This window comes from Streptomyces sp. NPDC089919 (assembly GCF_040684615.1).
GTDB lineage: Bacteria > Actinomycetota > Actinomycetes > Streptomycetales > Streptomycetaceae > Streptomyces.
Genome location: NZ_JBFBGK010000005.1, coordinates 1 through 56,889, shown reverse-complemented (window position 1 = coordinate 56,889; position 56,889 = coordinate 1). Strand labels below are relative to the sequence as shown.

Annotated in this window: 47 protein-coding genes and 1 pseudogene (1 of these 48 only partly in view); 21 read left to right on the top strand and 27 right to left on the bottom strand. The window is 72.5% G+C overall.

Annotated elements, in window-relative coordinates; all coding sequences use genetic code 11:
* Positions 1-1,162 carry the 3' portion of a phosphomethylpyrimidine synthase ThiC gene (gene thiC, locus AB0O40_RS03825; protein WP_365035291.1) on the top strand. 611 nt of this gene lie to the left of the window's left edge, so 1,162 of the gene's 1,773 nt are visible here — the last part of the coding sequence; the start codon falls outside the window, past its left edge; its stop codon occupies positions 1,160-1,162.
* Between the two features lie 68 nt (positions 1,163-1,230).
* Here thiC and AB0O40_RS03820 read toward each other — a convergent pair whose 3' ends face one another.
* Both AB0O40_RS03820 and AB0O40_RS03815 read right to left on the bottom strand, forming a co-directional pair.
* Entirely contained in the window at positions 1,231-3,333 is a 2,103-nt protein-coding gene (locus AB0O40_RS03820) for a PA14 domain-containing protein (protein WP_365035290.1), read from the bottom strand.
* A gap of 154 nt (positions 3,334-3,487) precedes the next feature.
* A complete protein-coding gene (locus AB0O40_RS03815) occupies positions 3,488-4,639 on the bottom strand; it encodes a glycosyltransferase (protein WP_365035288.1) in 1,152 nt (383 codons plus the stop codon).
* 1,489 nt (positions 4,640-6,128) lie between these two features.
* On the opposite strand from AB0O40_RS03815, the gene AB0O40_RS03810 reads away from it, so the two are divergent.
* Positions 6,129-6,578: a hypothetical protein gene (locus AB0O40_RS03810; protein ID WP_365035286.1), complete on the top strand. Its 450-nt coding sequence runs from the start codon at positions 6,129-6,131 to the stop codon at positions 6,576-6,578.
* A 48-nt stretch (positions 6,579-6,626) separates the two neighbouring features.
* Here the strand turns inward: AB0O40_RS03810 and AB0O40_RS03805 are convergent, their stop codons facing one another.
* The 3 genes from AB0O40_RS03805 to AB0O40_RS03795 form a co-directional block, all read right to left on the bottom strand.
* A complete protein-coding gene (locus AB0O40_RS03805; protein WP_365035284.1) occupies positions 6,627-7,418 on the bottom strand; it encodes a hypothetical protein in 792 nt (263 codons plus the stop codon).
* Between the two features lie 155 nt (positions 7,419-7,573).
* On the bottom strand, positions 7,574-8,761 hold the full coding sequence (locus tag AB0O40_RS03800; protein WP_365035282.1) for a metallophosphoesterase: 1,188 nt from the start codon (positions 8,759-8,761) through the stop codon (positions 7,574-7,576).
* A gap of 191 nt (positions 8,762-8,952) precedes the next feature.
* Entirely contained in the window at positions 8,953-10,065 is a 1,113-nt protein-coding gene (locus AB0O40_RS03795; RefSeq protein ID WP_365035280.1) for a LacI family DNA-binding transcriptional regulator, read from the bottom strand.
* 350 nt (positions 10,066-10,415) lie between these two features.
* On the opposite strand from AB0O40_RS03795, the gene hisC reads away from it, so the two are divergent.
* Complete coding sequence (hisC, locus tag AB0O40_RS03790; RefSeq protein WP_365035279.1) at positions 10,416-11,495, top strand: histidinol-phosphate transaminase; 1,080 nt, start codon at positions 10,416-10,418, stop codon at positions 11,493-11,495.
* Positions 11,496-11,511: 16 nt separating this feature from the next.
* Here hisC and AB0O40_RS03785 read toward each other — a convergent pair whose 3' ends face one another.
* On the bottom strand, positions 11,512-11,880 hold the full coding sequence (locus AB0O40_RS03785) for a cyclophilin-like fold protein (protein ID WP_365035277.1): 369 nt from the start codon (positions 11,878-11,880) through the stop codon (positions 11,512-11,514).
* A gap of 191 nt (positions 11,881-12,071) precedes the next feature.
* Between AB0O40_RS03785 and AB0O40_RS03780 the strand changes: the two genes are divergently transcribed.
* The 4 genes from AB0O40_RS03780 to AB0O40_RS03765 are packed head-to-tail and all read left to right on the top strand — an operon-like array spanning position 12,072 to position 19,898.
* Positions 12,072-13,577, top strand: a complete 1,506-nt coding sequence (locus AB0O40_RS03780) for a cytochrome ubiquinol oxidase subunit I (RefSeq protein ID WP_365035275.1) — start codon at positions 12,072-12,074, stop codon at positions 13,575-13,577.
* Between the two features lie 18 nt (positions 13,578-13,595).
* A complete protein-coding gene (gene cydB / locus AB0O40_RS03775) occupies positions 13,596-14,600 on the top strand; it encodes a cytochrome d ubiquinol oxidase subunit II (RefSeq protein WP_365035273.1) in 1,005 nt (334 codons plus the stop codon).
* A gap of 37 nt (positions 14,601-14,637) precedes the next feature.
* Positions 14,638-18,168 (top strand): thiol reductant ABC exporter subunit CydD, encoded by a 3,531-nt coding sequence (gene cydD / locus AB0O40_RS03770; protein WP_365035271.1) that lies wholly within the window; start codon positions 14,638-14,640, stop codon positions 18,166-18,168.
* Positions 18,169-18,182: 14 nt separating this feature from the next.
* Positions 18,183-19,898: a GAF domain-containing protein gene (locus AB0O40_RS03765; protein WP_365035269.1), complete on the top strand. Its 1,716-nt coding sequence runs from the start codon at positions 18,183-18,185 to the stop codon at positions 19,896-19,898.
* A 39-nt stretch (positions 19,899-19,937) separates the two neighbouring features.
* Here AB0O40_RS03765 and AB0O40_RS03760 read toward each other — a convergent pair whose 3' ends face one another.
* The gene (locus AB0O40_RS03760; protein ID WP_365035267.1) at positions 19,938-20,795 is read right to left on the bottom strand and encodes a Cof-type HAD-IIB family hydrolase; all 858 of its coding nucleotides are present in this window, start codon (positions 20,793-20,795) and stop codon (positions 19,938-19,940) included.
* A gap of 86 nt (positions 20,796-20,881) precedes the next feature.
* Positions 20,882-21,784: an LLM class flavin-dependent oxidoreductase gene (locus tag AB0O40_RS03755; RefSeq protein ID WP_365035265.1), complete on the bottom strand. Its 903-nt coding sequence runs from the start codon at positions 21,782-21,784 to the stop codon at positions 20,882-20,884.
* Between the two features lie 247 nt (positions 21,785-22,031).
* On the opposite strand from AB0O40_RS03755, the gene AB0O40_RS03750 reads away from it, so the two are divergent.
* Positions 22,032-22,961: a class I SAM-dependent methyltransferase gene (locus AB0O40_RS03750; protein ID WP_365035263.1), complete on the top strand. Its 930-nt coding sequence runs from the start codon at positions 22,032-22,034 to the stop codon at positions 22,959-22,961.
* Between the two features lie 32 nt (positions 22,962-22,993).
* Here AB0O40_RS03750 and AB0O40_RS03745 read toward each other — a convergent pair whose 3' ends face one another.
* Complete coding sequence (locus AB0O40_RS03745; protein ID WP_365035262.1) at positions 22,994-23,533, bottom strand: RNA 2'-phosphotransferase; 540 nt, start codon at positions 23,531-23,533, stop codon at positions 22,994-22,996.
* Positions 23,534-23,767: 234 nt separating this feature from the next.
* Here AB0O40_RS03745 and AB0O40_RS03740 point away from each other — a divergent pair, with 234 nt between their 5' ends.
* Complete coding sequence (locus AB0O40_RS03740; RefSeq protein WP_365035260.1) at positions 23,768-24,505, top strand: aquaporin; 738 nt, start codon at positions 23,768-23,770, stop codon at positions 24,503-24,505.
* Between the two features lie 92 nt (positions 24,506-24,597).
* Here AB0O40_RS03740 and AB0O40_RS03735 read toward each other — a convergent pair whose 3' ends face one another.
* The 4 genes from AB0O40_RS03735 to AB0O40_RS03720 are packed head-to-tail and all read right to left on the bottom strand — an operon-like array spanning position 24,598 to position 29,029.
* Positions 24,598-25,527, bottom strand: coding sequence for a MerR family transcriptional regulator (locus AB0O40_RS03735; protein WP_365035258.1), 930 nt, complete (start codon positions 25,525-25,527; stop codon positions 24,598-24,600).
* A gap of 9 nt (positions 25,528-25,536) precedes the next feature.
* Positions 25,537-26,436 carry a metal-dependent hydrolase gene (locus tag AB0O40_RS03730; RefSeq protein WP_365035256.1) on the bottom strand — a complete coding sequence of 300 codons (900 nt, stop codon included), beginning with the start codon at positions 26,434-26,436 and terminating at the stop codon, positions 25,537-25,539.
* Entirely contained in the window at positions 26,433-28,196 is a 1,764-nt protein-coding gene (locus tag AB0O40_RS03725; RefSeq protein WP_365035441.1) for an SDR family oxidoreductase, read from the bottom strand. Before AB0O40_RS03725 ends, AB0O40_RS03730 begins: the two co-directional genes overlap by 4 nt.
* A gap of 2 nt (positions 28,197-28,198) precedes the next feature.
* Positions 28,199-29,029, bottom strand: a complete 831-nt coding sequence (locus AB0O40_RS03720) for a M24 family metallopeptidase (protein ID WP_365035254.1) — start codon at positions 29,027-29,029, stop codon at positions 28,199-28,201.
* A gap of 242 nt (positions 29,030-29,271) precedes the next feature.
* On the opposite strand from AB0O40_RS03720, the gene AB0O40_RS03715 reads away from it, so the two are divergent.
* The 5 genes from AB0O40_RS03715 (at position 29,272) to AB0O40_RS03695 (ending at position 33,657) form a co-directional block, all read left to right on the top strand.
* Positions 29,272-30,339 (top strand): ABC transporter ATP-binding protein, encoded by a 1,068-nt coding sequence (locus AB0O40_RS03715; RefSeq protein ID WP_365035252.1) that lies wholly within the window; start codon positions 29,272-29,274, stop codon positions 30,337-30,339.
* A complete protein-coding gene (locus tag AB0O40_RS03710) occupies positions 30,329-31,216 on the top strand; it encodes an ABC transporter permease (RefSeq protein ID WP_365035250.1) in 888 nt (295 codons plus the stop codon). The genes AB0O40_RS03715 and AB0O40_RS03710 overlap by 11 nt, the downstream gene beginning before the upstream one ends.
* Before the next feature lie 49 nt (positions 31,217-31,265).
* Positions 31,266-32,177 (top strand): ABC transporter ATP-binding protein, encoded by a 912-nt coding sequence (locus AB0O40_RS03705; RefSeq protein WP_365035248.1) that lies wholly within the window; start codon positions 31,266-31,268, stop codon positions 32,175-32,177.
* 14 nt (positions 32,178-32,191) lie between these two features.
* On the top strand, positions 32,192-32,911 hold the full coding sequence (locus tag AB0O40_RS03700; RefSeq protein WP_365035246.1) for an ABC transporter permease subunit: 720 nt from the start codon (positions 32,192-32,194) through the stop codon (positions 32,909-32,911).
* 101 nt (positions 32,912-33,012) lie between these two features.
* Entirely contained in the window at positions 33,013-33,657 is a 645-nt protein-coding gene (locus AB0O40_RS03695) for a rhomboid-like protein (protein ID WP_365035244.1), read from the top strand.
* A 197-nt stretch (positions 33,658-33,854) separates the two neighbouring features.
* Here AB0O40_RS03695 and AB0O40_RS03690 read toward each other — a convergent pair whose 3' ends face one another.
* The 9 genes from AB0O40_RS03690 to AB0O40_RS03650 form a co-directional block, all read right to left on the bottom strand.
* Entirely contained in the window at positions 33,855-34,661 is an 807-nt protein-coding gene (locus AB0O40_RS03690) for an HAD family hydrolase (RefSeq protein ID WP_365035242.1), read from the bottom strand.
* Positions 34,658-35,935, bottom strand: a complete 1,278-nt coding sequence (serS, locus tag AB0O40_RS03685; RefSeq protein ID WP_365035240.1) for a serine--tRNA ligase — start codon at positions 35,933-35,935, stop codon at positions 34,658-34,660. The genes AB0O40_RS03690 and serS overlap by 4 nt, the downstream gene beginning before the upstream one ends.
* A gap of 621 nt (positions 35,936-36,556) precedes the next feature.
* Positions 36,557-37,501: a prephenate dehydratase gene (pheA, locus tag AB0O40_RS03680; protein WP_365035238.1), complete on the bottom strand. Its 945-nt coding sequence runs from the start codon at positions 37,499-37,501 to the stop codon at positions 36,557-36,559.
* Positions 37,502-37,543: 42 nt separating this feature from the next.
* The gene (efeB, locus tag AB0O40_RS03675; RefSeq protein WP_365035236.1) at positions 37,544-38,806 is read right to left on the bottom strand and encodes an iron uptake transporter deferrochelatase/peroxidase subunit; all 1,263 of its coding nucleotides are present in this window, start codon (positions 38,804-38,806) and stop codon (positions 37,544-37,546) included.
* A gap of 5 nt (positions 38,807-38,811) precedes the next feature.
* A complete protein-coding gene (locus tag AB0O40_RS03670) occupies positions 38,812-40,740 on the bottom strand; it encodes a copper resistance protein CopC (protein WP_365035235.1) in 1,929 nt (642 codons plus the stop codon).
* A gap of 22 nt (positions 40,741-40,762) precedes the next feature.
* A complete protein-coding gene (locus tag AB0O40_RS03665; RefSeq protein WP_365035233.1) occupies positions 40,763-41,242 on the bottom strand; it encodes a copper chaperone PCu(A)C in 480 nt (159 codons plus the stop codon).
* Positions 41,239-41,889, bottom strand: a complete 651-nt coding sequence (locus AB0O40_RS03660) for an SCO family protein (RefSeq protein ID WP_365035231.1) — start codon at positions 41,887-41,889, stop codon at positions 41,239-41,241. Before AB0O40_RS03660 ends, AB0O40_RS03665 begins: the two co-directional genes overlap by 4 nt.
* 101 nt (positions 41,890-41,990) lie before the next feature.
* Entirely contained in the window at positions 41,991-42,722 is a 732-nt protein-coding gene (locus AB0O40_RS03655; RefSeq protein WP_365035229.1) for a YcnI family protein, read from the bottom strand.
* A 103-nt stretch (positions 42,723-42,825) separates the two neighbouring features.
* Positions 42,826-43,620: a hypothetical protein gene (locus AB0O40_RS03650; RefSeq protein ID WP_365035227.1), complete on the bottom strand. Its 795-nt coding sequence runs from the start codon at positions 43,618-43,620 to the stop codon at positions 42,826-42,828.
* Positions 43,621-43,840: 220 nt separating this feature from the next.
* Here AB0O40_RS03650 and AB0O40_RS03645 point away from each other — a divergent pair, with 220 nt between their 5' ends.
* Positions 43,841-44,299 carry an ATP-binding protein gene (locus AB0O40_RS03645; RefSeq protein WP_365035225.1) on the top strand — a complete coding sequence of 153 codons (459 nt, stop codon included), beginning with the start codon at positions 43,841-43,843 and terminating at the stop codon, positions 44,297-44,299.
* Positions 44,300-44,389: 90 nt separating this feature from the next.
* Here AB0O40_RS03645 and AB0O40_RS03640 read toward each other — a convergent pair whose 3' ends face one another.
* The gene (locus tag AB0O40_RS03640) at positions 44,390-45,850 is read right to left on the bottom strand and encodes an aminopeptidase P family protein (protein ID WP_365035223.1); all 1,461 of its coding nucleotides are present in this window, start codon (positions 45,848-45,850) and stop codon (positions 44,390-44,392) included.
* Between the two features lie 88 nt (positions 45,851-45,938).
* The gene (locus tag AB0O40_RS03635; RefSeq protein WP_365035221.1) at positions 45,939-47,354 is read right to left on the bottom strand and encodes a PP2C family protein-serine/threonine phosphatase; all 1,416 of its coding nucleotides are present in this window, start codon (positions 47,352-47,354) and stop codon (positions 45,939-45,941) included.
* Between the two features lie 514 nt (positions 47,355-47,868).
* Between AB0O40_RS03635 and AB0O40_RS03630 the strand changes: the two genes are divergently transcribed.
* Positions 47,869-48,567 (top strand): bifunctional DNA primase/polymerase, encoded by a 699-nt coding sequence (locus AB0O40_RS03630; RefSeq protein ID WP_365035219.1) that lies wholly within the window; start codon positions 47,869-47,871, stop codon positions 48,565-48,567.
* Between the two features lie 131 nt (positions 48,568-48,698).
* Entirely contained in the window at positions 48,699-49,301 is a 603-nt protein-coding gene (locus AB0O40_RS03625; RefSeq protein WP_365035218.1) for a hypothetical protein, read from the top strand.
* Positions 49,302-49,504: 203 nt separating this feature from the next.
* Here AB0O40_RS03625 and AB0O40_RS03620 read toward each other — a convergent pair whose 3' ends face one another.
* From AB0O40_RS03620 to AB0O40_RS03610, 3 genes and pseudogenes are all read right to left on the bottom strand, one after another.
* Entirely contained in the window at positions 49,505-50,494 is a 990-nt protein-coding gene (locus AB0O40_RS03620; protein WP_365035216.1) for a DUF5926 family protein, read from the bottom strand.
* Between the two features lie 129 nt (positions 50,495-50,623).
* Positions 50,624-51,255 (bottom strand): annotated as a pseudogene (locus tag AB0O40_RS03615) (ATP-binding protein).
* Positions 51,256-51,329: 74 nt separating this feature from the next.
* Complete coding sequence (locus tag AB0O40_RS03610) at positions 51,330-52,160, bottom strand: glycerophosphodiester phosphodiesterase (RefSeq protein WP_365035214.1); 831 nt, start codon at positions 52,158-52,160, stop codon at positions 51,330-51,332.
* 200 nt (positions 52,161-52,360) lie between these two features.
* Here AB0O40_RS03610 and AB0O40_RS03605 point away from each other — a divergent pair, with 200 nt between their 5' ends.
* From AB0O40_RS03605 to AB0O40_RS03590, 4 genes are all read left to right on the top strand, one after another.
* Positions 52,361-53,887, top strand: coding sequence for a trypsin-like peptidase domain-containing protein (locus AB0O40_RS03605; RefSeq protein WP_365035212.1), 1,527 nt, complete (start codon positions 52,361-52,363; stop codon positions 53,885-53,887).
* A gap of 118 nt (positions 53,888-54,005) precedes the next feature.
* The gene (locus AB0O40_RS03600) at positions 54,006-54,911 is read left to right on the top strand and encodes a LysR family transcriptional regulator (protein ID WP_365035210.1); all 906 of its coding nucleotides are present in this window, start codon (positions 54,006-54,008) and stop codon (positions 54,909-54,911) included.
* Positions 54,912-55,086: 175 nt separating this feature from the next.
* On the top strand, positions 55,087-55,659 hold the full coding sequence (locus AB0O40_RS03595; RefSeq protein WP_365035208.1) for a cysteine dioxygenase family protein: 573 nt from the start codon (positions 55,087-55,089) through the stop codon (positions 55,657-55,659).
* Positions 55,659-56,726, top strand: a complete 1,068-nt coding sequence (locus tag AB0O40_RS03590) for a putative sulfate exporter family transporter (protein ID WP_365035206.1) — start codon at positions 55,659-55,661, stop codon at positions 56,724-56,726. Before AB0O40_RS03595 ends, AB0O40_RS03590 begins: the two co-directional genes overlap by 1 nt.
* Positions 56,727-56,889: the final 163 nt, after the last annotated feature.

Here is a 56,889-nt window from a genome sequence, read left to right as displayed (position 1 = left end):
CATCGAGGAGGAGGTCGACAAGATGACCTGGGCGACCAAGTGGGGCGCCGACACGGTCATGGACCTCTCCACCGGCCGCAACATCCACACCACCCGCGAGTGGGTGCTGCGCAACTCCCCGGTCCCGATCGGCACCGTGCCCCTGTACCAGGCCCTGGAGAAGGTCGACGGCCGCGCCGAGGACCTGACCTGGGAGATCTACAAGGACACGGTCATCGAGCAGGCCGAGCAGGGCGTGGACTACATGACGGTGCACGCCGGCGTGCTGCTGCCGTACGTCCCGCTGACCGCCCGCCGCAAGACCGGCATCGTCTCCCGCGGCGGCTCGATCATGGCCGCGTGGTGCCTGGCGCACCACAAGGAGAACTTCCTCTACACGAACTTCGAGGAGCTCTGCGAGATCCTCGCGACGTACGACGTCACGTACTCGCTGGGCGACGGCCTGCGCCCCGGCTCCATCGCGGACGCCAACGACGAGGCGCAGTTCGCCGAGCTGCGCACGCTGGGCGAGCTGAACACCATCGCCAAGCGGCACAACGTCCAGACGATGATCGAGGGCCCGGGCCACGTCCCGATGCACAAGATCAAGGAGAACATCGACCTCCAGCAGGAGATCTGCGAGGAGGCGCCGTTCTACACGCTCGGCCCGCTGACCACCGACGTCGCTCCGGCGTACGACCACATCACCTCGGGCATCGGCGCCGCGATGATCGCCTGGTGGGGCACGGCCATGCTCTGCTACGTGACGCCCAAGGAGCACCTGGGCCTGCCCAACCGGGACGACGTCAAGACCGGTGTGATCACCTACAAGATCGCCGCGCACGCCGCCGACCTGGCCAAGGGCCACCCCGGTGCCCAGGAGTGGGACGACGCCCTGTCGGACGCCCGCTTCGAGTTCCGCTGGGAGGACCAGTTCAACCTGGCCCTGGACCCCGACACGGCGCGTGAGTTCCACGACGAGACGCTGCCCGCCGAGCCGGCCAAGACCGCGCACTTCTGCTCGATGTGCGGTCCGAAGTTCTGCTCGATGAAGATCTCCCAGGACATCCGCCGCGAGCACGGCGGAGACCTGAAGGCCGAGGAGATCCAGGCCGGCATGGCGGAGAAGTCCGCCGAGTTCGCCGCCTCGGGCAACCGGGTCTACCTGCCGCTGGCGGACTGACCCGCACGCACTGCCACGGGACGGACCCGCGACCCTGTGGGGGGAGTCGCGGGTCCGTCCCGGTTCCGTCAGTAGGTGGCGACGGAGACCTCGCCGGCCCCCGACTCCGTCCCGTCGTCGAAGGTCACGGTCACGCGGTAGAAGACCGTGGTGCTCGCCGGGAGCACCGCGTCGTAGTACGAGGTCTCGGTCCGCGCCAGCGGCTTCGCGGTCAGCCGGTCGAAGACCCGGGTGGCCGGGTTCCAGCGGTAGACGTGCAGGCCGGTGGCCTTGTGGCCGCCCGCGTCGGCCTCGGGCGTCAGGCCCAGCCAGCCGATCCGGCTGCCGGAGTTGCCCATGGCGGCGTTGAGGTACCCGACCGGTGCGCCGGTGGGGGCCGGGGTCGCGGCGGCGTCCGGCCGCAGGTCCAGCTCGGTCACGCCGGTGACCGTGGCGCCCGTGGCGGGCGTCAGCTGGTTGCCGTACTGGTCGACGGCGACCACGGCGTAGCGGACCTGCTCGCCGTCGGCCGGAGTGCGGTCGAGGTACTGCGTGCCGGTGATCTCCCGGGGCCGGCTGGTCCAGTCGTCGATGAGCGGCCGGTAGGTCCACTGGCCCTCGGTCTGCGTGCCGCGCAGGACGACGTAGTGGTGGAAGCCCGGTTCGGTCAGGGCGTGCCAGGACAGCGCGACGCCGTTGCCCTTCGGGGCCGCCTGCACACCGGTCACCGCGGCGGGCGCGGTGGTATTGCCCTGCACCTGCACCCGCATCTCCACCGACGGGGTGCCCGGGACGCCGGAGCGGTCCACGGCCGTCACCCAGTAGTAGTACGTACGGCCCGGCCCGGGCGCCACGTCCGTGAAGGACGTGCCCCGGACGTGGTCGCCGACGAGGCGGACGCTCTGGTGCTCGGAGCGCGGCGCGTTCGACTGCCAGACCTGGTAGCCGTCGAAGTCGGCGCTGCTCGCGGCCGAGGGGTCCCAGCTCAGGGTGACGCCCCGCTCGTCCTCCACGGCCCTGGCGTTCAGCGCGGTCTCGGCCGGGGGCGTCCGGTCCTGCGTCATGAACTCCTGCGTCGGCAGCGAGGGGGCCGACTCGTTGCCCGCCCTGTCGACGGCGGTGACGACGTAGTAGTACCAGTCGCCGGTCTGCGGCACCGCCTCCTGGTACGAGGCCCAGCCGATCGGGGTGGGGCCGCTGACCAGGTTCGTCGGGACGGCGGGCACCGTCCGCGAGGTGGCGCGGTAGACGCGGAAGCCGACGACGTCGGGCTCGGTTGAGGAGGCCCAGAACAGCTGGACCTTCTCGACGTTCCCCATCGCCCAGTTCTTGTCCACGCCCAGGGGGGCCGCGGGCGCGGTCCGGTCGGCCGTGGTGACGGACTTGTCGGCGGTGCCGGCCGATTCGTTGCCCGCCTTGTCGACCGCGCGCACCTCGTAGAAGTAGGTCGCACCGGTCCGGGGGAGGCTGGTGTCGGTGTACGCGGCGGTGGTGGTGGTCGCCAGCGGCTTGGCGGGGAAGGCGGCGCCGTCGGCCCGGCGGTAGACGCGGTAGCCGGCGAGGTCCATCTCCTTGTTGGCGCTCCAGCGGAGGGCGGCGTGGTACGAGGAGTAGGTCAGGGCCGGGGCGGCGGGCACCAGCGGCTTGACCTTGTCGACGGTGGCCGAGGTCAGCGGGGCGTAGGAGAACTTCACGTTGGCCAGGCCGGTGAAGTTGGCGTAGTCGATCCGCAGGGTGTGGGTGCCCGCCGGGATCGTGACGTCGACCGTCTTCTTCTGCGTGGTGGAGACGTTCTTCCACAGGTCGGCCTTGCGGACGCCGTCCAGGTAGACCCGGATGCCGTCCCGGGTCTCGGCGGCGAAGCGGAAGGGGCCCCCGGAGCCGAAGTCGCGGGTGAGGGTCCAGCGGACGCCGAAGTTGTCGGCGGGCAGCCCGGTGGCCGGGGCCTTCGAGCCCCAGTTCTGGTCGATCGCGGAGTCGCAGTCCGTCTTCTTCGGGGTGCCGGTCAGCGTGGTGTTGGCGAAGAAGGTCCGGGTGAAGACCGGGGAGGCGCAGGTCACGGCGGCCTCGGCGGCCCCGGCGGCCCCGGCGAGCAGACCGCCGGTGGACGCCAGGACGACGGAGGCGGCCAGGGCCGCGGTGGTACGGCTGCGTCGGCCGGTGGGGGACGGGACACGCGTGGCAGGTCTCATGCCGGTGCAGACCCGCCGGGCGCCACGATGGTTGTATGCGCCCGGCGTTCGCGTTTCGTTGGTTGTGCCGAACCTTTCCGGCCAGGGCCTCTGGAGGGCTGCCACCGACGCCGGCGACAGGCCTCGAGACGGCTGCCACCGGCGCCGGCGACGGTCAGGCGGGCACGCCGGACCGGTCCGACGCGGGTGCGCGGGGGCCGTCGTCGAGGGCGGCGGCGGACAGGCCCCGGCGGGCGAAGTCGAGGTTGGCGGTGACCCGCTCGCGGTGCTCGGCCGGCAGCTTCCCCTCGGCGAGCAGCCGCTCGCAGCACTCCGCCGACTCGGCGTACGCGCCGGTCCAGTAGGCCGCCACGGCCAGTTCGTCCAGCGCGCGCCAGGAGTGCCACTCGAACTCGACGAACAGGATGTCCTCCGGGTACGGGATCCGCACCGCCTGCCGGGCGAACAGGTAGGCCAGCGGCCACCGGCCCTCGGTCCGGTGGATCCGGGCCAGGTCGCCCAGCGCCTCGGCGCGGCTGGGCCGGCTCTCGTACGCCCGCAGGTACCGGTCCGTCACCTCGGCAGCCGGCCGGCCGAGCGCGGCCGCGGCGCGCGCGGCGTAGACCCGGGCGCAGTATGTCTCCTCGGCCCAGCCGCCCAGCGCGACCCGGTGGTCGTAGGCGGCCAGGGACTTCTCCGGCTCGCCCGCGTCGCGCCAGCTCTGCGCCAGGTAGAAGGCGTACCGGGCGTTCCCCGGCTCCTTGGCCAGCCCCTCCGTGAGGATCTCCGCGTCCCGCAGGTACTTCTGCCGCTGCCCGCCCTCCCGGAGCCGCGCCCCGCCGCCGACGGTCCGGATGTGGGCGCCGTCGAGCACACCCCGGCTGGGCTCGGTGCCGCACTCGATGTACTCGTGGAGGACCCCGACGTACCGCCAGGGCAGCCGGGTGGAGACCAGGGCCGGCCGCCAGTGGATGATCGGGCCGTCGTGCAGGGCGACGGCGTACGAGTCGAGGGTCAGCGCCGGCCTGCGGAAGCCGGGCCGGACCTCCAGCTCGTCGTCGCCGTCGATGAAGAACAGGTAGTCGGCGCGGTCGCGGGCGAGGTCGATCGCCTCGGAGCGGCTGCCGTCGAAGCCCTTCCAGGGCCGCTCGTGCAGTTCGCCGGGCAGGTCGGCGAAGCACTCGCGGATGACGTCCTGGGTGCCGTCCGTCGAGCCGGTGTCGACGATGACCCAGGTGTCGATCAGGGGGCGTACCGACTCCAGGCAGCGCCGGATGGTCGGGGCCTCGTTCTTGACGATCATGTTCAGACAGACAGTGGGCTGCACGGTGCCGTCCCGGGTGTGGCCGTCCTGACAGGTCCCCCGTGACGTTAGGGAGGCGGACGGCGCGGGTGGCGGCGGCTCGCCGGGCACCCGGCCGGGCGGGGGGCCGACGCGTCCATCGGTGGGGGTTACCTAGGCCGATGTGTTGATCTGACCGCAGAACCGCTTGGGGAACCGGCGACGGCCGTCAATAGCTGCCTGGAATCGTCGAAACCGCCCGCCGGGGCGTCAGCAGCCGCCGGCCGGGGCCCCGTTCCCAAGGAGCGTCGCAGTGAGTCGTGAGCACCGGACCAGATCACCGCTCGGTCCCCTCCCGCGCAACCGGGTCTGGCTGGCCGGCGGCGCCCTGGCCTCGCTGTCCCTGGTCCTGACGGGTCTGGCCGCCCCCGTCCTGGCGGTGGCCCGGCCGGTCACGGGCGTGCACGCGGCCCCGGCGGGCGGTGGCGGAGGCGAGGGCTGCGAGAAGCGGCCCGGCCCCCGGGCCCACGCGCTGCCCGACGGTGGCGGTGGCGGCGGGCACGACAAGTGCCAGGGCCCCACCGGCCCCACGGGCCCGACCGGTCCCACCGGCCCGCCCGGGCCGAGGGGCGAGACCGGCCCGCAGGGTCCGACCGGCGCCACGGGTGCGACGGGCGGTCCGGGTGCGACGGGTGCGACGGGTGAGACCGGTCCGGCGGGTCCGCAGGGCCCGACCGGTGCCACGGGCGCCACCGGCGGTCCGGGTGCGACGGGCGCGACGGGTGAGACCGGTCCGGCGGGTCCGCAGGGCCCGACCGGTGCCACGGGCGCCACCGGCGGTCCGGGAGCCACGGGTGCGACCGGTGCCACCGGCGCGACCGGCGCCACGGGTGCGACCGGCGGTACGGGTGCCACGGGTCCGACCGGAGCCACCGGCGCCACGGGGGACCCCGGCCCCACCGGGGCAACCGGCCCCCAGGGCCCCCAGGGCCAGATGGGCCCGGCCGGCCCCGCGGGCCCGCAGGGTCCCCAGGGCCCGATCGGCGCGACGGGCGCGACGGGCGAGACCGGGGCCACCGGGGCTACGGGTGCTACGGGCGCCACGGGTGAGACCGGAGCCACCGGCGCCACTGGCGCAACGGGTGCCACTGGAGCCACCGGGGCCACTGGGGCCACTGGGGCCACGGGCGAGACCGGGGCCACAGGTGCGACGGGTGCGACTGGTGCGACCGGCGCCACGGGTGCGACCGGTGCCACCGGTGACACGGGCCCCATCGGCCCGACCGGCCCGCAGGGCCCCCAGGGCCCGATCGGAGCGACGGGTGCCACGGGCGCTACCGGCGCGACGGGTGCCACGGGCGCTACCGGTGCGACGGGTGCCACCGGTGCGACGGGCGCTACCGGCGCCACGGGCGCTACTGGTGCGACGGGAGCCACCGGCGCGACGGGAGCCACGGGAGCAACCGGCGCGACCGGCGGCTGCAACGCCATCGCCAACTACAAGCCCGCCGCCAACCGCGAGATCAAGGCGGTGATGATCAACGGCATCGCCTACGTCGGCATCCGCGGCATCCAGCCGCAGGCCACCAACTTCGACTGGCACAACCTGACCAACCCGGCCCGCAACCCGGGCTACCCGACCGGGGTGGCCTGCGGCATCGCCGTCGACGAGCACTCCAACGGCGCGAACATCGAGATCGCCACCACCACGGGCCAGGTCTGGGAGACCTTCTGCACCATCGACAACCCCACGCCCTCGCTGGGCTGCGGTACGACCGGCGCGGGCAACACCCACCCGTGGGTCCAGGTGCTCCCCGGTCCCACCAGCGCCCCGGCTCTGCGGTCGGCCCCCGCGCTCACCACGTCCCCGGGGACCCTCCACCGGCAGACGCCCGCGCCGGCCGTGCGCAACCAGGCCGTCAAGGCGGACAAGTTCCGGCGTCAGCCGGTCAAGAAGAACCAGCAGGCGGACCAGAAGATGTAGCCGCCCCAGAGAAGTGACGTACCGCGGCCCGGGCCGCCCTCCGGACGATCAGTCCGGGAGGCGGTCCGGGCCGCCGACGTCGGGGCTGGTGAAGTCCGGGCTGCTGTAGCCGGGCCGGCGGGCCGGCTCCTCGGCCGCGGGGCTGGTGAAGTCCGGCCGGGTGTAGCCCAGCTGCGGGATGCGCCCGGCCGGCCGGTACGGCGCCCCGGCGGCCGGGTCCGCCCCGGGATCGGCCAGCGCGTCGCGCAGGAAGGGCAGGATGCCCCGCTCCAGCAGGGCGTGCTGCCAGGCCTCCCGGGCGCGGGAGACCTCCTCGGGTATGTCCTGGGGGTCCTCCGGGACCACCTCGGTGGCGCTGTTGCGGACCGCGGTGACCAGCAGCCCGACGGCGGCGAAGAGGATCGCGAGCACGGTCAGCGCCCCGAAGAGCCAGCCTGCCGTCAGCATGGTGCCGGCGAAGGCGGGCGCCGGGTCCAGCAGCTTCAGCAGGTAGCCGACCAGCAGGAAGATCAGCATGGCCGTGCCGGACAGCACTGGCGCCAGGACCGCCACCACCGCACCGGCCCCGACCCTGCCGGGCGCCTCGTCGGCCGTGGCCGGCCCGCGCAGCGCCGGGTCCCGGTGGTCCTCTCTGACCTTCACGAAGTGCTCGTACTCGGGAGCCGCCGCGCCGATCAGGATGCCGCTGGCGTCCATGGCCATGGTGCGCAACTGTTCGGCGTTCAGGCGTTCACCGATCGAGGCCAGGTCCGGTCGCTCGGGCGCGTTGCGCAGAGCTTCGTCGAGGAGGCGCTGGAATTCCGGGCGGTCCTCGGTCAGCAGGTGCGGAGCGCTGGTCATGTTGCATCCCCCGATGCTCCGTGGGCGCCGGTATGCCCGCGTAGACCGGACAAACGGCGGAAACGGAGGAGAGCCTGCTACGGACAGTGCGATGGTAGAGCGCCCGTGCCGTGCCATGACAGGGGCTTTCGTGAAATACCCCGGACGGTGAACACTCAGTCGCGCAGCGGCAGTTGCCGGACCAGGAGTTTTCCGGCCATGGTCACCCCGCCGTCCATGGCGATGGCGAGTCCGTCGGCGTACACGTGCGGCCCCTCGACGGTGGGTCCGCTGCTGTCGTCGCCGTCCTCCGAACCGACCTCGCCGAGCAGGTACGGAATGGGGCTGTGGCCGTGCACCACGCGCTCGCCGCCGTAGACGTCCAGCAGCTCCCGGACCGCGACCGGGCCGGACTCGTCGTCCCGGAAGGCGAAGCGCTTGGTGAACTTGCGGAACAGGTCCCAGCAGATGTCGGCGTCGTTGCGGTTGAGCAGCTCGTGGATGGTGTCGTTGACGTCCTCGATCGAGTCGCCGTAGTCGAGGTAGGCGGTCGTGTCGGAGTGCAGCAGCAGGTGGCCGTCCTCGAGGGCGGCCGCGTCGAGCCGGGACATCCACTGCAGGTGGACGTCCTCCAGGCGCTCCATGTCGGTGCGCTGACCGCCGTTGAGCAGCCAGGCGGCCTGGAAGGTGGCGGTGCCCGCGCCCGACTGGACGGGGGTGTCGCCGAAGCGCTTGGCGCCGATCAGCAGCAGTTCGTGGTTGCCCATGAGGGCCTTGCAGTAGCCGCCTGCCGCGGCGGCCTCCGCGGAGAGCCGCATGACCAGGTCGATCACGCCGATCCCGTCGGGGCCCCGGTCGGTGAAGTCGCCGAGGAACCAGAGCCGGGCGTTGCCCGCGGACCAGTTGCCCTCGGCGTCGAGCAGGCCCTGGGCGCGGAGTTCGGCGACCAGTTCGTCGAGGTAGCCGTGCACGTCGCCGACCACCCAGAGCGGGCCCGGACCGCCGCGGTCCTCGGGGACGTACTGCACCTGGACGGTGTCCCCCGGGCCCCCCTCGGGCCGCCCGATGACGGGCAGGTCGCGCTGGGTGGGGGTGTAGCCGTCGGGGTCCGCGTCGGGGAGCTGCCCGCCGGCACCGGCCGGCTGGGCCTCGGCGCGGTGGCCGTCCCCGGGGTACGGGTCGGTGGCGTACGGGTTGACGAAGGGGGCGGGGGCCGCCGCCGCGGACGGGGCGGGGCCCTGCGCGGTGAACGGGGCGTGAGCCTCCGGGGCGTACTCGACCTCGGGAACGCGGAAATCCCGGAGCGTATCCGTCCGCATCGCGGGTCCCTGACCGGCCCCCTGAGTCATCGACCCCTCCACCACCTCGCGCTGCCGTACACCTGCGGACCCTCCTGGCCGGAGGGTCCGTGATGTCGTGCGCCCATCATAGGAATGCGGCTCGCGCTGTGTGACGCACCAGGGGTGGTGAATCCTGGACGAACCCGGGCCGGGTTGGTTGTTTCTCCCGGTTTGGGTGGTCTGGGCGGGCGGTGGTGCGGAGCTCTTCCCCGTCGTCAGTCCCCGGCCGGCGAGCGCGGCGGGCTGACGGTGGTCCGCGGCGGCCGGCGCTGCGAGGAGGTCCTGATGATCAGTTCGGTCGGTATCACCTGCTCGACCGGCCGCTCCGTGTCCACCCCTTCGATGGCGTCGATGAGGAGCTGGACGACCGCCGTGCCGATCCGGCGCGGCTTGAGCGAGAGGGTCGTGATGGGCGGTTCGGTGTTCGCGTAGACGGTGGACTCGCTGCAGCAGACGAGCAGCAGGTCGTCGGGGACCCGCAGCCCGTAGCGCCGGGCGGCGGCGAGCAGGTCGGTGCCGTTGGGGTCGAAGAGCCCGTAGACGGCGTCGGGCCGGTCCGGCCGGGCGAGCAGCCGGTCGGCGGCCACCGCGCCGGCGCACGGGTCGTGGGCGGGGTAGGACTCGTAGACCGGGTCCTGGCCGACCCGGGCGCACCAGTTGAGGTACGCGGTCGTGGAGAGCCGGGTGTACGTGTCCGTGGTGGTGCCGGTGAGCAGCCCGATCCGGCGGGCGCCCGCGGCGGCGAGGTGGTCGAGGAGGTCGAGCACGGCCGCCTCGTGGTCGTTGTCCACCCAGGCGGTGACCGGCAGCGAGCCGGCCGGCCGGCCGTCGGAGACCACGGGCAGGCCCTGCCGGACCAGCTCCGTGACCACCGGGTCGTGGTCGGAGGGGTCGATCACCACCGTCCCGTCCAGCGCCACGTTCGACCAGACGTCGTGGCGCGAGGTGGCCGGGAGGATCACCAGGGCGTACCCGCGGGCGAGCGCGGCCGAGGTGGCGGCTCTGGCCATCTCCGCGAAGTACGCGAATTCGGTGAAGGTGAAAGGTTCATCCCCGTAGGTGGTCACGGTCAGGCCGATGAGGCCCGACTTGCCCGTACGGAGCGTTCGGGCCGCGGCGGACGGGCGGTAGCCCAGCCGGTCGGCGACCTCGCGGACGTGGCGGCGGGTGGCGTCCGGCAGCCGGCCCTTGCCATTGAGCGCGTCCGAGACAGTTGTGATCGAGACGCCGGCCGCGGCGGCCACGTCCCTGATGCCTGCCCGTCCTTGCCGGGCGGCCCGCCGGGGGGTCTCCGTCCGGCTCACCTGATGCTTCCCTGCTGCTGTCATGGCGAGCCGATAGTAGGGCTCGGACGGGCGGGTGGTCCGGGTGCATATGCACCCGTTGACAGGCACGATTCTGCATGGTTCGCCACCCCCAATGACCTTGGAAACTAAGGCCGTTGACCGGGAGGGGTCCGAGCTGGGGCCTGTCGGCGGGTACGGGCATGCCAAAGTGGTGATGTTTCGAAGTGGTCTCAACTCACCTTCACGGGGGACGCGCGCCACGGCGCAAGCCACCGGCGCACGCATATATGCATGCGCTCCCCTCATTCCTTCTGCCAGCCATTCTCCGAACGGCGGAATCCTCATAAGGTGAGCAGTATTGAGTTGTAAGGGAAGGTCGAGGAGGACCTGCGGTGAGCGAGAAGAGCCCGAAGCTGCGCGCCGAGCTGGACGGCATCCCCACCTACAAGCCGGGGAAGCCCGCCGCTGCCGGGGGCCCGGTCGCATACAAGCTTTCCTCCAACGAGAACCCGTACCCGCCGCTCCCGGGGGTGCTGGAGAGCGCGGTGGCCGCGGCCGGGAGCTTCAACCGCTACCCCGACATGGCCTGCACGGGCCTGGTGAACGAGCTCGCGGACCGCTTCGGCGTGCCGGTGGAGCACATCGCCACCGGCACCGGCTCGGTGGGCGTGGCCCAGTCGCTGATCCAGTCGACGGCCGGTCCGGGTGACGAGGTCATCTACGCCTGGCGGTCTTTCGAGGCTTATCCGATCATCACGCAGATCTCGGGTGCGACCTCGGTCAAGGTGCCGCTCACCGAGGGCGATGTGCACGACCTGGACGCCATGGCCGCGGCGATCACCGACCGGACCCGGCTGATCTTCGTCTGCAACCCCAACAACCCGACCGGTACGGTCGTGCGCCGGGAGGAGCTGGAGCGCTTCCTGGACCGGGTGCCCTCGGACGTGCTGGTCGTGCTCGACGAGGCGTACCGCGAGTTCATCCGGGACGCGGAGGTGCCGGACGGCATCGAGCTCTACCGGGACCGGCCCAACGTCGCGGTGCTGCGGACCTTCTCCAAGGCGTACGGGCTGGCCGGCCTGCGGGTCGGCTTCGCGGTGGCGCACGAGCCGGTGGCGGCGGCGCTGCGCAAGACCGCGGTGCCCTTCGGCGTGAGCCAGCTGGCCCAGGACGCCGCGGTGGCCTCGCTGCGGGCCGAGGACGAGCTGCTCGGCCGGGTCGGCTCGCTGGTCTGCGAGCGCAACCGCGTCTACGAGGGCCTGGTGGGCCAGGGCTGGACGGTGCCGGTCAGCCAGGCGAACTTCGTCTGGATGCGGCTGGGGGAGCGGACCGCCGCCTTCGCGGCGGCCTGCGAGCAGGCCGGTGTGGTGGTCCGGCCGTTCGCGGGTGAGGGCCTGCGGGTCACGATCGGCGAGCCGGAGGCCAACGACATCTTCCTGCACACGGCGGAGGCGTTCCGCAAGGAGCTGTAGCCGCGCCGGGGCTGGGTCAGACCAGTTCCACGCGGATGGGGTCGCCGTCGCGGACGGTGGCCAGGAGGCGGGGGTCGCCGTCGATCGAGCCGAGCAGGTTGCACGGGCTCGCCAGGCGGCTCTCGCCTCCGCGCGATATCGGGGTCGGGCCGTAGGGCAGGGCGAGGGCGTCGCCGTCGGTCCAGAAGGCGACCGTGCCGGGGTCGACGACCTGCCGGGCGTCGGCCTCGAGCGCCACGGAGACGCCGGTGTCGAAGTAGACCTCCTCGCCCCAGGTGTTGGCGGTGGCGTGGATGGGCAGCGCCGTGGCCAGGGCGGCCGAGGTCGGGGTCTCGTCGAGGCTGGCGGTGAGCTGGCCGGCGGGCCAGGAGATTCGAATCTGCATGGCCGAATTCAACAATATGTTGAATTTCTTGGCTAGAGGTGGACCCCCCGGATGAATCGGCTGAGAACCGGTACGACATAATGCTTGTGAATGTGAACGCGTTCACAAGCGTGTCCTGGTTGATCCCGTTCCGGTCGGGTTTGAGCGGGCAGACTGCGGCTGTGACCACGGCGACGTAAGGAGAAGACGACGTGGACCTAGCTTTGGCGCCGGAGACTCTGGCGCGATGGCAGTTCGGCATCACCACCGTCTACCACTTCCTCTTCGTCCCCCTGACGATCTCCCTCGCGGCGCTGACCGCCGGGTTGCAGACCGCCTGGGTGCGGACGGAGAAGGAGAAGTACCTCAAGGCCACGAAGTTCTGGGGCAAGCTCTTCCTGATCAACATCGCGATGGGTGTCGTCACCGGCATCTGGCAGGAATTCCAGTTCGGCATGAACTGGTCGGACTACTCGCGGTTCGTCGGCGACATCTTCGGGGCGCCCCTGGCCTTCGAGGCGCTGATCGCGTTCTTCTTCGAGTCCACCTTCATCGGGCTGTGGATCTTCGGCTGGGACAAGCTGCCGAAGAAGATCCACCTCGCCTGCATCTGGATGGTGTCCATCGGCACCGTCCTGTCCGCGTACTTCATCCTGGCGGCCAACTCCTGGATGCAGCACCCGGTCGGCTACCGGATCAACAAGGCCACCGGCCGGGCCGAGCTGACCGACTTCTGGGCGGTGCTCACCCAGAACACCGCCCTGACCCAGGTCTTCCACACGCTCTCCGCCGCGTTCCTGACCGGCGGCGCGTTCATGGTCGGCATCGCGGCCTACCACCTGGCGCGCAAGAAGCACATCACCGTGATGCGCTCCTCGCTGCGGCTGGGGCTGGTCACGGTCGTGATCGCCGGCATGCTCACCGCACTCAGCGGCGACTTCCTCGGCAAGGTCATGTTCAAGCAGCAGCCGATGAAGATGGCCGCCGCCGAGGCCCTGTGGGACGGCCAGGACGGAGCGCCCTTCTCGATCTTCGCGTACGGGGACGTGGACAAGGGCCACAACACCGTCGCCATCGAGATCCCCGGAATACTGTCCTTCCTCGCCAACGACGACTTCACCTCCTTCGTCCCCGGCATCAAGGACATCAACAAGGCCGAGCAGGAGAAGTACGGGCCCGGCGACTACCGGCCCAACATCCCGGTCGCCTTCTGGGGCTTCCGCTGGATGATCGGCTTCGGCATGGCCTCCTTCATGCTCGGCATCCTGGGCCTGTGGCTGACCCGGAAGAAGTTCATGCTGCCGCCGGCGCTGCGCACCGGTGACGACGAGGTGCCGAGGCTGGTGCTGTACAAGAAGCCCCTCGGCGACCAGCTGACCAAGTGGTTCTGGCGGGCGGCCGTCTGGACCCTGGCCTTCCCGCTGATCGCGAACTCCTGGGGCTGGATCTTCACCGAGATGGGCCGCCAGCCGTGGGCCGTCTACGGCGTGCTGCGCACCCGGGACGCGGTCTCCCCCGGCGTCTCCAACGGCGAGGTCATCACCTCGATGGTCGTGCTCACCCTGATCTACGCCATCCTCGCGGTGGTCGAGGTCAAGCTGCTCGTGAAGTACGTCAAGGCCGGCCCCCCGGAGCTCACCGAGGCCGATCTCAACCCGCCCACCAAGATCGGCGGCGACGACAAAGACGCCGACCGGCCGATGGCCTTCTCGTACTGAGGCTGAGGAGCGCGAGACATGCAACTCCACGACGTCTGGTTCGTACTCATCGCGGTCCTGTGGATCGGCTACTTCTTCCTGGAGGGCTTCGACTTCGGAGTCGGCGTACTGACCAAGCTGCTGGCCCGGGACCGGACCGAGAAGCGGGTCCTGATCAACACCATCGGGCCGGTCTGGGACGGCAACGAGGTCTGGCTGCTCACCGCGGGCGGCGCCACCTTCGCCGCCTTCCCCGAGTGGTACGCCACCCTCTTCTCCGGGTTCTACCTGCCGCTGTTCTTCATCCTGATCTGCCTGATCTTCCGGGGCGTCGCCTTCGAGTACCGCGCCAAGCGGCCCGAGGAGAACTGGCAGCGCAACTGGGAGCAGGCGATCTTCTGGACCTCGCTGATCCCGGCGTTCCTGTGGGGCGTGGCCTTCGCCAACATCGTCCGCGGTGTGAAGATCGACGCCCACAAGGAGTACGTGGGCAACTTCTGGGACCTGCTCAACGTCTACTCGATCCTCGGCGGCCTGGTCACCCTCACCCTCTTCACCTTCCACGGCGCGGTGTTCACCTCGCTCAAGACGGTCGGTGACATCCGAGTGCGGGCCCGCCGGCTGGCCCTGTGGCTGGGTGCGCTGACGGCCGTCCTGGCCCTGGTCTTCCTGATCTGGACCCAGGTCTCGAAGGGCGACGGCAAGAGCCTGGCCGCGATGATCGTGGCGGTGCTGGCGCTGGTCGGTGCCCTCGGCGCGATCGCCGCCGGGCGCGAGGGCTGGTCCTTCGCCCTCTCGGGCGTCACCATCGCCGCCGCCGTGGCGATGCTGTTCCTGACCCTCTTCCCGAACGTCATGCCCTCCTCGCTGGACGACGCGTGGAACCTGACGGTCACCAACGCCTCGTCCAGCGCGTACACCCTGAAGATCATGACCTGGTGCGCGGCGGTGGCCACTCCGCTGGTGCTGCTCTACCAGGGCTGGACCTACTGGGTGTTCCGCAAGCGGATCGGCACCCAGCACATCGCCGATCCCGTCCACTGACGGTTCCGCCGCCTTCCTGTCGAGGGGGATGTTTCACGTGAAACCGATCGACCCGCGCTTGCTCCGGTACGCCCGTGCCACCCGTCGCTTCCTGGCGGCGGTGGTGGCCCTCGGCCTCCTCGGGGCGGGGCTGGTCGTCGGTCAGGCGATGCTCATCGCCGAGATCGTGGTGGGCTCCTTCCAGGAAGGCCGGGGGACCGCGGAGCTGCGAACCCCCCTGGTGCTGCTCGCGGCGGTGGCCCTGGGCCGGGGGCTGGTCTCCTGGCTGACCGAACTCGCCGCCCACCGGGCGAGCGCGGCGGTCAAGTCGGAACTGCGCGGCCGGCTGCTGGAACGGGCCTCCGGGCTGGGCCCCGGCTGGCTGGGCGGCCAGCGCACCGGCTCGCTGGTGGCCCTGGCCACCCGGGGCGTGGACGCACTGGACGACTACTTCGCGCGGTACCTGCCCCAGCTGGGGCTGGCCGTGGTGGTCCCGGTGGCGGTGCTGGCCCGGATCGTCACCGAGGACTGGGTGTCCGCGGCGATCATCGTGGTCACCCTGCCGCTGATCCCCGTGTTCATGATGCTGATCGGCTGGGCCACCCAGGCCCGGATGGACCGTCAGTGGACCCTGCTGTCCCGGCTGTCGGGGCACTTCCTCGACGTGGTGGCCGGGCTGCCGACCCTGAAGGTCTTCGGCCGGGCCAAGGCCCAGGCCGAGTCGATCCGGGCCATCACCGCCGACTACCGGCGGGCGACCCTGAAGACCCTGCGGATCGCGTTCCTCTCCTCCTTCGCCCTGGAACTGCTGGCCACCCTCTCCGTGGCGCTGGTGGCGGTGACCATCGGCATGCGGCTGGTCCACGGCGATCTGGACCTCTACACCGGCCTGGTCATCCTGATCCTGGCGCCGGAGGCCTACCTGCCGCTGCGCCAGGTGGGCGCGCAGTACCACGCGGCGGCCGAGGGACTGGCCGCCGCGGAGCAGATCTTCGCGGTACTGGAGGCCGGTACGGGCACCGCCCCGGGCACCGCCCCGGTACCGGACGCCGCCGTCGAGCTGCGGGTGGAGGAGGTCGCGGTCCGCTACCCGGGCCGCGCGGAGCAGGCCCTCGCCCCGCTGTCGCTGACGGTGCGACCGGGCGAGACGGTGGCCCTGACCGGGCCGAGCGGGGTGGGCAAGTCCACCCTGCTCCAGGTGCTGCTCGGCTTCGTCCCGCCCGAGCAGGGCCGGGTGCTGGCCGGTGGGGTGGACCTGGCGGAGGCCCGCCCGGCCGACTGGCACGCCCGGATCGCGTGGGTGCCGCAGCGCCCGCACCTGTTCGCCGGCTCCATCGCCGAGAACGTCCGACTGGCCCGGCCCGGGGCCACCGGGCCCGAGGTGGCGCAGGCCCTGCGGGACGCCGGGGCCTGGGAGTTCGTGTCGGCCCTGCCGCGCGGGGCCGACACCCTGCTGGGCGAGGGCGGCCTCGGACTGTCGGCCGGCCAGCGCCAGCGGCTGGCGCTGGCCCGGGCCTTCCTGGCGGACCGGCCGGTCCTGCTGCTGGACGAGCCCACGGCCGCCCTGGACGGCGAGACCGAGGCGGGGATCGTCGAGGCGGTCCGCCGGCTCGCGGTGGGCCGCACGGTGCTGATGGTCGTCCACCGGCCCGCGCTGCTGGCCGTCGCGGACCGGGTGGTGCGGCTGGAGCCGGCCCCGGACCCCACGGCGTCCGCGGCCCCCGGCCGGGGCCCCCGCACGGCGCGGGCCGCCGCGGACCCCGCCGCCCTGCTCCCCCTCGAACTCCCCGGGACCGCCCCCGACCGCGGCGCGGCGCCGGGGCCCGGCGGGGTGCTGCGACGGGTCCGCCGGGCCGCCCGGGCGCGCCGGGGCGGGCTGGCCCTGGCGCTGCTGCTGGGCAGTGCGGCCACCGCCTCGGCGGTGGGCCTGATGGCCGTCTCGGGCTGGTTGATCTCCCGGGCCTCCGAGCAGCCGCCGGTGCTGTACCTGATGGTGGCGGTCACCGCGACCCGGGCCTTCGGGATCGGCCGGGCCGTGTTCCGGTACGCGGAGCGGCTGGTCTCCCACGACGCGGTCCTGTGGATGCTGGCCGAGCTGCGGGTCTCCGTCTACCGGCGGCTGGAGCGGATCGCCCCGGCGGGACTGCGCCACACCCGGCGCGGGGACCTGCTGACCCGGCTGGTGGCCGATGTCGACGCGCTGCAGGACTACTGGCTGCGCTGGCTGCTGCCGGTGGCCACGGCGGTGCTGGTGGGCGCCGGTTCGGCCGGGTTCCTGGGGTGGCTGCTGCCCGAGGCGGGTGCGGTGCTCGCCGGGGGGCTGCTGCTCGCCGGGGCCGGCGTCCCGCTGGTGACCGCGGCGGTGGCCCGGCGGGCCGAGCGCCGGCTCGCCGGGGCCCGCGGGGAGCTGGCCACCGAGGTGGCCGACCTGTTGACCGGTACGGCCGAACTGACCGTGGCGGGGGCGCTGCCGGACCGGCTGGCCCGGGCCCGGACGGCCGATGCCGAGCTGACCCGGATCGCCCGCCGGGGCGCCGCCGCGACCGGCCTGGGCGCCGGGCTCTCCGCGCTGGTCTGCGGGCTCACGGTGGTGCTGGCCGCGCTGGCGGGCGTGGCCGCGGTGCGCGAGGGGCGGCTGTCCGGAGTGGCCCTGGCCGTGGTGGTGCTCACCCCGCTGGCGGCCTTCGAGGCGGTGGCCGGGCTCCCGTCGGCCGTCCAGTACCGCCAGCGCGTGCGGCGCAGCGCCGAGCGGGTCTACGAAGTGCTCGACGCCCCCGAGCCGGTGCGGGCCCCGGACTCCCCCGCCCGGCCGCCGGCCGGTCCCTTCCCGCTGCACCTGCGCGGGCTGCGGGCCCGGCACCCCGGGCAGGAGGGCGAGGCCCTCGCCGGGGTCGACCTCACCCTGACGGCCGGCCGCCGGATCGCGGTGGTCGGGCCCTCCGGCTCGGGCAAGACCACCCTCGCCCAGGTGCTGCTGCGCTTCCTGGACGCCGAGCACGGCTCGTACACCCTCGGCGGCACCGACGTCCGGGTGCTGGACGAGGACGCGGTCCGGCGGTCCGTCGGGCTGTGCGCCCAGGACGCGCACATCTTCGACAGCACGGTCCGCGAGAACCTGCGGCTGGCCCGGACCGGTGCCGGGGACGAGGAACTGCGGGCGGCGCTGGCCGCGGCCCGGCTGCCGCTGGAGCTGGACACTCCGGTGGGCGAGCACGGCGAGCGGATCTCCGGCGGCCAGCGGCAGCGGCTGGCACTGGCCCGGGCACTGCTCGCGGACTTCCCCGTGCTCGTCCTGGACGAGCCGGCCGAGCACCTGGACCTGGCGACCGCGGACGCGCTGACCGAGGACCTGCTGGCGGCCACCGAGGGCCGCACCACCGTGCTGATCACCCACCGGCTGGCCGGTCTGGAGGCGGTGGACGAGGTGCTGGTGCTGGCTGCCGGACGGGTGGTCCAGCGGGGGGCGTACGCGGAACTGGCCGAGGCACCGGGACCGCTGCGGGCGATGCTGGAACGCGAGCGGCACGCCGACCGGCTGCTGGCCGGCCTTTCCACGGGCCGGCCGACTTTCCACAGCAAATGGGACTAACTAGGCTCAAGGTCATGTCAGTGCAGGAGCCCCAGGAATCCACCGACCCGCTCGACGCCGCCGCCCGGGCGACACACAGCCTGCAAGGCCTGTCCACCGAGCTCACCGCGCGGGTCCCGCAGCTGCTGGAGGCCATGCGGTCGGTCGGCACCGGGCTGGAACTGCACTCCACCCTCGACCGGATCTGCGAGACGGCCGCCGAGCTGGCCGACGCCCAGTACGCGGCCATCGGGGTGGTGGACGTCGAGGGCAAGGGCCTATCCGACTTCGTGACGTACGGGATCTCCGACGCCGCGGCCCGGCGGATCGGGCACCGGCCGGACGGGCAGCGGGGCCTGCTGGGCGCGCTCATCAAGGACCCGGACCCGGTCCGGCTCGCCGACCTCACCGCCGACCCGCGGTCCGCCGGCTTCCCGCCGCACCACCCGCCGATGCGGACCTTCCTGGGCGTCCCCATCAGGGTCCAGGGCGAGATCTTCGGCAACCTCTACCTGGCGGAGAAGCGCGGCGGCGCCGAGTTCAACGACTACGACCTGCACATGGTCCGGGTGCTCGCCACCGAGGCGGGCATCGCCATCGGCAACGCCCGGCTGTACGAGGCGGCCACCCAGCGGGAGCGGTGGATCGACGGGTCGGTGGCGGTGACCACCGCCCTGCTGTCCGGCGGGGACGCGGACGACGCCCTGGCCGTGGTCGCGGAGCAGGCCCGGCACCTGGCCGACTCGGCCGCGGGCATCGTGCTGCTGCCCGCCGAGGACGGCGGGATGGAGATCGTCGCGGTCTCCTCGGACAACCCCGCCACCTCGCTCGGGGTGGTGATCCCGGCGGAGAGTCCGGTGGTGGAGAAGCTGATGGCCGGCGAGCCGGTCTTCGTCACCGACGCGGCCAGCGATCCCCGCATGATCAGCCGGCTGACCAGCCAGTACGGGCCCTGCATGATGGTGCCGCTGCAGAGCGGCGGGCGGGTGCTCGGGGCCCTGGTGACGCCCCGGGGGCGGGGGCAGCGGGCGTTCAGCGAGTCCGAGCGGACCCTGGCCACCCAGTTCGCCTCGCAGGCGGCGCTGGCCCTGATGATGGCCGAGGCACAGCGGGACCGGGAGCGGCTGGCGGTGTTCGAGGACCGCGACCGGATCGCCCGTGACCTGCACGATCTGGTGATCCAGCGGCTGTTCGCCACCGGGATGATGCTGGAGGGGGCGCAGCGCCGGTCGATCGTGCCGGAGGTGCGCGACGGGGTGGGCAAGGCCGTCGACGAGCTGGACGTGACCATCCAGGAGATCCGGACCGCGATCTTCGCCCTCCAGCAGGGGCCGGCCGAGGCGCCCTCGGGGCTGCGCACCCGGGTGCTGCGCGAGATCAACATGGCGGCGGTGCCGCTGGGGTTCAAGCCCGCGCACCGCTTCCTGGGCGCGGTCGACGCGGTGGTGGGCGAGCTGGTCGGCAAGAACCTGATCGCGGCGCTGCGCGAGGCGCTGTCGAACGCCTTCCGGCACGCCGAGGCCGGCCGGATCGAGGTCGTCCTGGACGCCACCGCCGCGCTGCCGGACGGCCGGCCCGCGGTCCGGCTGGAGGTGGCGGACGACGGGGTGGGCATCCCGGAGGGCGGCCGCCGCAGCGGCCTGCGCAACCTGCGCCGCCGGGCCGAGTCCCTGGGCGGCAACAGCTGGTACGGCCCCGGCCTCGGCGAGGACGGCGGCGGTACGACGCTGGTCTGGGAGGCCCCGCTCTAGCGGGGTGTCGGCCCTGATCAGCCGGACACCCGTGGGGCGTCAGCCGGTGCGCTCGGCCAGGATGCGCTCGATGACCAGGGCGACCCCGTCCTCGTTGTTCGCGACGGTCCGGCCCGAGGCGGCGGCGAGCACGTCCGGGTGGGCGTTGCCCATCGCGTACGAGGTCCCGGCCCAGCTCAGCATCTCGATGTCGTTGGGCATGTCCCCGAAGGCCACCACCTCGGCGGCCGAGATGCCGCGTTCGGCGCAGGCCAGGGCCAGGGTGCTGGCCTTGGAGACGCCCAGGCCGCTGATCTCCAGCAGGGCGGTCGGGCTGGAGCGGGTGATCGCGGCCTTGGTCCCGGCGGCGGCCCGGGCCAGGGTCAGGAAGTCGTCCGGGGAGAGCTCGGCGTGGTGGGCGAGCAGCTTGAGCACCGGTGCGCTGCTGTGGTCCGGGTGCAGCAGCTTCTCGGCAGCGGCGACCGAGGCGCCCGGGTCGAGGAAGAACGGCGGGTAGGCCGGTTCGTAGTTGATGCCGGTGGTCAGCTCGACGGCGAAGGAGGTGCCGGGAGCGGCCTCGCGCAGGGTGTGCACCACGTCCAGGGCGACCGGCCGGGGCAGGTCCCGCACCTCGACGATCCGGCCGCCCGCGTGCAGGTCGACCACGGCGGCGCCGTTGGCGCAGATGGCGAGCCCGTGGCCGTGGACGTGGTCGCTGACCACGTCCATCCAGCGGGCCGGGCGGCCGGTGACGAAGAAGACCTCGATGCCCGCGGCCTCGGCGGCGGCGAGGGCGGCGACGGTGCGTTCGGATACGGACTTGTCGTCCCGCAGCAGCGTCCCGTCGAGGTCGGTCGCGATCAGCCGGGGAGCCGTGGGGTGCTGGGGAGCTGAGGTCACGGGTCCATCTTCGCCCATGAGGGCGCTCTGACGTGCGCGGGGGCGCGGATGCCGGCCCCGGGGGCCCGTCCGCCGGAGCGGACGGGCCCCCGGGGCCGGACGGGTCAGCGGTCGAGCTGGGCCAGCCCCTCGGTGGCGATCTGCTCGAACACCTGCTGGTCGGCGGCGAACTGGGTGTCCTGGATCGGCCAGTGCACCACCAGTTCGGTGAAGCCCAGCTCCCGGTGGGTGCCGGCGAAGTCGACGAAGGCGTCCACCGACTCCAGGAGCGTGTTGCGGTGCGGGGTGAAGCCGGTGAGCAGGATCCGGCCCAGCTCGGCCGGGTCCCGGCCGATGTCCGCGCAGGCCTTGTCCAGCTTCTCGGCCTGGACGCGCAGGGCGGCGTTCGACTCCTCGGGGGTGCCCGACTCGTAGAGCTTCGGGTCGCCGGTGGTCACCCAGGCCTGGCCGTACCGGGCGGCCAGCTTCAGCCCGCGGGGGCCGGTGGCGGCCACGGCGAAGGGCAGCCGGGGGCGCTGGACGCAGCCGGGGATGTTGCGCGCCTCGTCGGCCGAGTAGAAGGTGCCGCGGTGGCTGACCGCGTCCTCGGTGAGCAGCCGGTCGAGCAGGGGCAGGAACTCGCCGAAGCGGTCGGCCCGCTCGCGCGGGGTCCAGGGCTCCTGCCCGAGCGCGGTGGCGTCGAAGCCGTTGCCGCCGGCGCCGATGCCGAGGGTGATCCGGCCGCCGGAGACGTCGTCCAGGGAGATGAGCTCCTTGGCCAGGGTCACCGGGTGCCGGAAGTTGGGGGAGGTGACGAGGGTGCCCAGGCGCAGCCGCTCGGTGGCCGAGGCCGCGGCGGTGAGGGTGGGCACGGCGCCGAACCAGGGCCCGTCCCGGAACGGCACCCGCCACGAGAGGTGGTCGTAGCTGTAGGCGGTGTGGAAGCCGAGGTCCTCGGCCCGCCGCCACTTGTCCCGTCCGCCGTGGTGCCAGCGGTCGACGGGAAGGATCACGGTACTGAGGTGCATGTGTTCGAGCGTACGTCGGTGACCGGCCATCGTGCCCGGGCGGCCGCGCCGGCGGACCTCGGACGGCGTACGTCAGGGCCGTCGCGACCCCTGACGAGTGGTGCGTGGCCGGGGCGTGAACGTCCGGCGGATGGCCGGGGGTCGGGGAGGTGACAGCGCGCGAACATCGGCCGATACGCCTTGGGGCGGGGAGCGCGGACTCACTAGCTTCGTTTCACGTGAAACGGTCCCTCATCAGGAGAACGCCATGACCGATGTGCCGCTCCGCGCCCACCCCGCGCGGCGCCTGCTGCAGCCCGTGATCAACCGGCTGGACCGGCGGATCGACCGGCGGCTGCGCGTGGCCGACCGGCAGATCGAGGGGCTGCGCCAGGAGCTCAGGCAGACCCGGGAGCTGCTGGTCACCCAGCAGAGCCGGCCCTTCTCCTACGACCTGCTGTACGGCAAGGACGGCCGGCTCAGCGACCGGATGCCCAGCCGCGAGACGTTCAAGAAGCTCTCCGACGAGATCGCCGCGGTGGCCGGCCGGCCCGGGGCGTGGACGGAGACCGCCCAGGCCTTCCGCACGCTGGTGGAGGTGGAGTCCCGCGGGGTGGGCCGGATCGCCGGTTCGACCGTGAACATCCTCGGCAAGCTCACCACCACACCGCTGCTGGGCCCGCCCAACGGCGACATCCTCGAGATCGGCACCCTCTACGGGCTCTTCGCGGGCGGCATGGTCCGGCAGCTGCTGCGCCGGGGGCTGGCGTACCGGCTGACCATCGTCGATCCGATCGCTCCCGTGCAGCTCCAGCCGGGTGTGGAGATCAATCGGGACCCCTCCGGCACCCCGATCACCGAGGAGATCGTCCGGGCCAATCTGGCGCTGGCGGGGGTGGCTGAGGACCGGTTGCGGCTGCACCGGGGCTTCTCCCAGGACGAGGCGGTGCGCGAGGCCCTGTCCGACCGCCGCTACGGGGTGATCGTGATCGACGGGGACCACAGCCGCGAGGGGGTGGCCCGGGACCTGGAGTGGGCCGAGCAGATCGCCGCCACCGGCGCGGTCGTGGTGCTGGACGACTTCGGCGACGCCCGCTGGCCCGGGGTGCAGGAGGCGACCGAGGCGTACCTGGCGGGCCGCACCCGGATGAAGCTGGTGGGCAAGGTCGCCACCAGCGCCTTCCTGCGCGCCGGCTGAGAGGCCCGGCCCGGCTGCCCGGACCCGTGGGGTCAGGGCAGCCGCAGGTACTCCGGTGGGACGGCGTCGGTCAGCCAGACGCCGTTCTCGCTGAGGTGGAAGACGTGGCCCGCCGCGTGCATCGCCCCCGCGGCCACGGACAGCACCACCGGGCGGCCCCGGCGGGCGCCGACGCGGGTGGCGGTCTCCCGGTCGGCCGAGAGGTGGACGTGGTGGCGGGCCATGGGCCGCAGCCCCTGTGCCCGGATCGCGTCGAGCGCGGCGGGCACGGTGCCGTGGAAGAGGTGCGGCGGTGGTTCGACCGCCGGCAGGGCGAGGTCCACCGTCACGGTGTGGCCCTGGCTGGCACGGATCAGGCCGTCCCGCACGGCGAACCGCTGCTTGTCGTTGGTGGCCACCACGTGGTCGAGCTCGGCCCGGCTGAAGGCGAAGCCGTGCGCGGCCGCCGCGGCGATCAGCGCGTCGATCGCCACCCAGCCCTGCGGGTCGAGCACCAGTCCGATGCGTTCCGGCTGGTGCCGCAGGTGTTTCGAGACGTATTTCGACACCTTCACGGTGCGGCGGGCGTCCATGGGTCCAGCGTGCCCGGCCACCGGGAGGCGGAGCACGTCATTTTCCGCGGCCCGTCCGCGAGCGCGGCTCCGGGCCCCCCTCTACCGATATTCCAAGATACGGAATATATTTTCCACTGACGTCCTGCAGTGTTGATCCGTGTCCCGCCGCCGTCCGGTTCCTGCCCGTTCCCGGCCCCGACGATCCGCCGCCGTACTCCGCCGACGACCCATCGATCAAGGGGGATCACACCCATGCCCGCACCCGCTCCGCTGACCCGCCGGGTGGCCGCCGAGTTCATCGGCACCGCCGCCCTGCTCACCGTCGTGATCGGTTCCGGAATCCAGGCCGCCCACCTCACCCTCGACACGGGGGTGGCGCTGCTCGCCAACTCGCTGGCCTCCGCCATCGGCCTCGGGCTGCTGATCGTCCTCTTCGGCCCGCTCTCCGGAGCCCACCTCAACCCGGTGGTCACCCTCGTGGCCTGGTGGAACCGGCGTACCGGCGGCGAGGGCGTGACCGGGCGCGAGGCGCTGGGCTACACCGCCGCCCAGACGGCGGGGGCCGTGGCCGGAGCCCTGCTGGCGGAGGCGATGTTCGGCCGGCTGCCCGGCGGCTTCTCGGGACAGCTGCGCGGCGGCGGCTCGCTCCTGCTCGGCGAGGTGGTCGCCACCGCCGGGCTGGTGCTGGTCATCCAGGGGCTGAGCCGGACCGGCCGGGCGCGGTTCGTGCCCGCCGCCGTGGGTGCGTACATCGCCGCGGCGATCTGGTTCACCTCCTCCGGGTCCTTCGCCAACCCGGCGGGCACGGTGGGCCGCGCCTTCAGCGACTCGTTCACCGGGATCGCCCCGGCCTCCCTGCCGGGGTTCGTCGCCGCCCAGCTGGCCGGCGGGGCCCTCGGGCTCGTCCTGTCGGTGCTGCTCTACGGCCGGCAGCGGGCCCGCACCGCCGAAGTGACCGCCATCAACACGGGCTACCGCGCGGCAAGTTGACGTCGTCCACAGCCGGAGGGGCTTATCCACAGCCTATTTGCCGGGAATTGTCGGCGATTGACTGATCGTCTGTGGGTAGCCCTGTGGGTAAGTCATTCACCCTCGAGTGGGCGCTCGGGTCCGGCCAGCCGATCCAGCGTGCGGGCCCCCAGCTCCCGCTCGGTCGCCGCCCCGACGAAGGCCGCGACGTGGTCGGGCCCCACCAGCTCCTGCACCGCGCGCACCGTCGCCGCCGGCAGGGTGACCGGCACCGGCCCGGCCGGCACCACAGGCTGCCCCGCCGCGGCCAGGTGCTGGTGCAGGTGCCGGGTGGCGAACAGCCGCATCGCCCGGGCCAGCTCCGCGTCGACGGTCTGCTGGGCCAGCGGGCGCAGCCGCCGCACCATCGTGGCCGCCTCGGCCGCGTCGGCGTCGGTCGGCGGGTGCGAGCCGAGGTACTTGGCGAAGACGTGCTCGGTGGTGAACTCCAGGAACCGCGAGGCGATGGACTCGACCTGGCCCCGCAGCTCCCGCAGGTGCCCGGTGATCGCCTGCAACGGCACCCCGGCGGCGTGCAGCTCCGCGGCCACCGCCAGCTCCTGGGGGCTGGGCACCAGGAACTCGTCCGCCCGCCCGGGCAGCCGCTCCAGCACGCCCAGCTCGACCGCCTCGTCCACCGCCTCGTCGTCCGGGACGCCGCCGAACCGGGCGTGCAGCTCCTCCCGGGAGATCCGGTCCGCCTCCTCGTCCGTCCACGGGCCGTGCACCTCGGCGACCAGGCCGAGGACGCCGCCCAGCCCCCGGCCGGCGTCCCAGGCCTCCAGCAGCTCCTTGATGGAGGCGAGGGTGTACCCGCGGTCGAGCAGGTCGGCGATCTGCCGCAGCCGGGCCAGGTGCGTGTCCCGGTAGACGTTGGACCGCCCCCGCCGCTCCGGCTTCGGCAGCAGACCACGGTCCTGATAGGCCCGGATCGTGCGCACGGTCGCTCCGCTGTGGTGCGCCAGATCCTCGATCCGGTACTCGGCCACCGCCTGCTCGGACACACGCACTCCCTACGACATGGCCGCCCGGCCGACCGCGCCCGCCGCGGCGCGCGCGGCAGGTGAGGCCGCCAGGTACTCGACCGCCCTGCGCAGCGAGCCCTCCTGCGAGGGATGGTACGACCGGCGGAAGTAGCGGGGTATGGCCGTGCCGAGCTCTCTCCAGGTCGGCAGCAGGCCCTTGGCCACCGCGCGGTTGTGCTCGCGCAGCGAATACCGCAGCCGGCCGGCCAGCCGCGGGTCCTGGCGGATCAGGTACGCCGCTCCCCAGATCCACAGCCAGGCCAGCACCGGCGCCACCACCGCCATGCCCTCCAGCCGCCGGGCGTACCGCGGCAGCCCGCTGCCGCCGCAGTGCTGGTACATGTCGAAGGCCACCGCGCGGTGTTCGACCTCCTCCGCGCCGTGCCAGCGCAACAGGTCCAGCATCACCGGGTCCGCGCCGGCCCGGTCCAGCCCCTCGGCGCCCAGCACCCAGTCCCCCAGCACCGCGGTGAACTGCTCGATCGCGGCGACCAGGGAGAGCCGGAAGCGCAGCCACTCGCCGGTCGGCACGGGCAGACCGAAGGGCGGCCGCTCGCCGAGCAGCTTCTCGAAGAGGAAGTCGACGTACCGCGTGTACGCCTCGGTGGGCAGCCGCTGCTCCGCCAGGTGGTCCAGGACGTAGGCGTGCTGGATGCTGTGCGTCGCCTCCTGGCCCATGAAGCCCTTGACGTCCTTGCGCAGCTCGGGGTCGGTGACCAGCGGCAGCCCCTCCTTGAAGACCCGGACGAACCAGCGCTCCCCGGCAGGCAGCAGCAGGTGCAGGACGTTGATCACGTGCGTGGCCGTGGGCTCGTCCGGTATCCAGTGCAGCTCGGTGCCGGCCCAGTCGAAGGAGACCCGGCGCGGGGCGATGGCGTGTCCGGTCACAACGGCGGCTCCAATCGGGCGATCGCGCGAAGGGTCCTGGGCGTGAACCGCGACATCCACAGGGCGCCGCGGGACTCGGGGGTCACCGGGACCACCGCGCGGTTCGCCACCACGGCCTCGAGGATCGCGTCGGCGACCTTCTCCGGCGGGAAGTTGCGCAGTCCGTACATCCGCGAGGACTTCTGCTGGCGGCGCTTCTCCTCGGCCGCGTCCACCCCGGCGAACCGGGCGGTGGCGGTGATGTTGGTGTTGACGATGCCCGGGCAGATCGCCGAGACGCCGATGCCCTGGCCGGCCAGCTCGGCCCGCAGGCACTCGCTGAGCATCAGCACCGCCGCCTTGGACGTGCTGTACGCGGGCAGCGTCTTGGAGGGCAGGTACGCCGCGGCCGAGGCGGTGTTGACGATGTGGCCGCCCTGTCCGCGGTCGGCCATCTGCTTGCCGAAGATCCGGCAGCCGTGGATGACACCCCACAGATTGACGTCGAGGACCTTCTTCCAGTCGGCCGCGCTGGTGTCGAAGAAGGAGCCGGAGAGCCCGATGCCGGCGTTGTTCACCAGCACGTCGACGATGCCGTACTCGGCGGCGACCTTGGCCGCCAGCTGCTCCATCGCCTGCTCGTCGCTGACGTCCGCCGTCTCGCCCCAGGCCTCCGGGGCGCCGACCAGCCGGGCCATCTCGGCGGTCCGGGCCGCGCCCTCGCCGTCCCGGTCCACGGCCACCACACGCGCCCCGGCCTCGGCGAAGGCGAAGGCGGTGGCCCGCCCGATGCCGCTGGCGGCACCGGTCACCAGCACCAGCTGGCCGCCGAAGCGGTCGGCGTACCGGCCCGTGGGGGCCGGCGCGGCGGCCGGCCCCCGGTCCTCCTGGGCCCGGACGAACTCGGTGATCCAGGCGGCCAGCTGGTCGGGGCGGGTCCGCGGCACCCAGTGCTTGGCGGGCAGCGTCCGGCGCACCAGCTTCGGCGCCCACAGCTCCAGCTCGTCGTACAGCCGCTCCGAGAGGAAGGCGTCACCGGTCGGGGTGATCAGCTGGACCGGGGCGTGGGCGTACGCGTCGGCGCGCGGCCGGCGCAGCCGCGCGCGGACGTTGTCCCGGTACAGCCAGGCGCCGTGCGCCGCGTCGGAGGGGAGCGAGTCGGTGGGGTACGAGCCCGCCGGGACCTTCTCCACGCGCTGCAGGATCCGGGGCCACTGCTTGCCGAGCGGGCCCCGCCAGGCCAGCTCGGGCAGCACCGGGGTGTGGAGCATGTACACGTACCAGGACTTGGCGCCCTGGCCGAGCAGCTGGGCGGCCCGGCGCGGGGTGGGCCGGGACATCCGCTTCTTGATCCAGTGCCCGAAGTGGTCCAGCGAGGGGCCCGACATGGAGGTGAAGGAGGCGATCCGGCCCTCGGTGCGCTTGACCGTGACGAACTCCCAGGACTGCACCGAGCCCCAGTCGTGGCCGACCACGTGGACCGGGCGGTCGGGGCTGACCGCGTCGATCACGGCCACGAAGTCGTCGGTCAGCTTCTCCAGCGTGAAGCCGCCGCGCAGCGGTACCGGGGCGGTGGAGCGGCCGTGCCCGCGGACGTCGTACAGCACGACGTGGAACTGCTCGGCCAGCCGGGCCGCGACCTCGGACCAGACCTCCTTGCTGTCCGGGTAGCCGTGCACCAGCACGACCGTCGGCCGGCCGGTCTCGCCCAGCTCCGCGACGCACAGCTCGACACCGCCGGTGTGCACCCGGCGCTCCCGGGCGCCCTTGAGAACCGCCATCGTCACGCCGCCTTCTCCTCTTCAGCCCAGCGCCGCACGTGCGGCAGGTCGTCGTCCAGCCAGTACGCGCTCTCTTCGGGGTCCCGGGAGTCGGTGACCACCAGGATCTCCTCGAACTTCGCGCCGGTGCCCCGGAAGCCCAGGTGCGGCTCCACCGCCCACAGCCCGGGCTGCGGCGGGTGGTCGGAGAACTTGTAGGGGCTCCAGAGCGGGGACCAGCCCTCCCGGTGCCCGTGCAGTGCGTCGCTCGCCAGGCCCTTCAGGGACTGGGTGCCGAAGCCGAAGGCGGTGGGGGACCAGCGGCGCTGGGCGACCCGGTCCACCTTGTGGGCGATCACGCCGAAGGGGTAGGCGCGGTGCCGGTTGGCGTACCCCTGCTTGGTCATCAGGCGCTCGACGTCCTCGTAGATCTCGCGCAGCGAGCGGCGCTCGCGGACCTGGTCGAGGATCAGCGCGCGGTGCGCCTGCAGGTCGGCCATCAGCCGGTCCTGCACCGGATTGAGCCCCAGGGAGCCGGAGTAGCCGATGTCGGCGGTGTAGCCCTTGTAGACCGGGGCCACGTCGAGGATGAAGGGCATCCCCGGCTCCAGCCGCCGGTTGGTCGGGAAGAACTGGAGCGGGATCTTGAAGCCGGTGAAGGCCGTGCGGTCGCCGAACCATGCGAAGGGCAGGTGGAACCAGTCCCGCACGCCGCGCTCGCGCAGCCAGGCGCGCTGCATCCGCGCGGCCTCCCGCTCGGTCACCCCCGGCTTGAGCTGTGCCGCGACCGCCTCCGCGCAGTCGTATGCGAGCCGTTGGACTTCCCTGAACCCGCGAAGATCGTCCCCTGCCATGCCAGCCCCGTCCCGGTAGCCGTACGCGCCGTCAACTTGACACTGATGAATGTGACAATGCATGGAGATCACGTCAAGAGCCGTGCACGGACCTGTGGAAAACCTTTCCACCGGATCCCGAGCCGGTCCTCACGTAGCCCTTACGGCCTGGCTCCCCACCTGCCGCGTACGCCTGAAGGGTGAGAGAAGGAACCCGCTACGGAGTGACGACTGGCCGGAAGCCCACCACTAACGTCGGTTCCGTGACTGTCATCGCGACCGAAAGCCTGAGCAAGCGGTACACCGAGGTGACCGCCCTTGACCGGCTCTCCCTCGACATCGGCCCCGGCGTGACCGGCCTGGTCGGTGCCAACGGAGCCGGCAAGTCGACGCTGATCAAGATTCTGCTGGGGCTCTCCCCGGCCACCGAGGGCCGCGCCGCCGTGCTCGGACTGGACGTCGCCACCCAGGGCAGCGCCATCCGCGAGCAGGTCGGCTACATGCCCGAGCACGACTGCCTGCCGCCCGACGTCTCGGCCACCGAGTTCGTCGTCCACATGGCGCGGATGTCCGGACTGCCGCCGACCGCGGCCCGCGAGCGCACCGCCGACACCCTGCGCCACGTGGGGCTGTACGAGGAGCGCTACCGCCCCATCGGCGGCTACTCCACCGGCATGAAGCAGCGTGTGAAGCTGGCCCAGGCCCTGGTCCACGACCCGAAGCTGGTGCTGCTGGACGAGCCGACCAACGGCCTCGACCCGGTCGGCCGGGACGAGATGCTCGGCCTGATCCGCCGCGTCTACACCGACTTCGGCATCTCGGTGCTGGTCACCTCCCACCTCCTGGGCGAGCTCGAGCGCACCTGCGACCACGTCGTGGTCGTCGACGGCGGCAAGCTGCTGCGCTCCAGCTCCACCCGCGACTTCACCCAGACCACCGAGACCCTCGCGGTCGAGGTCACCGACTCCGACACCCACCCCGACGGCACCCGCGCCCTGCGCGAGGCCCTGCTGGCGGCGGGCGTCACGCTGCACGCCGGCGAGGAGCAGGGACTGCCCGGCGCCGGCCACGTCCTGCTGGTCGAGGCCCCGGGCGAGGAGACGTACGACCTGGTGCGCGACACCGTCGCGGGCCTGGGACTCGGCCTGGTCCGGATGGAACAGCGCCGCCACCACATCGCCGAGGTCTTCAAGGACGGTGCCCAGGGCGCCGGCCACCGGGACCCGCAGGCCGCCCAGCGGGCCGCCGCCTGGGCCGCCACGGCCGCCCGGACCGCCGCCGACCACGCCACCGCCGCCCAGCAGAAGGGAGCCGGGAGCCATGGCGCCTGAGACCTCCACCCAGATCCACAACATCGGCTACCGCTCCTACGACGGAGCCCGCCTCGGCCGGGCCTACGCCCGCCGCTCGCTCTTCTCGCAGTCCCTGCGCGGCGCGTACGGCCTGGGCCGCTCGGCCAAGTCGAAGGTGCTGCCGATGCTGCTCTTCGGCGTCATGTGCGCCCCGGCCGCGATCATCGTCGCGGTGGCGATCGCCGTACCGGGTTCGACCGAGCTGCCGGTCAAGTACCCGAACTACGCGCTGTTCCTCCAGATGGTCATCGCGCTGTACCTGGCCTCCCAGGCGCCGCAGACGGTCTCCCGGGACCTGCGCTTCAAGACGGTGCCGCTCTACTTCTCGCGGCCCATCGAGCGCGTCGACTACGTCCTCGCCAAGTACGCGGCGATGACCTCGGCCCTGTTCATCCTCACCGCCGCACCGCTGGTGATCATGTACATCGGCGCGCTGCTGGCCAAATTCGACTTCGCGGACCAGACCAAGGGGTTCGCCCAGGGACTGGTGTCCGTGCTGCTGCTCTCGCTCCTGTTCGCCGGGATCGGCCTGGTGATGGCCGCCCTCACGCCGCGCCGCGGCTTCGGCGTCGCCGCCGTCATCGCGCTGCTGATCATCCCGTATGGCGCGGTCTCCACGGTCCAGGCCATCGCCCACGAGACCGGTTCGCCCGGGGCCATCGAGTGGCTGGGCCTGTTCTCGCCGGTCAGCCTGATCGACGGGGTGCAGACCGCCTTCCTCGGTGCCAAGTCCGGCTTCCCCGGCGAGGTGGGCCCCTCCGCCGCCGCCGGCTGCGTCTACCTGCTCGTCGTGTTCGCGCTGATCGCGGGCTCGTACGCCGTCCTGATGCGCCGCTACCAGAAGGCCGGGCTGTGACCGCCCTCCCGTCGCCCACCACCACCCCGAGAAGGATTGGGCTGCGCCCATGAGCATTCTGGAGATCGACCACGTCTCCCGCTGGTTCGGGAACGTCGTCGCCGTCAACGACGTCACGATGCGCATCGCGCCCGGCGTCACCGGACTCCTCGGCCCCAACGGCGCCGGCAAGTCCACCCTGATCAACATGATGGGCGGCTTCCTGTCCCCGTCGACCGGCACCGTGACCCTCGACGGCACGACCATCTGGCGCAACGAACAGGTCTACAAGCACATCGGTGTGGTCCCGGAGCGGGAGTCGATGTACGACTTCCTGACCGGTCGCGAGTTCGTCGTGGCCAACGCCGAACTCCACGGGCTCGACGCCCGGGCCGCCCAGCGGGCGCTGGCCACCGTCGAGATGGAGTACGCCCAGGACCGCAAGATCTCCACGTACTCCAAGGGCATGCGCCAGCGCGTCAAGATGGCCTCCGCCCTGGTCCACGACCCGTCCGTGCTGCTGCTGGACGAGCCGTTCAACGGCATGGACCCGCGCCAGCGGATGCAGCTGATGGACCTGCTGCGGCGGATGGGGGACGAGGGCCGCACGGTCCTGTTCTCCTCCCACATCCTCGAAGAGGTCGAGCAGCTCGCCTCGCACATCGAGGTGATCGTGGCCGGCCGGCACGCCGCCTCCGGCGACTTCCGCAAGATCCGCCGCCTGATGACGGACCGCCCGCACCGCTACCTCGTCCGCTCCTCCGACGACCGCGCGCTGGCCGCGGCCCTGATCGCCGACCCGTCCACGGCCGGGATCGAGGTCGACCTCGCCGAGGGCGCCCTGCGCATCCAGGCCGTCGACTTCGGCCGGTTCACCGAGCTGCTGCCGCGGGTCGCCCGCGACCAGGGCATCCGGCTGCTGACGGTCTCGCCCTCCGACGAGTCCCTCGAGTCGGTCTTCTCCTACCTCGTAGCGGCCTGAAGGAGCTGGCATCGATGTACAACCCCACGGTCGCCCGCCTCACCTACCGGGCCCTGCTCGGCCGCCGCCGCGCGCTGATCCTCTTCGCGCTGCCCGCGCTGCTCATCGTCATCTCGCTGGCCGTCCGGATGCTCAACGGCGTCGACGACGACGTCGCCTCCAGCCTGCTCGGCGGCTTCGCGCTGGCCACGATGGTCCCGCTGATCGGCGTGATCGCCGGCACCGGCGCCATCGGCCCCGAGATCGACGACGGCTCGATCGTCTACCTGCTCGCCAAGCCGGTGAAGCGGCCGACGATCATCCTGACCAAGCTGACCGTCGCCGTCGCGGTCACCATGGTCTTCTCCGCCGTGCCCACCCTGATCGCGGGGATGATCCTCAACGGCAACGGCCAGCAGATCGCGGTCGCGTACACCGTGGCCGCGCTGGTCGCCTCCATCGCCTACAGCGCGCTGTTCCTGCTGCTGGGCACCGCCAGCCGGCACGCGGTGGTCTTCGGCCTGGTCTACGCCCTGGTCTGGGAGTCGCTGTTCGGCTCGCTGGTACCGGGCGCCAAGACCCTCAGCGTGCAGCAGTGGGCGCTGAGCCTGGCCGAGAAGATCACCGGACCGGGCGTGGTCGACTCCTCCGTCGGCCTCTCGACCGGAGTGGTCCTGCTGGCCGCGGTGACGGTGGCCGCCACCTGGTTCGCCGGCCAGAAGCTCCGCCGGCTGACCCTCGCCGGCGAGGAGTAGGCCCGCACGGGCCGAAGGGGCGGTGTCCGGCGCGAGCCGGGCACCGCCCCTTTCCACTGGTGCACCGGGCGGACCGCTGGCTTCCGAGTGATGATCGGGTCATGACGCTGCACTCCGGCCCCGAACCGTCCCGGCCCGTGAGGACCTGGATCCGGTCCTCGCCCGGGACGCACGTCTGGCTGGCGGTCATCGCCTGCACCAGCCTGGTGGTGGTGATCGTGCCGGAGAGCACGGAGCACCTGCTGCTGCACCGGCACAGCAGCAACATCCACGAGCTGGTCAAACACCCCGTCCAGTCGCTGGTCGGCAGCGCCTTCTGGATCGAGAACCCGGCCTCGCTGCTGCTGTACGCGGTCCTCTTCGAGGTCTTCCACGCCCCGGTCGAGCGCTGGCTGGGCACCCTGCGCTGGCTGGTGGTGGTCGCCACGGCGCACATCATGGCCACGTTGATCACCCAGCAGGTGGTCCTCAAGGCCATCCGGGACGACCAGGCCCCGCGCAGCATGGCCCACGTGGTGGACGTGGGGGTGAGCTACGGACTGGCCGCGGCCGTCGGCGTGCTGACGTACCGGCTGCCGAACCCCTGGCGGTGGTTCTACATGCTGGGCGCGGTGGCGTTCTTCGGCATCCCGCTGCTCTCGGGGGCCACCTTCACCGACCTGGGGCACGCCATCTCGCTGGCCGTCGGACTGCTCGCCTGGCCGCTGACCCGGCACCCGGTGCACCCCCACCCGGAGACGATCTGAGGGGCCCGCGGGCGCGGCGAAATTCGCTGGTACGCACCGAAGTGCCCGGGCAGAGTGGGTGTCGCGGGGAGATACACGGTCCGGGGCGGCCACTTCGAGCGCGCCGTACGGCGCGGGCCGCTCCGGACCTCCGCTGTTTCGTCTCGGTCCGCCCGTGTTTCACGTGAAACACGGGCGGTTCCGCGTGGACGGGGGCCTCAGGCCGCGCCGAGGAGCCGTTCCAGGACCACCGCGATGCCGTCGTCCTCGTGGGAGGTGGTGACCTCGTCGGCGACGGCCTTGAGCTCGTGGTGGGCGTTGGCCATCGCCACGCCGTGCGCGGCCCAGCCGAACATCGGGATGTCGTTCGGCATGTCGCCGAAGGCGATGGTGTCGGTCTTCTTCAGCCCCAGCCGGCGCGCGGCGAGCGAGAGCCCGGTGGCCTTGCTCAGCCCCAGCGGCAGGATCTCGACCACACCGGGACCGGCCATCACGATGTCGACCAGGGAGCCCACGGCCTCCCGGGCGACCTTGGCCAGCTCGTCGTCGCTCATCCCCGGGTGCTGGATGTAGAGCTTGTTGAGCGGCGCCGCCCACATCTCGGCGGTGTCGTCGAGGTGGGTGAAGGCCAGCGGTCCTTCCTGGACCTGGTACCCGGGCCCGACCAGCACCTGGCCGTCGAGCCCGTCCCGGCTGGCCGCCAGCGCGACCGGGCCGAGCTCCGCCTCGATCTTGGCCAGGGCCAGGCCGCCCAGCTGCCGGTCCAGCGTCACGGACGTCAGCAGCCGGTGGGCGCCGGCGTCGTAGACCTGCGCGCCCTGGGCGCACACCGCGAGGCCCTGGTAGCCCAGGTCGTCGAGGATGTGGCGGGTCCAGGGCACGGCGCGGCCGGTGACGACGATGTGCGCCGCGCCCGCCGCGGTGGCCGCGACGAGCGCTTCACGGGTGCGCTCCGAGATGGACTCGTCGGAGCGCAGCAGCGTGCCGTCGAGGTCGGTGGCGATGAGCCGGTACGGGAAGGTCACTTGGAGATCGGCTCCAGGAACTCGCGGCCGCCCAGGTACGGGCGGAGCACCTGGGGCACCCGGACCGTACCGTCGGCCTGCTGGTGGTTCTCCAGCAGCGCGACGATGGTGCGCGGGACGGCGCACAGGGTGCCGTTCAGCGTCGCCAGCGGCTGGATCTTCTTGCCGTCGCGGACCCGCACCGACAGGCGGCGGGCCTGGAAGCTGTCGCAGTTCGAGGCGGAGGTCAGCTCGCGGTACTTGCCCTGGGTCGGGATCCAGGCCTCGCAGTCGAACTTGCGCGAGGCGGAGGAGCCGAGGTCGCCGGTGGCGACGTCGATGACCTGGAAGGGCAGCTCGAGGGAGTTCAGCCACTGCTTCTCCCAGGCGAGCAGGCGCTGGTGCTCGGCCTCGGCGTCCTCCGGTGCGACGTACGAGAACATCTCGACCTTGTCGAACTGGTGGACGCGGAAGATGCCGCGGGTGTCCTTGCCGTACGTGCCGGCCTCGCGGCGGAAGCACGGCGAGAAGCCGGCGTACCGCAGCGGCAGCTGGTCCGCATTCAGGATCTCGTCCATGTGGTACGCGGCGAGCGGGACCTCGGAGGTGCCGACCAGGTAGTAGTCGTCCTTCTCGAGGTGGTAGACGTTCTCCGCGGCCTGGCCGAGGAACCCGGTGCCCTCCATGGCGCGCGGGCGGACCAGCGCGGGGGTCAGCATCGGGATGAAGCCGGCCTCGGTGGCCTGTGCGATGGCGGCGTTGACCAGCGCCAGTTCGAGCAGGGCGCCGACGCCCGTCAGGTAGTAGAAGCGCGAGCCGGAGACCTTGGCACCGCGCTCGACGTCGATGGCGCCGAGCGCCTCGCCGAGCTCCAGGTGGTCGCGGGGCTCGAAGCCCTCGGCGGCGAAGTCGCGGATCGTGCCGTGGGTCTCGAGGACGGTGAAGTCCTCCTCGCCGCCGACCGGGACGTCGGAGTGGACGATGTTGCCCAGCTGGAGCAGGAGCCGCTTGGCGGTCTCGTCGGCGTCGTTCTGCTCGGCCTCGGCGGCCTTGACGTCGGTCTTGAGCTGCTCGGCCTTCTTCAGCAGCTCCGCGCGCTCCTCCGGGGAGGCCTTCGGGATGAGCTTGCCGAGGGACTTCTGCTCGTTCCGCAGCTCGTCGAAGCGGAGGCTGGAGGACCTGCGGCGCTCGTCGGCGGACAGGAGCGCGTCGACGAGGCCGACGTCCTCTCCACGGGCACGCTGGGAGGCGCGGACACGGTCGGGGTCTTCACGGAGCAGCCGGAGGTCGATCACCCCTCCAGGCTACCGGCCTGGGCTTCGGTGGATCACCTCGATAACCCTGATGCGTGGTGCTATGTCCCAATTGCCGCAAATGCAAAACCAAGGGAGCGTGGCCGGAATCGGCCCGTCGAACACCTTCGGAGCAGGGTCAATTAAAAGGGTGCCATTCCCCGAAATGGTGCAGGGAGGGGCGCCCCGTGGACGGCCGTCCGGGCCCCGGGACCCTTGGGAGGGGCGGGGTGCGGGCCCTCGGTTGTCCACAGGAATTCGCGGTGAAGCGGCGTTATCCACAGGCTGTGGGGCTTCTCTGTGGACACCAATGACGATCATTCTGCCGCGGTTCACAGGATGAATGAATCCCGGCCCAAACCCCCCTCACACACTCATTCGGGTGGGAATGCCTCGCTCCAAAGAGTTGATCAATGGTACGAGGGTGACGCTGTTCATCTCCAGGGGGTGCGGCGGCCACCTGCCCCCAGGGACCGATTTGTCGACCATGTCGTGAACCGATGTCGACTTGTCCCCAGGTCGAGAAGCAGCCCTGTGGATAACTCTGTGGACAAGTCTGTGCACAACAAAGAGGGGCGGAGGGCCCGCATCCGCGAACCGCTCCGCCCCAGGCTGCGGGGAGCGCTACGTGATCTGAGCCCGGCCGTCCAGGCAGCGGGTCAGCCAGTCTGCGGCGGCCGTGAAGTCACCGTCCGACGTCCCCGGCCGCGGTGTGCGCACCTCGGCGGCCGACACCCCGGCCCGTGGGTAGGACCCGAGGAAGCGGACGTTGGGGCAGACCCGCTTGAGGCCCATCAGGGCCTCGCTCACCCGGCGGTCGGAGATGTGGCCCTCGGCGTCCACCGCGAAGCAGTAGTTGCCGATGCCCTCGCCGGTGGGCCGGGACTGGATCAGCATCAGGTTCACCCCGCGGACCGCGAACTCCTGGAGCAGTTCCAGCAGCGCACCGGGGTGGTCGTCGCCGAGCCAGATGACCACCGAGGTCTTGTCCGCCCCGGTGGGCGCCGCGGGCCGGGCCGGCCGGCCCACCAGCACGAAGCGGGTCTCGGCGTTCTCCGCGTCGTGGATCTCGGTGACCAGCGGCTCCAGGCCGTAGGTGGCCGCCGCGAACTCGCCCGCGAAGGCGGCGTCGAAGCGGCCCTCCTGGACCAGCCGGGCCCCGTCCGCGTTGGACGCCGCCGACTCCCACACCGCGTCCGGCAGGTTGGCCCGGAGCCAGTTGCGCACCTGCGGCTGGGCCACCGGGTGCCCGGTCACGGTCTTGATCGCGGAGAGCTCGGTGCCCGGCCGGACCAGCAGCGCGAAGGCGATCTGGAGGCGCACCTCGCGGTAGATCATCAGCGGCTCGCCGGAGGCCAGCTCGTCGAGGGTGGAGGTCACCCCGCCCTCGACCGAGTTCTCGATCGGCACCAGGGCCGCCGCGGCCTCACCGCCGCGCACCGCGTCCAGCGCGGCGGCCACCGAGACCATCGGGACGAGCTCCCGGGTCGCGGCTTCCGGCAGCGTGCGGAGGGCGGCTTCGGTGAACGTGCCCTCGGGACCGAGATAGGTGTAGCGCGTGGCCGACATGCGGTCAGCCTAGTGCGCCCCGCCACTGGTCCGCGGGCCCGTTCACGCTTCGAGAAGCCGCTGCCCGACGTACTCGCCCGGGCGCGGGCCGCCCGGGACGGCGTAGAGGCCGCTGGACTCGTGGCGGATGAACTCGGACAGCGCGTCGCCCCGGTCCAGCTTGCGCTGCACCGGCACGAAGCCGCGCAGCGGATCGGCCTGCCAGCAGATGAAGAGCAGTCCCGCGTCCGGGGCGCCGTCCGGCCCGATCCCGTCGTGGTACGAGAACGGCCGGCGCAGCATCGCCGCCCCGCCGTTCTGTGCGGGTGCCGAGATCCGGGCGTGCGCGTTGGAGGGGATCACCGGCTTGCCGTCCGCCCCCAGCTTGTTCAGGTCCATCTCGGTGGTCTCGGTCCCACCGGTCAGCGGCGCGCCGTCCGCCTTCCGGCGGCCGATCACCTGCTCCTGCTTGGCGAGCGCCAGCTTCTCCCAGGGGTCCAGCAGCATCCGGATCCGCCGGACCACCGCGTACGAGCCGCCGGCCATCCAGGCGTGCCCGGCCGGGCCGGGCCCGGCGTCCGGGACGAAGATCCGCCGGTCGAAGTCCTTGTCGGCGGGCTTCGGGTTGGCCGTGCCGTCGACCTGTCCCATCAGGTTGCGGCTGGTCATCGGCGAGGCCGTGGCGCCCGGCGCCCGGTTGAAGCCGTTCATCTGCCAGCGCACCGAGGCGGCGTCACCGGCGTCCTTCTGCAGGGCCCGCAGTGCGTGGAAGGCGACCAGCCCGTCGTCCGCCCCGATCTGCACCCACAGATCGCCGTTGCTGCGCTTGGGGTCGAGGACGTCCGAGGAGAAGGCCGGCAGCGGATCCAGCGCCACCGGCCGGCGGGCGGTCAGGCCCGTCCGGTCGAAGAAGCTGTACCCGAAGCCGAAGGTGACGCTCAGCGCGCAGGGGCCCGCGTCCAGCGCGATGCCGGTGTCCCCGGCCCCCGCCGGCTCCCCGGCCATCAGCCGGCGGGCCGTCTCCGACCAGCGGCGCAGCAGGGCGGCGGCCTCCTTGCGGCCGGCCCCCGGCTTCAGGTCGAAGGCGAGGACATGGCCCTTGGCCTGGCCGGGGGTGGTGATGCCGGCCTGGTGCTCGCCGTGGAAGGCGACGGCGGTGCTGCCGAGGGCGCCCCCGGCCGCGGGAGCGCCGTCCGCCGGTCCGTCCGAGAGCGCCGAGTGGACGAGCGCACCGCCCGTCCCGCCCAGTGCGAGCCCGGCGGCCCCCGCGGCACCGACGGTGCCCAGCAGCCGCCGCCTGGAAATCTCGATGTCGGTCTCGGTCACGCTGGTCAGCCGATCTTCACGTTCTTCTTCACGGTCACTTGGTCGACGTCGGAGGTCCGCACCGTCACGTCGATGCGCCATTCTCCGGCGAGCGGCAGCTGGACCCCGGACGCCGTCCAGTGGCCGCTGGCCGCGTGGTCGGGGGTCAGCGGCAGGGGGCCGAGGTCCTTGGCGGGCAGGGTGAAGGCCACCTTGACCTCGGGGGCGTCCAGCGGCTTGCCGTTGGGCCGGTCCAGCCACAGGTGCAGCGTGTTGGCCCCGGTCAGGCCCGGGTCCAGGCTGAGGCGCACGGTGCCCTGGCCGTCCTCGCCGCCGGTGTCGAACGGCAGGGTGAACTTGATCGGCCGGTTGGGCACGGCGGTCGATGCGGCCCCACCGGTCCGGCCGGCCTCCAGCTCGGCGGTGCGCCCCGGCTCCGTGCTGGTGAGGACGGTGGTCACGGCCAGCAGGACCACGGCCACCGAGGCCTCGGCGAGCACCGAGCGGCGCAGCCCCGAGCGGTCCACATCGGCGTTGCGTTCCTTCTTCTCCCGGGCGGTGGTCCGGGCGGCCCGCTGCCGGGCCAGTTGCGCGGCCCGCTTCGGGTCCGCGGGCACGGTCACCGGCTCGGCTTCGGCCTCTTCCTCGGCCTCCGCTTCGGTTTCACGTGAAACAACGGCGCCGGCCTCCGCCAGCCGGCCCGTCCAGCGCCGGGAGATCGAGGCGATGCCGACCAGCAGGGCCACCAGTCCGACCTTGACCATCAGGAGCCGGCCGTACGAGGTGTCGGTCAGCGCCGACCAGCTGCCGAGCTGCCGCCAGGCCTGGTAGAGCCCGGTGGCGGCGAGCAGCAGCACGCTGCTGAAGGCGACCCGGGAGAACCGGCGCACCGCTGCCCGGTCCAGGTCCGGCACCCGGTGCAGGGCGACCAGCAGGGTGGTCAGCCCGCCCAGCCAGCCGGCCACGGCGAGCAGGTGCAGGATGTCCACCGGCATGGCTATGCCGGGCTGGATCCCGGTCGAGGCGTGCTCGGCCAGTGCCCAGGTGGCGGCGATGCCGGCGCTGATGACCAGCCCGCCCAGGCCGAGGCCGAAGGTGAGGTCGCCGGTCTCCTTGCGGTGCTGCTCCGCCTCCTCAGGCGCCGGCTCGGCCTGCTGCCGGCGCGCGAAGGCACCGAAGAGCACGGCCATGAACAGCGCGGCGGCGCCGAGCAGCAGCAGCCGGGAGACGAGGGAGGCGCCGGTCTTGGTGTCCAGGACGGCCTTCAGCCCGTCGAGGTCGAAGGCGTCGGCGAACTTGCCCGATCCCGTGTAGGGGTTGCGCAGCGCGAGCATCGCCAGCGTGGCCGCCGTCAGGGTGACCCAGCCACCGAGGACGACGCGCTGGACGGGCCGGACGCCGGCCCCGCGGCGCCAGCACAGCAGCACGAACGCCGAGCCGCCGACCAGCAGGATGAAGCCCGCGTAGGCGGCGTACCGGGCCACCCCGTAGGCGAGTCCCACCGGCCCGCCGCCCACCTTCTGCTCGGGCAGGGCGACGGCGGTCTTGGACGGGGCGCCCACGGAGAAGGTGAAGGCGCCGGAGACCGGGTGGCTGTCGGCGGAGACGGCCTGCCAGGCCACCGTGTAGGTGCCCCGGGGCAGGCCGCTGTGCAGCTGGACGCCGTACTTCACCACGGAGCCGTCGCAGAGGTTGCGCTGCTCACCGGTGTCGGCGCGCTTCCCGCTCGGGTCCATGACCCGGATGGAGTTCTCGCCGATGGCCACTTCCTCGGAGAAGGTGAGGGTGACCTGGGAGGGCGCCGTGGAGACCACCGCCCCGTCCTTCGGGTTGCTCTCGGTCAGCGCGGCGTGCGCCACGGCCGGTGCGGCGGTGACGAGGAGCGAGCCCAGCAGGGCTGCCACGGCGAGCAGCAGCCGGAGCAACCGGGCGGGGGCGGGGGCGGTGGCCGTCATGGCGTGTCAGTCCCTCAGTCCGTCAGTGGTGCGTCGAGTTGTAGGTCCGTTCCTTCACGTCCAGCTCGACCTTGACCGGGTCGGCCTTCTCGAAGTGCAGCTCGACGGCGACCTTGTCGCCGACCTTCGGCGTGTTCTTCAGCCCCATGAACATGACGTGGCTGCCGCCGCGCTCCAGCCGGAGCTCGCCGTTCGCGGGCACGTCCATCGACTTGACCTGCTGCATCTTCTGGTCCTTGGTCTCGTGGACCTGGACGTCGTCGGAGATGGTGCTGGTCACCGACGTCAGCTTGTCGGCCGTGTCCGAGGTGTTCTCGATGACCATGAAGCCGCCGGCCATCTCGGAGGTGACGGGCTGGGGCATGAACGCCCCGGTGACCTTCAGGACGGGCTTGCCGTCCTTGGCCGAGTCGGAGGAGTCCGAGCAGCCCGCTATGGCGAAGGCGGCGGTCAGCGCAGCCGTGGCGAAGAGGGCGGTACGGCGGGTGGTGCGGCGGTTCACGGGTTCTCCCCCTTGATGATCTTCGGCAGGTCCTTGGTGTAGTCGTCGGCGGTGGTGCTCTCGCCGTACAGGACGTAGCCCTCGTCGGTCTTCGGGGAGAAGGCGATGACCTGTGCCCCGTGCATGGAGACGACGCTGCCGTCGGGCTGCTTCTTCGGGGGGTCGATGCCGATGCCCATGGTCCGGGCGCCGGCCTGGATGGTGTTGAAGTCGCCGGTCAGCCCGATGAACGCGGGGTCCTGCGCCTTCAGCCAGGTGCCGAGGGAGGCGGGGGTGTCCCGCTCCGGGTCGGTGGTGACGAAGACGACCTGGAGCTTGTCCTGCTCCGCCTGGGGCAGGGCCTTCTTGGCGACCGCGATGTTGCTCATCGTCAGTGGGCAGACGTCGGGGCAGTGCGTGTAGCCGAAGTAGATCAGCGTCGGCTTGCCCTTGGTCTGCGCCCGCAGGTCGAACTGCTTGCCGTGGGTGTCCGTGAGGATCAGGCCCGGCTTCTGGAAGGGCCGGTCGAGGACGGTCCCCGGCTTGGACTTGGCCGGGGCGTTCACCTCCGCGACCGCGTTGTTCTTGTCGGAGTCGCTGCCGCAGGCGGACAGCGCGAGCGCGGCCGCCACCGCAAGGGCGGCGGCCGTCACACGTGTGGTGCGCATGGGTTGGTTCCCTGTGATCGGGGTGGTTCGGGGTGTACGGGACCGCGTCCGCGCGTCCCGGCGCGGGTGCGCCGGGAGTCGCGTACGTCAGGCGTACCGGATCAGGAGGCGCGACGCCGCGAGAGCACACCGAAGGCCACGCCGACGACGCCGACGAGGATGCCGACGATGCCCAGGGCGCGGGCGGTGGTGTCCGAGGTGCCGGCGGCGGAGGCCTTCTCGGCGTCGCCGTGCTCGTCGTGGCCGGCCTTGGCGTCCGTCTTGGTGGCGTCCTTGCCCGCGGCGCCGTCGTGGTGGTCCTCACCGGTGCCCGCGACCAGCTTCAGCACGGGAGCCGGGTTCTCGGGCTCCTCCGCGCCTTCCTTGGTCTCCTCGATCCAGCGCACGACCTCGTTGTTGCTGTAGGTCTGGATCGCCTTGAAGACCAGCTGGTCGGCGTCCTCCGGCAGCTGGCCCACGGAGAGCGGGAACTGCTGGAAGCGGCCCGGCTCGATCTTGCCGCCGGACCAGGTGACCTTGGTGACCGCCTCGGTGATCTGCTTGCCGTGGATGGTCAGCGGCTTGGCGAGCTTGCTCTTGGTGACCTCCACCTTCCAGCCCGGCAGGTCCTGCGGCATGACCGAGGCGAGCGGGTGGTCGGCGGGCAGCGTCACCTCGACCTTGACGGTGGAGGCGTTGTCGCGCTCGTTGGGCACCTTGAAGGCGATGGTGCTGTAGCCGCCCTTCTCGGCCTGCCCGGGCTGCACGCTGACGTGCGCGAAGGCGGTGCCGGAGAGCACCAGGACGGAACCGGCGGCGAGGGCGGCGACGAAGGAGACGCGAGAGGACTTCATGGCAGGGACTCCACTGGACAGGAGGACGGAAGGCGCCGCGCGGGCGCGCGGGCACGACGGCACCGCCGCTCCCGTCGAGTCGGGGCGTGAAGCGGATGCCGGATCAGGCGGCGAGGGCGTACGCCGGGGGCGGGCCGCGCCTGATCACCGCGTGCAGAAGTGCCTCCCGGCCGGTCCGCGTTTCCTCGGCGGGCGAAGCCCCGGTGCGCCAGGGGGCGTCCGGCACCAGTCCGGACAGCCCGCGCCGCAGCGCGCGTACGAGGGCCATGGCCAGCCGGAGCGAGTGCCCCGGACCGGTGCCGGCGGACAGCCGCACCAGCTGGAACAACGCCTCGTCACCACGCCCGAGCAGCCAGCCGGCGGCCAGCGCCGCGAGCAGGTGACCGAGCACCATGGGCAGGGAGAACAAGCCGGTGGCGGGTCCCGTACCGGTGGCCGCGGTGCCCATCATGTGGCCCGCGTGCAGGTGGGCGTGGCCGGCCGTGGCCGCCGGAGGGTTGATTCCGGCCACCATCAGCACGTGCCGGGCCTCGGCCGGGCTCAGCGGGAGGGTGTTGCCCCCGCAGACCAGCCGGGCGGCCAGCGCCGCCAGCGAGGTGTCCGCATCGGCCGGCCGGGCCGTGGCCGTGTGCTGACCGAGCCCGAAGAGGGCGTGCAGGGCGAGTTGGCCGCCCGCGAGGGCGCCGGCGATCCCCGGCAGCGAACGCCGCCGGCCCGCCAGCGGCGCCGCCGCGGCGAAGACCAGCAGGAATCCCGCGCACAGTGCCCACCAGGGCACGCTCGCGCAGGAGGCCAGCGCGTGTCCCACCGCGGACAGCACGACGCAGACCGCGGTGAACACCGCGGCCCTGACGAGCCGCAGTCCGGCTCCGGCGCGCATCGGGCGGGGGGTAGGCATGGCCGGGCCATCATCGCACTGCGCCTGGTCCATTCATACGGCAGGGGCTGGAGCCTCCCTCGATGCACGGTGGACCCATCCCCCTCCTGGCCCACATACACCGGCGCAAAGGGCGCGTACATCGGCCAAATGAGTGCTCTGGCATCCACGAGGGGCTTACCGCGGGGTCCGGGCGGCAATAGGTATCGGTATGTCGAGCCGCGGCCGGGAGGCTTGGAACATGAGCATCTGGTGGTCTCTGCACCTGCGGCGTGAGGCGGCGAGCGTTCCGCTCGCGAGACGCCTGCTGATGGGGACGATGGAGACCGCGGGTGTGGATCCGGACGTGTCCTACGACCTCTCGGTGGCCCTGACCGAGGCGTGCGCCAATGCCGTGGAGCACGGCGGGGCGCGGGACGACGCCCCGGCGAGCGAGGCGTACCGGGTGACCGCCTATCTGGACGGGGACACCTGCCGCATCGAGGTGACCGACTGCGGCCCGGGCTTCCCGTCCCACCTCGGCCGGCGGGAGCCGGTCCCGGTGCCGGCGGCCGTGACCAGTGAGCACGGCAGGGGGCTCGGGCTCATCGAAGAGCTCGCCGACCACGTGCGGTTCCGCAACCGGCCCGGCCGGGGTGCGGTGGTCAGCTTCGACAAGATCCTCAAATGGCGCGAGGGCGCCCTGCTGCCGGCGTCCTGACCCCGCCACCCGGCTGTTTCACGTGAAACAGCCCCCGGGAACGCCGAAGGGCGAGGACCGGGTACGGTCCCCGCCCCGCGATGCGAAGGCTCAGCCCTTGAGGCGGGCCATCCACGCCTCGACCTCGTCGGACCGGCGCGGCAGGCCGGCGGAGAGGTTCTTGTTGCCGTCCTCGGTGACGAGGATGTCGTCCTCGATCCGGACGCCGATGCCCCGGTACTCCTCCGGCACGGTCAGGTCGTCGGCCTGGAAGTACAGACCCGGCTCGACCGTCAGGCACATGCCCGGCTCCAGGGTGCCGTCGACGTACGCCTCGGTGCGCGCGGCGGCGCAGTCGTGGACGTCCATGCCGAGCATGTGGCCGGTGCCGTGCAGGGTCCAGCGGCGCTGCAGGCCCAGCTCCAGGACGCGCTCGACCGGGCCCTCCAGCAGGCCCCACTCGACCAGCTTCTCGGCGAGCACGTGCTGCGAGGCGTCGTGGAAGTCGCGGAACTTGGCGCCCGGCTTGACGGCCGCGATGCCCGCCTCCTGGGACTCGTACACCGCGTCGTAGATCTTGCGCTGGATGTCGGTGTACGTGCCGTTGATCGGCAGCGTGCGGGTGACGTCGGCGGTGTAGAGGGAGTGCGTCTCCACACCGGCGTCGAGCAGCAGCAGGTCGCCGGAGCGGACCGCGCCGTCGTTGCGGACCCAGTGGAGGGTGCAGGCGTGGGCACCGGCGGCGCAGATGGAGCCGTAGCCGATGTCGTTGCCCTCGACGCGGGCGCGCAGGAAGAAGGTGCCCTCGATGTAGCGCTCGCTGGTGGCCTCGGCCTTGTCGAGGACCTTCACGACGTCCTCGAAGCCGCGGACGGTGGAGTCGACGGCCTTCTGCAGCTCGCCGATCTCGAACTCGTCCTTCACCGCGCGGGCCTCGGAGAGGTAGACGCGCAGTTCCTCGTCGCGCTCGGCGGTGACCTTGTCGGTCAGCGCACCCTCGATCACCGCGTCGTGGCCGCGGACCACGCGGACCGGTCCGGTGGCCTCGGTCAGCTCCTCGGCGACCGTGCGGACGTCCTTCACCGGGAGGCCCAGCAGCTGCTCGGCCTCGGTGAGGGAGTGGCGGCGGCCGACCCACAGCTCGCCCTGGCCGGACAGCCAGAACTCGCCGTTCTCCCGGTCCGAACGGGGCAGCAGGTACAGGGTGGCGGTGTGACCGTCGGTGGTGGGCTCGAGGACGAGCACGCCGTTCTCGGTCTGGTCGCCGGTCAGGTACGCGTACTCGGTGGAGGCGCGGAAGGGGTACTCGGTGTCGTTCGAGCGGGTCTTCAGGCGACCCGCGGGGACGACCAGGCGCTCACCCGGGAAGCGCGCGGACAGCCCGGCCCGGCGCGCGGCGGTGTGGCCGGCCTGCGCGATCGGCTCCAGGCCGTGCAGCTCGGTGTCCGCCCAGCCGGTCCGCATGCTTTCCGCGAGCTCGTCGGACACGCCGGGGTAGAGACCGTTCTTCCGCTGCTTGTGCTTCTTCGGCTGCTCTTCTTCCGGGGTCTCCGGGGTGAGCTCGTCAGCCACGTCTTCTCCTCAGATACGACACGGACCGGGTACGGACCTCATCCATCGTATGTGCGAGGGGAAGGCACCCAGGAGCGCCTGTGACATATCAGTCAAAACGGGCGGCGAGCAGCACGATGTCCTCTTCGGAGTCCGTCTCGTCCCGGCCTTCCGGCAGGACGGTGCGCAGGATGTGGTCGCAGAGCCCGGCCGGGTCGTCCCGGACCGTGCGCGGCACGCTCGCGGCGGCGGCGTGCAGCCGGGCGAAGGCCCGGTCCATCGAGTCGCCGGTCCGCTGCAGCAGTCCGTCGGTGTACAGCAGCACCGTTTCTCCGGGGGCCGGGTCCACCTCCACGCTGGGCGCCTCCCAGCACGAGAGCATCCCCAGCGGTGCGGAGAGCGAGGTCTCGACGTACTCGGTCCGGTGCTCTCCGATCAGCAGCGGGGGTGCGTGCCCCGCCCCGGCCAGGATGATCTTGCGCCGGGCCGGCTCGCAGTAGGCGAAGAGGGCGGTGGCCGAGCGGGCCGGCTCGGTCAGCCGGAGCAGCAGCTCCAGGTCGGACAGGACGGCGACCGGGTCCTCGCCCTCCATCACGGCGTAGGCCCGCAGGGAGGCGCGCAGCCGGCCCATCGCGGCCACGGCGCTCGGGCCCGAGCCGGTGACGGAGCCGACGGCCAGCCCGAGCGCGCCCTCGGGCAGCGGCAGCGCGTCGTACCAGTCGCCGCCGCCGCGGGGTCCGGTCCGGTGCCGGGCGGCCAGCCGGACCCCGGCGACCCGGGGCAGCCGGCTGGGCAGCAGCTCCTCGGCGACGGTGGCGAGCCGGGTGCGGGCCCGCGTCACCTCCAGGACCCGGGCCACGTGTTCCGCGGCGTACCGGACGTAGAGGCCCGTGAGGTGCCGCTGGCGCTCGGTCGGCTCGGTGTGCTCGTCGTACAGCCACACGGCCGCGCCCAGCCGGCCCAGGGGCTCGGCGGCCAGCGGCAGGGCGTAGCTGGCGGCGTAGCCGAGCCGGGCGGCGACCTCGCGGTGCCGGGGGTCGACGGGGGCCGCGTAGCCGTCCTGGCCGGGGGCCTGGTCCGGGTCGGGAAGCTGCTCGGCTCCGCCCTGGGCGTCGGGCAGTCCGTCGAGGATGCGGCCGTAGGGGGTGGCGCTGCGGGGCACCGTCTCGATGTGCCCGAGGTCGGCGTGGCCCAGGCCCAGCCCGACGGTCTGGGCGGGCCCGAGGCCGTCGGCCGGTTCGAGCACGACCAGTCCGCGGCGGGCGCCGACCAGTGCGGCTCCGGCGCTCAGCACCTCGCGCAGGGAGTCCTCGAGGTCGCGGGTGCGCGCGAGGCGTTCGGTGAGCTCGTGCAGGGTGGTGAGGTCGGAGACCCAGCCGGCCAGCCGGTCCTGGATGACCGTGCCCGGTGCGGGGGCGTGGGTGGGTGCGGGCGCCGGCCGCGCGGGGACGGGCGCGACAGTGTGCGCGGGGGTGGGAACTGCCGGATCGATTCCAGCCACTTTCGGCAGCTGCGGGGCGCTCATGGCAGCCGCCTTTCCACCTGGTGCGATTCGCCATAAAACATTGCGACCCCCAGATCACTCTGCGCCGCCATCAATGGCTCCACATCTACACGCAGATGTGGAGCGATGTCCAGCATTGCCCAGGTGGGAATCCTGGTGTCCGTGGTACGACAACTCCCCGTATCGCCAAGGCTCGAACTTGGCCGAAAAATGCCGAGAGTGGACGTCTTTTGCGGTCGACTGAACTGGTCCGGCAGAGCGTCATATCGTGCGTGACGGGTACGTAACCGGTGATGGCCAGGGGTAGTTGGCGGAACCCTGGAACCAGACGACGCGAGTAGCGCGTCGGCCACACCTGGGGGCGCTCCCGGCATCAGCTGGGGGAGTTGCACGGACCCCGTAAGCCCGCAAGAACGGCACGAACCGCGTAAACCTGACTAAAGCGGACGAAAACGCGAAACGTGTACGTGTGGTGAAACACCGCATACATGGTGTGATGTGGCCCTCGGCGTTCAACGGAAAGGAACGAGCGCTCATGCGCGAGATCCTCGGAAGGCGTCTCCAGCGGCTCCGGCGCCCCCGGCGCGGCGGACCCCCCGTCCTCCTGGACGCGGCTCTGACCTGCGCCACCCTCTGGCGGTGGCCGGTGCTCCCCGGCGTCGGCCCGGCCGCCCCGAGCGGTGGCCGGACGGCGGCGGAGGCGCGCTGCGCCTGCCCCGACCCCGACTGCGTGGTGCCCGGTGCCCACCCCTTCGACCCCGGGCTGCTGGCCGCCACCACCGACGCGCGGATGGTGCGCTGGTGGTGGACCAACCGGCCGGCGGCGCCGCTGATCCTCGCGACCGGCGGCAGCGCCCCCTGCGCGGTCAGCCTCCCCGCCGCCGCCGGGGCCCGCGCCCTGGCCCGGCTCGACGAGCAGGGCCTGCGGCTCGGCCCGGTCGTCGCCACCCCGACCCGGATGTCCCTCCTGGTCGCCCCGTACTCCCTCGAGCGGCTCGGCGAGCTGCTGCACGCCAAGGACCGGGTGCCGGCCTCGCTGCGCTTCCACGGCGAGGGCGGGTACCTGCTGCTGCCGCCCGCGGCCGGGACGGCCGGTGCCGCGCAGGCGCGCTGGGAGCGGGCGCCGCTGCCCGGCTCCGCGCGGCCCTGGCTGCCGGACGTGGAGGCCGTGGTCGACGCGCTGGTCGAGGCGAGCACCGCCACCCCCGGGGGCGGCAGCCGACTGGCCTACTGAGCCCGGCCGCGGCCGCCATCGACCGGCGGCCGACGGGCTCTTCACTCGAACGGGTGCGAGCAGGGCCGAGTTCCAGGGGAATTGGGCGCGCGACCGGCCGTCGCCGGGCCGCGCGTCGCTATCTTCGCCGAATGAACCTCCGCTTGATCGGCATCGGCGCCGGCGTGCTGATCGCCCTCTCCCTCCCGCTCGCGGCGGCGACGGCCGGACCGCTGTCGGAGGGGGGCGCGGGCGGGTTGCTCGCCACCCTCGGACTCGGTGGTTCCGACGGTTCCGGAGCGGGGCACGGCGCGGGCCACGGGGTGCAGCGCCCGGGTCGGGCGCCGGCTCCCGCGGCCGGTCACGATGCGGCGCCCGGCGCCGGCGCGGAGGACGCGAAGGGGCAGCCGGCCGGTACCCGCTGCGGGCCCGAACTCTCCTCCCCCGAAGGCGTGGAGGGGCAGACCTGCGTGCTGGCCGAGGGGGCTCGGACCTGGGCGCGGACCTACTACCGCAACGCCACGGGCCGTCCGCTGGACGCGGTGCTGACGCTGATGGCTCCCGCCGGGCGGACCGTACGGATCACCTGCGCGGTGGCGGCGGGAGACGAGCCGGGGATCTGCGAGACCCCGCGCGAGCCGGCCGCGGGAGAGCCGGAGGAGTACTCCGCCGTGGCGGAGTTTGCCGTTCCGGATGGGAACGGTCCGCTTCTGCTCCGGGCCGGAAGCAACTCACGGACCACGGGCGACGGTTGAAATGGAAGGGCCCGGTCGCTGGCGACGGGGGATGCACCAGCGACCGGGCTACAAGAACGGTAACAAGAGATCGCTCGTTCGCAAATTCGATCTCGGATATTCGGACAACCGATTTGCCGACGATTAGCGGGAGTTGTGACCCCAGTCACCAAACCGGCCGGTCGGACTGATCGACCGGCCGGCGGCCTTCCGGGCGCCCCGGGTCAGCTCAGCGTCACCTGGCGGTTGGTGAGTCCGCCACGGGCCCGACGCTCCTCGGCGGTCAGCGGCGCGTCCGTGGCCAGCGCCTTTGCCAGTCGCTCGGCGAACTGCGCGGCCGGCTTCTCGACGTGCTCGGCGGTCGTCCCGGTCGGCAGGTCCCAGACCGGGACCATCAGGCCGTGGGCCCGGAAGGAGCCGACGAGCCGGGTGCCCTCGCCCAGCGAGGTCTCGCCCGCCGCGTGCAGCCGGGCCAGCGCGTCCAGCAGCTTCTCCTCGGCGTGCGGCATCACCCAGCGCAGGTGGTTCTTCTCCGGGGTCTCGCACCAGTAGGCGGCGTCGACGCCGGTGAGCTTCACGGTCGGGATCGCCGCGGCGTTGGCGCGCTCGAGCGAGGCGGCGATCTCCGGGGACGCGTTGGCGGCGCTCTCCGACTCCGGAATCCAGAATTCGAATCCGGTGTGCACAACCGGCTCGAAAACGCCGTCCGCGGCCAGGAGATCCTGAAGTCGGGGCCCTTCGGCGGGAACACGGCGGGCAGAAACCGGAGTTCCCGGCTCCGCGACGAGGGCGCGCTCCAGGGTGTCGGCGAGGTCGCGTCCCAGGTCGCCCGAGGACGTGTCGTTCTGCAAACCGATGAGGACGGAGCCGTCCTCGCGGCGCAGCGCCGGCCACGCCATCGGCAGGACGGTCGCCAGGGTCACGGACGGCACGCCGTCGGGGAGGCCTCCCTTGAGGGACAGCGGCACGGTGGCCGCCGGTACCAGCTCGCGCAGCGCGACCCAGTCGCACTCGCCCGGCAGCCCCTCGAAGGGCCGAGAGACCAGCTCGGTGGCGGCCTGCGCGGCGGCGCGGCCGTGGCAGGCCTTGTAGCGACGGCCGGAGCCGCAGGGGCACGGCTCGCGGGCACCCACCACCGGGATTTCACCGTCCGTGAGCTGCGGCTGACCGGCCTTGGTCTGGGCTCCCTTGGTCTGCGGGCGCTTCTTGGCCATCGTGGGTGTCTCCCGGTTGTGGCGTCGTGCTGAGGCTCTGTCGGCGTGAGCCTAGCCGTTCGTACCGGGGTGGCCGTGGCGCGTCATCGGTCGGGGGCCGTACGCGTCACCGGCCGGGGGACGGGTGCGTCATCGCTCGGGACTCAACGGACAGGACTCCAGGTCGTCGAGGGAGGCGATGGCCGTGAAGAAGTCCAGGGCCGGGGCTGCGACGCGCGTAGCGAAATCCTCATGACGGTGCCCCGCGGCGACGGTCACCCACACCGTGACCTCGCCGGCCGCGCCGTCGCGCACGCCCCAGTCCTGGGCGAGCGCACTGATGATGTTCAGCCCGCGACCGCCGCGCGCGGTCACCGAGGGCGTCGCCGGGACGGGGCGGGTGGGCCCGCCGCCGTCGGTCACCTCGACCGTCAGCCGGCCGAACCGGTCGACCCGCCATGCCGCGCGGATGTCCCCGTCGCCCACGTCCTGTGAGCCCAGTGGCCTGCCGTGCCGGCAGGCATTGCTGAGCAGCTCGGAAAGGATCAGAACTGCATCGTCGACGACCGATTCGGACACCCCGCTGATGCGCAACTGCTCACGCATGCGGTGTCTCGCCTTACCCACGCCCGCAGGACCATGGGGTACGGCCATGCTCGACGACGTGGGCACTTCTTGTGCCACCACCAACGCCACCCCCGGAACCTCCTTAGCCCCACGCATGGTCTGAATGCCCCAATGGCCTGGACCGGAAACCGGTCAACGGGTGCCCTCTGACGCATTCATGACGACCACATACGGAGCGGATGCGCCGGGGCACACCCCGTCACGGCTGGGGGTGGAGCAACTGGTGGGATTACCGGCCGAGTTGGGACAGAACCTGCCGGGGCCGGTTGGTGATGATCGCTTCGATTCCGAGATCGAGGCAGAGCTGGACGTCTTCGGGTTCGTTCACGGTCCACACGTGCACGGAATGCCCCTGGGCCTGCAGCTTCCTGATGTATCCGGGGTGGTTGCGGACGATCCGCATCCCGGGCCCGGCGATCCGCACTCCGGCGGGCAGCCGCCCGTCGCGCATCCGCGGGGAGATGAACTGCATCAGGTAGACGGTGGGGATGGTCGGCGCCGCCGCGCGCACCCGGTGCAGCGAACGGGCCGAGAAGCTCATGATCCGTACGGGGGAGGGGCCCCCGGCCGGGGGCGCGTCCAGCCCGAACCGCTTCAGCAGGAAGAGCAGCCGCTCCTCCACCTGTCCGGCCCAGCGGGTGGGGTGCTTGGTCTCGATGGCCAGCTCCACCGGCCGCCCGGCGTCCGCCACCAGCTCCAGCAGGCGCTCCAGGGTGAGGACGGAGGTGCGCTCCGGGTCGGGCTCGCCCGCGCCCTCGGCGTCCCAGTCGGGCGACTCCTCGCGGTCCTTCCAGGATCCGAAGTCGAGCGCGGCCAGGTCGGACAGTTCCAGCGCGGAGACGGCGCCCCGGCCGTTGGAGGTGCGGTTCACGCGGCGGTCGTGCACCAGGACCAGATGGCCGTCGGCGGTCAGCCGGACGTCGCATTCCAGGGCGTCGGCCCCGTCCTCGATGGCCATCCGGTAGGCGGCCAGGGTGTGCTCGGGGGCGTCCTCGGAGGCGCCGCGGTGGGCGACGACCTGAGCGGGCCGGCGGCTGGACTGGTGCGGTGCGTGGGTCACTGCGACATGGTGCCATTCGGGCGGGGGGTGATGGGTACCGGCCGTTGGAGATGCGCCGGAAATGCCCGGGATAAAGGATGGCGGTGGGACGCACAGGTCCGGCTTACAGTGCTCTGACGGCGCATGGGAAAAGCTGGTTCCCGGGAACGTGCGCAGCATGACCGTTACCTGCCAAAACCGTGTGTGACGAGGAGAGAGCCGTGAGCACCGAGAACGAGGGCACCGCGGAACCGACACCCCCCGCTGCCCCGTCCGCGCCCCCCGCGCCGGTGGCCCCTCCCGCCCCGGACCGGGCCCCCGAGGCGCCGACGCGGCAGCTGCCGGCGACGCCCGCCGAGCCGGCGCCGGCGGCCGCCCCCGCGCAGCCGTATGACGCCGCGCCGCAGCAGCCGCACCCGCAGCAGCCGTACCCGCCCCAGTCCGCGCCGGCTGCCGGACCCCCCGCCCATCCCCCGGTCGCGCCCCCCGCGGCCGGTTCTCCGTACGACGCCCCGACCGCGCAGCAGCACGCCGGCAGCTGGCCGCCGCCCCCGCCGGCGGTGCCCGCGTACGGCGGCGGTGGCGGCGGGCCGGTCTGGGGCGCCCCCGAGACGGCCCCGGCGCCCAAGCCCCGGGGTCGCGGCGGCCTGATCGCCGCGGTGCTGGCGTCCGCGCTGCTCGCGGGCGGCATCGGCGGCGGCATCGGCTACTGGGCCGCCGACCGCAACGACGACAACACCGGCTCGACCACCATCAGCGCCGGGGAGATCCCCAAGGACCTCAAGCGCGACCCGGACTCCGTTGCGGGCCTCGCCGCCCGGGCGCTGCCCAGCGTGGTGACCATCGAGGCGCAGGGCGGCGACGGCGAGGGCGGCACCGGCACCGGCTTCGTCTACGACCAGCAGGGCCACATCCTCACCAACAACCACGTGGTGGCCTCCGCGGCGGACGGCGGGAAGCTCTCCGCGACCTTCTCGAACGGCCGCAAGTACGAGGCCGAGGTGATCGGCCGGGCCCAGGGCTACGACGTCGCCGTGCTCAAGCTGAAGAACCCGCCGGCCGGGCTGGCCCCGCTGCCGCTGGGCGACTCGGAGAAGGTCGCCGTCGGCGACTCGACCATCGCGATCGGCGCCCCCTTCGGCCTGTCGAACACCGTCACCACCGGCATCGTCAGCGCCAAGAACCGCCCGGTGGCCTCCGGCGACGGCAGCGGCGGCAAGAACTCCTACATGAGCGCCCTGCAGACCGACGCCTCGATCAACCCCGGCAACTCCGGCGGTCCGCTGCTCGACGGCCGCGGCGCGGTCATCGGCATCAACTCCGCCATCCAGTCAGCGGGCAGCGGCGGCTTCGGCGCCTCCCAGTCGGGCTCGATCGGCCTCGGCTTCGCGATCCCGATCAACCAGGCGAAGAACGTCGCCGAGCAGCTGATCAAGACCGGCAAGCCGGTCTACCCGATCATCGGCGTCTCGGTGGACCTCCAGGCCAAGGGCGACGGCGCCAAGATCTCCACCCAGGGCGTCGGCAACACCGCCCCGGTCACCGCGGACGGCCCGGCCGCCAAGGCCGGCCTGAAGCCCGGCGACGTGATCACCCAGCTCGGCGGCAAGCCGATCGACAGCGGCCCGACGCTGATCAGCGAGATCTGGACGCACAAGCCCGGGGACACCGTGAAGGTCACCTACGTCCGGGACGGCAAGACCGCCACGACCGACCTCACCCTGGGCGCCCACGAGGGCGACCGCTAGACGGGGGCCGGTCCTCCTCGCCTCGGAGGGGTCATCGGGGAGAGCCGGACTCGAGGGAGAGGGGCCGTGGGCGGAAATCCGCCCACGGCCCCTCCCAACGTCCGCTTATGCTTCGAGCGTGTTCGATTCGCGGCACATCAGGACGTTCCACGAGGTGGTCACGGCCGGGTCCTACTCGGCGGCCGCCCGTGTTCTGGGCTATACCCAGCCCGCGATCACCCAGCAGATGAAGGCGCTCGAGCGCGCCGTCGGCACCCCGCTGTTCACCCGCGTGGGCCGACGGATGCAGCTCACCGAGGCCGGGGAGTCCCTGGCCCGGCACTCCGAGGCCATCCTCGGCAGCCTCTCCGCCGCCCAGCAGCAGATGAAGGCGTACGCCCGGCTGCGCACCGGCCGGGTCCGGCTGTGCGGCTTCCCCAGCGCGAACGCCACGCTGGTGCCCGAGGCGCTGAGCGGCCTGGCCAAGGACCAGCCCGGCATCAAGGTCGAGCTGCTGGACGGCGAACCGCCGGACTCACTGCAGCGGCTGCTGCGCGGCGACTGCGACATCACCCTGGCCTTCACCTATCCCGGCCTGCACGAGGAGATACCCGAAGAGGTCGCCGAGGTGCGGCTGATGGAGGACCAGCTGACCGTGCTGCTGCCCAACGGCCATCCGCTGGCCCGGCGCCGGGCCGTCCAGCTGGCCGACCTCGCCGAGGAGCGGTGGATCGCGGGCTGTCCCCGCTGCCGGGCCAACCTGCTGCACGAGTGCGCGGAGCTGGGCTTCGTCCCGGACATCGTCTTCGCCACCGATGACAACCTGGTCGTGCAGAGCCTGGTCGCGCAGGGCCTCGGGGTGGCGATGATGCCCGCGCTGGTGCTGCCCTCGCTCTCGCTCAGCCGGGTCTGCGGGCGGGTGCTGGAGCCCGCGGCCCGCCGGCACATCTCCGCCTATGCCTACCGGGACCACCTGCGGATCCCGGCGAACGCCGTGGTCCTCGACGAACTGCGGCGGGTGGCGGCCAACCGGGTGGGCTGCTGACCGGGTGGGCTGCTGACCGGGCGGAGGGCTGACCGAAGGGGCCGCTGAGCAGCCCCGCCGGTGCCGGGTCCACTCCCCGGGCGGGTGGCTCCCCGGCCAATTCATAAGCTCTGCTTGGGTCTTCGGGTGAAAACTGTCGTTGGACGTGATGGGCGGGCTGCCAGATGCTCCCCATATGACCATCACCACGGCATCCCCGGCCTCCCGGCCCGCGGCCCGCGTCACCGCGCGGATGGCCGCCCTCATCGGTGAGATCCGTACGGTCGTCGACCGCGGACTGGCCCCCGACCTGACCGCCTACCTGGTGGGTGAACGGCTCGCCCCGCACCTGGGCAGCCCCGACCTGCTCACCGTGGACCAGCGGGTGGGGGACCCGAACTGCTACCGGCAGCACATCGTGCACGCCGAGGCGGACGGAAGCTTCTCGGTGGTGGCCCTGGTCTGGCTGCCCGGCCAGCAGACCTCGATCCACGACCATGTCTCCTGGTGCGTGGCCGGGGTGCACGAGGGCGAGGAGAGCGAGCGCCGCTACCGGCTGGTGCCGGGGGCGGACAGCGCGGCCCGGCTGGTGGCCACCGAGGACGTGGTCAACGCCCAGGGCGAGGTCTGCGGCTTCGCACCTCCCGGGGACATCCACCGGGTGCGCAACTCCTGTTCCTCGACGGCGATATCGATCCACGTCTACGGCGCGGATGTGATCCGTCTGGGCAGCAGCGTGCGCCGCGTCTACACGCTGCCGGGGGAGTGATGGCCCTCCTCAACCGCCCGAGTGCGGAGACGGGCCGGATATCGAAGCCGGTGGTTCCGGCCGTTGTTTCACGTGAAACACGCACCTGGCCGGGCCTGTTGACCGCGGTGGCCGGAGCGGCGGTGGCCTACGGAGTTCATGCGCTGCTGCCCGCCGTGCCGATGCTCACCGCCTCGGTGGTCCTCGGCATCGCCGTCGCCCACGTTCCCCGCAGCCGGGCGTTCGTCCGGGGCGCCGGGCGGCCGGGGCTCTCCCTCGCCGGGCGCCGGCTGATGCGCATCGGCATCGTGCTGCTGGGCCTGGGGCTCGGTCTGGATCAGGTCCTCCAACTGGGCTGGCCCACGGTGGCGATGGTCTTCGGGGTGGTGGCCGCCACCTTCTTCGGCACGCTGTGGCTGGGCCGCAGGCTGGGCCTCCAGGGGGACCAGCCGCTGCTGATCGCCACCGGCTACTCCATTTGCGGGGCCTCGGCGATCGGCGCGGTCAGCGAGGTGTCCGGCAGCGACGAGGAGGACGTGGCCGCCTCGGTGGCCCTGGTCACCCTCTGCGGCACCCTGGCCATCGCCGTGCTGCCGCTCCTCCAGGGGCCGTTGGGGCTGGGCGACGCCGAGTTCGGGCGCTGGGTGGGCGCCAGCGTGCACGACGTCGGACAGGTCGTGGCCACCGCCCAGACCGCCGGCCCGGCCGCGCTGGGCGAGGCGGTGCTGGTCAAGCTGATGCGGGTGGCGCTGCTGGCCCCGCTGGTCGCCGCGGTGGCCTTCGCGATGCGGGCCCGGCGCAGCGGGGTGCGGACGGCGGCGGGCAAGCGGCCCGCCCCGGTACCGCTGTTCGTGGCGGGCTTCCTGCTCGCCGCCGGGGTCCGGGCCACGGGCCTGCTGCCGTCGACCCTGCTGGACGTCGCCCACCGGACGCAGGAGGGACTGCTGGCGGCGGCCCTCTTCGGGCTGGGCACCGCGGTGTACCTGCCCACCCTGGCCCGCACCGGCGGCCGGGCGGCCCTGCTCGGCCTCAGCGCCTGGGTGGTGGTCGCGGGAGTCTCGTACGCGGGGGTGCTGATCACGGTTTGAGGACGGGGGGTGGGGCGGTTTTGCGGGCGGGCGGTCGGGATGTGCGGGTCCCCGCCGCTTGAGCGGCTGTGGCCTGCAGGCCCTGCGGCAGGCCCACCCCTGGGACTTCGCGGCTTCGCCGTGCCCTTCGGGCATCCCAGGCCCGGGCCTGCCTCCGGACCAG

Excerpts from the sequence above, each read along its gene's own strand:
- AB0O40_RS03820 (WP_365035290.1), bottom strand. The coding sequence starts at position 3,333 with ATGAGACCTGCCACGCGTGTCCCGTCCCCCACCGGCCGACGCAGCCGT.
- AB0O40_RS03810 (WP_365035286.1), top strand. The coding sequence starts at position 6,129 with ATGATCAACGGCATCGCCTACGTCGGCATCCGCGGCATCCAGCCGCAG.
- AB0O40_RS03805 (WP_365035284.1), bottom strand. The coding sequence starts at position 7,418 with ATGACCAGCGCTCCGCACCTGCTGACCGAGGACCGCCCGGAATTCCAG.
- AB0O40_RS03795 (WP_365035280.1), bottom strand. The coding sequence starts at position 10,065 with ATGACAGCAGCAGGGAAGCATCAGGTGAGCCGGACGGAGACCCCCCGG.
- AB0O40_RS03785 (WP_365035277.1), bottom strand. The coding sequence starts at position 11,880 with ATGCAGATTCGAATCTCCTGGCCCGCCGGCCAGCTCACCGCCAGCCTC.
- cydB (WP_365035273.1), top strand. The coding sequence starts at position 13,596 with ATGCAACTCCACGACGTCTGGTTCGTACTCATCGCGGTCCTGTGGATC.
- AB0O40_RS03765 (WP_365035269.1), top strand. The coding sequence starts at position 18,183 with ATGTCAGTGCAGGAGCCCCAGGAATCCACCGACCCGCTCGACGCCGCC.
- AB0O40_RS03760 (WP_365035267.1), bottom strand. The coding sequence starts at position 20,795 with ATGGGCGAAGATGGACCCGTGACCTCAGCTCCCCAGCACCCCACGGCT.
- AB0O40_RS03755 (WP_365035265.1), bottom strand. The coding sequence starts at position 21,784 with ATGCACCTCAGTACCGTGATCCTTCCCGTCGACCGCTGGCACCACGGC.
- AB0O40_RS03750 (WP_365035263.1), top strand. The coding sequence starts at position 22,032 with ATGACCGATGTGCCGCTCCGCGCCCACCCCGCGCGGCGCCTGCTGCAG.
- AB0O40_RS03745 (WP_365035262.1), bottom strand. The coding sequence starts at position 23,533 with ATGGACGCCCGCCGCACCGTGAAGGTGTCGAAATACGTCTCGAAACAC.
- AB0O40_RS03740 (WP_365035260.1), top strand. The coding sequence starts at position 23,768 with ATGCCCGCACCCGCTCCGCTGACCCGCCGGGTGGCCGCCGAGTTCATC.
- AB0O40_RS03725 (WP_365035441.1), bottom strand. The coding sequence starts at position 28,196 with ATGGCGGTTCTCAAGGGCGCCCGGGAGCGCCGGGTGCACACCGGCGGT.
- AB0O40_RS03720 (WP_365035254.1), bottom strand. The coding sequence starts at position 29,029 with ATGGCAGGGGACGATCTTCGCGGGTTCAGGGAAGTCCAACGGCTCGCA.
- AB0O40_RS03710 (WP_365035250.1), top strand. The coding sequence starts at position 30,329 with ATGGCGCCTGAGACCTCCACCCAGATCCACAACATCGGCTACCGCTCC.
- AB0O40_RS03705 (WP_365035248.1), top strand. The coding sequence starts at position 31,266 with ATGAGCATTCTGGAGATCGACCACGTCTCCCGCTGGTTCGGGAACGTC.
- AB0O40_RS03700 (WP_365035246.1), top strand. The coding sequence starts at position 32,192 with ATGTACAACCCCACGGTCGCCCGCCTCACCTACCGGGCCCTGCTCGGC.
- AB0O40_RS03695 (WP_365035244.1), top strand. The coding sequence starts at position 33,013 with ATGACGCTGCACTCCGGCCCCGAACCGTCCCGGCCCGTGAGGACCTGG.
- pheA (WP_365035238.1), bottom strand. The coding sequence starts at position 37,501 with ATGTCGGCCACGCGCTACACCTATCTCGGTCCCGAGGGCACGTTCACC.
- AB0O40_RS03670 (WP_365035235.1), bottom strand. The coding sequence starts at position 40,740 with ATGACGGCCACCGCCCCCGCCCCCGCCCGGTTGCTCCGGCTGCTGCTC.
- AB0O40_RS03660 (WP_365035231.1), bottom strand. The coding sequence starts at position 41,889 with ATGCGCACCACACGTGTGACGGCCGCCGCCCTTGCGGTGGCGGCCGCG.
- AB0O40_RS03655 (WP_365035229.1), bottom strand. The coding sequence starts at position 42,722 with ATGAAGTCCTCTCGCGTCTCCTTCGTCGCCGCCCTCGCCGCCGGTTCC.
- AB0O40_RS03650 (WP_365035227.1), bottom strand. The coding sequence starts at position 43,620 with ATGCCTACCCCCCGCCCGATGCGCGCCGGAGCCGGACTGCGGCTCGTC.
- AB0O40_RS03645 (WP_365035225.1), top strand. The coding sequence starts at position 43,841 with ATGAGCATCTGGTGGTCTCTGCACCTGCGGCGTGAGGCGGCGAGCGTT.
- AB0O40_RS03635 (WP_365035221.1), bottom strand. The coding sequence starts at position 47,354 with ATGAGCGCCCCGCAGCTGCCGAAAGTGGCTGGAATCGATCCGGCAGTT.
- AB0O40_RS03630 (WP_365035219.1), top strand. The coding sequence starts at position 47,869 with ATGCGCGAGATCCTCGGAAGGCGTCTCCAGCGGCTCCGGCGCCCCCGG.
- AB0O40_RS03625 (WP_365035218.1), top strand. The coding sequence starts at position 48,699 with ATGAACCTCCGCTTGATCGGCATCGGCGCCGGCGTGCTGATCGCCCTC.
- AB0O40_RS03620 (WP_365035216.1), bottom strand. The coding sequence starts at position 50,494 with ATGGCCAAGAAGCGCCCGCAGACCAAGGGAGCCCAGACCAAGGCCGGT.
- AB0O40_RS03595 (WP_365035208.1), top strand. The coding sequence starts at position 55,087 with ATGACCATCACCACGGCATCCCCGGCCTCCCGGCCCGCGGCCCGCGTC.
- AB0O40_RS03590 (WP_365035206.1), top strand. The coding sequence starts at position 55,659 with ATGGCCCTCCTCAACCGCCCGAGTGCGGAGACGGGCCGGATATCGAAG.